The organism is Corallococcus sp. AS-1-6 (genome assembly GCF_020037015.1).
GTDB lineage: Bacteria > Myxococcota > Myxococcia > Myxococcales > Myxococcaceae > Corallococcus.
Genome location: NZ_JAIQDE010000041.1, coordinates 1 through 57,671, shown reverse-complemented (window position 1 = coordinate 57,671; position 57,671 = coordinate 1). Strand labels below are relative to the sequence as shown.

The 57,671-nt window shown below is 72.9% G+C and carries 39 protein-coding genes (1 of these 39 running past the window's edge); 18 read left to right on the top strand and 21 right to left on the bottom strand.

Translation table 11 applies throughout. The features are described from left to right. The 13 genes from K8612_RS36040 to K8612_RS35980 form a co-directional block, all read right to left on the bottom strand. Positions 1-106, bottom strand: the beginning of a protein-coding gene (locus K8612_RS36040) for a hypothetical protein (RefSeq protein WP_223765576.1). Its footprint begins 872 nt before the window's first position; 106 of the gene's 978 nt are visible here — the first part of the coding sequence; it begins with the start codon at positions 104-106; its stop codon lies beyond the left edge, outside the window. Positions 107-171: 65 nt separating this feature from the next. Further along, entirely contained in the window at positions 172-960 is a 789-nt protein-coding gene (locus tag K8612_RS36035) for an ABC transporter ATP-binding protein (RefSeq protein WP_223744586.1), read from the bottom strand. A 44-nt stretch (positions 961-1,004) separates the two neighbouring features. Continuing rightward, a complete protein-coding gene (locus K8612_RS39425) occupies positions 1,005-3,857 on the bottom strand; it encodes a CHAT domain-containing protein (protein ID WP_306799784.1) in 2,853 nt (950 codons plus the stop codon). A 25-nt stretch (positions 3,858-3,882) separates the two neighbouring features. After that, positions 3,883-4,395, bottom strand: coding sequence for a hypothetical protein (locus K8612_RS36025; RefSeq protein WP_223744585.1), 513 nt, complete (start codon positions 4,393-4,395; stop codon positions 3,883-3,885). A gap of 56 nt (positions 4,396-4,451) precedes the next feature. Then, positions 4,452-5,195 carry a hypothetical protein gene (locus tag K8612_RS36020; protein ID WP_223765575.1) on the bottom strand — a complete coding sequence of 248 codons (744 nt, stop codon included), beginning with the start codon at positions 5,193-5,195 and terminating at the stop codon, positions 4,452-4,454. Then, positions 5,192-5,737, bottom strand: coding sequence for an RNA polymerase sigma factor (locus K8612_RS36015; protein WP_223765574.1), 546 nt, complete (start codon positions 5,735-5,737; stop codon positions 5,192-5,194). The genes K8612_RS36020 and K8612_RS36015 overlap by 4 nt, the downstream gene beginning before the upstream one ends. A gap of 122 nt (positions 5,738-5,859) precedes the next feature. After that, positions 5,860-7,782 (bottom strand): M23 family metallopeptidase, encoded by a 1,923-nt coding sequence (locus K8612_RS36010; protein WP_223765573.1) that lies wholly within the window; start codon positions 7,780-7,782, stop codon positions 5,860-5,862. Positions 7,783-7,902: 120 nt separating this feature from the next. Further along, positions 7,903-9,144 carry a GAF domain-containing sensor histidine kinase gene (locus K8612_RS36005; protein ID WP_223765572.1) on the bottom strand — a complete coding sequence of 414 codons (1,242 nt, stop codon included), beginning with the start codon at positions 9,142-9,144 and terminating at the stop codon, positions 7,903-7,905. Positions 9,145-9,328: 184 nt separating this feature from the next. Beyond that, on the bottom strand, positions 9,329-9,901 hold the full coding sequence (locus tag K8612_RS36000; protein ID WP_223765571.1) for a glutathione S-transferase family protein: 573 nt from the start codon (positions 9,899-9,901) through the stop codon (positions 9,329-9,331). A gap of 26 nt (positions 9,902-9,927) precedes the next feature. Further along, a complete protein-coding gene (locus K8612_RS35995; RefSeq protein ID WP_223765570.1) occupies positions 9,928-11,382 on the bottom strand; it encodes a serine hydrolase in 1,455 nt (484 codons plus the stop codon). Between the two features lie 56 nt (positions 11,383-11,438). Beyond that, on the bottom strand, positions 11,439-13,934 hold the full coding sequence (gene mgtA, locus K8612_RS35990; RefSeq protein ID WP_373692164.1) for a magnesium-translocating P-type ATPase: 2,496 nt from the start codon (positions 13,932-13,934) through the stop codon (positions 11,439-11,441). A gap of 205 nt (positions 13,935-14,139) precedes the next feature. Continuing rightward, positions 14,140-16,071 (bottom strand): penicillin-binding transpeptidase domain-containing protein, encoded by a 1,932-nt coding sequence (locus K8612_RS35985; RefSeq protein ID WP_223765568.1) that lies wholly within the window; start codon positions 16,069-16,071, stop codon positions 14,140-14,142. A 102-nt stretch (positions 16,072-16,173) separates the two neighbouring features. After that, on the bottom strand, positions 16,174-18,822 hold the full coding sequence (locus K8612_RS35980) for a right-handed parallel beta-helix repeat-containing protein (protein WP_223765567.1): 2,649 nt from the start codon (positions 18,820-18,822) through the stop codon (positions 16,174-16,176). 252 nt (positions 18,823-19,074) lie between these two features. On the opposite strand from K8612_RS35980, the gene K8612_RS35975 reads away from it, so the two are divergent. Beyond that, entirely contained in the window at positions 19,075-19,737 is a 663-nt protein-coding gene (locus K8612_RS35975) for a cytochrome b/b6 domain-containing protein (protein WP_223765566.1), read from the top strand. After that, positions 19,727-20,425, top strand: a complete 699-nt coding sequence (locus K8612_RS35970; RefSeq protein ID WP_223765565.1) for a molybdopterin-dependent oxidoreductase — start codon at positions 19,727-19,729, stop codon at positions 20,423-20,425. Before K8612_RS35975 ends, K8612_RS35970 begins: the two co-directional genes overlap by 11 nt. On the opposite strand, the gene K8612_RS35965 is transcribed toward K8612_RS35970, so the two are convergent. Both K8612_RS35965 and K8612_RS35960 read right to left on the bottom strand, forming a co-directional pair. Further along, positions 20,422-20,856, bottom strand: a complete 435-nt coding sequence (locus K8612_RS35965; protein ID WP_223744576.1) for a hypothetical protein — start codon at positions 20,854-20,856, stop codon at positions 20,422-20,424. The genes K8612_RS35970 and K8612_RS35965 overlap by 4 nt on opposite strands. Before the next feature lie 13 nt (positions 20,857-20,869). Beyond that, a complete protein-coding gene (locus K8612_RS35960) occupies positions 20,870-21,658 on the bottom strand; it encodes an alpha/beta fold hydrolase (protein ID WP_223744575.1) in 789 nt (262 codons plus the stop codon). 201 nt (positions 21,659-21,859) lie between these two features. On the opposite strand from K8612_RS35960, the gene K8612_RS35955 reads away from it, so the two are divergent. Next, positions 21,860-22,582, top strand: coding sequence for a site-specific DNA-methyltransferase (locus K8612_RS35955; RefSeq protein WP_223765564.1), 723 nt, complete (start codon positions 21,860-21,862; stop codon positions 22,580-22,582). Positions 22,583-22,586: 4 nt separating this feature from the next. Here K8612_RS35955 and K8612_RS35950 read toward each other — a convergent pair whose 3' ends face one another. The 3 genes from K8612_RS35950 to K8612_RS35940 all read right to left on the bottom strand — a co-directional run bounded on the left by K8612_RS35950 (position 22,587) and on the right by K8612_RS35940 (position 24,211). After that, positions 22,587-23,153 carry a GNAT family N-acetyltransferase gene (locus tag K8612_RS35950; protein WP_223744573.1) on the bottom strand — a complete coding sequence of 189 codons (567 nt, stop codon included), beginning with the start codon at positions 23,151-23,153 and terminating at the stop codon, positions 22,587-22,589. Next, complete coding sequence (locus tag K8612_RS35945; RefSeq protein ID WP_120580531.1) at positions 23,150-23,512, bottom strand: hypothetical protein; 363 nt, start codon at positions 23,510-23,512, stop codon at positions 23,150-23,152. The genes K8612_RS35950 and K8612_RS35945 overlap by 4 nt, the downstream gene beginning before the upstream one ends. Before the next feature lie 78 nt (positions 23,513-23,590). Then, positions 23,591-24,211 (bottom strand): hypothetical protein, encoded by a 621-nt coding sequence (locus K8612_RS35940; protein ID WP_223744572.1) that lies wholly within the window; start codon positions 24,209-24,211, stop codon positions 23,591-23,593. Positions 24,212-24,495: 284 nt separating this feature from the next. Here K8612_RS35940 and K8612_RS35935 point away from each other — a divergent pair, with 284 nt between their 5' ends. From K8612_RS35935 to K8612_RS35890, 10 genes are all read left to right on the top strand, one after another. After that, positions 24,496-25,851: a HAMP domain-containing sensor histidine kinase gene (locus tag K8612_RS35935; protein ID WP_223765563.1), complete on the top strand. Its 1,356-nt coding sequence runs from the start codon at positions 24,496-24,498 to the stop codon at positions 25,849-25,851. Continuing rightward, complete coding sequence (locus K8612_RS35930; RefSeq protein ID WP_223765562.1) at positions 25,848-26,804, top strand: cyclopropane-fatty-acyl-phospholipid synthase family protein; 957 nt, start codon at positions 25,848-25,850, stop codon at positions 26,802-26,804. The genes K8612_RS35935 and K8612_RS35930 overlap by 4 nt, the downstream gene beginning before the upstream one ends. A 147-nt stretch (positions 26,805-26,951) precedes the next feature. Then, positions 26,952-27,356 carry a hypothetical protein gene (locus K8612_RS35925; protein ID WP_223765561.1) on the top strand — a complete coding sequence of 135 codons (405 nt, stop codon included), beginning with the start codon at positions 26,952-26,954 and terminating at the stop codon, positions 27,354-27,356. A gap of 235 nt (positions 27,357-27,591) precedes the next feature. Further along, the gene (locus tag K8612_RS35920) at positions 27,592-28,842 is read left to right on the top strand and encodes a DNA repair exonuclease (RefSeq protein WP_223744568.1); all 1,251 of its coding nucleotides are present in this window, start codon (positions 27,592-27,594) and stop codon (positions 28,840-28,842) included. Then, on the top strand, positions 28,839-32,039 hold the full coding sequence (locus K8612_RS39420) for an AAA family ATPase (protein WP_306799783.1): 3,201 nt from the start codon (positions 28,839-28,841) through the stop codon (positions 32,037-32,039). Before K8612_RS35920 ends, K8612_RS39420 begins: the two co-directional genes overlap by 4 nt. 396 nt (positions 32,040-32,435) lie before the next feature. Further along, entirely contained in the window at positions 32,436-35,801 is a 3,366-nt protein-coding gene (locus K8612_RS35910) for a carboxypeptidase-like regulatory domain-containing protein (protein ID WP_223765560.1), read from the top strand. Positions 35,802-35,852: 51 nt separating this feature from the next. Continuing rightward, complete coding sequence (locus tag K8612_RS35905; RefSeq protein WP_223765559.1) at positions 35,853-38,582, top strand: hypothetical protein; 2,730 nt, start codon at positions 35,853-35,855, stop codon at positions 38,580-38,582. Between the two features lie 12 nt (positions 38,583-38,594). Continuing rightward, entirely contained in the window at positions 38,595-45,128 is a 6,534-nt protein-coding gene (locus K8612_RS35900) for a HEAT repeat domain-containing protein (protein WP_223765558.1), read from the top strand. After that, positions 45,125-46,984: an SWIM zinc finger family protein gene (locus K8612_RS35895; protein WP_223765557.1), complete on the top strand. Its 1,860-nt coding sequence runs from the start codon at positions 45,125-45,127 to the stop codon at positions 46,982-46,984. Before K8612_RS35900 ends, K8612_RS35895 begins: the two co-directional genes overlap by 4 nt. A 399-nt stretch (positions 46,985-47,383) precedes the next feature. Then, positions 47,384-48,829, top strand: a complete 1,446-nt coding sequence (locus tag K8612_RS35890) for a reverse transcriptase family protein (protein ID WP_223765556.1) — start codon at positions 47,384-47,386, stop codon at positions 48,827-48,829. Here K8612_RS35890 and K8612_RS35885 read toward each other — a convergent pair. Then, positions 48,826-49,794, bottom strand: a complete 969-nt coding sequence (locus K8612_RS35885) for an alpha/beta hydrolase (RefSeq protein WP_223765555.1) — start codon at positions 49,792-49,794, stop codon at positions 48,826-48,828. The genes K8612_RS35890 and K8612_RS35885 overlap by 4 nt on opposite strands. Positions 49,795-49,978: 184 nt before the next feature. Between K8612_RS35885 and K8612_RS35880 the strand changes: the two genes are divergently transcribed. The 4 genes from K8612_RS35880 (at position 49,979) to K8612_RS35865 (ending at position 54,377) form a co-directional block, all read left to right on the top strand. Next, positions 49,979-51,502 carry a GMC oxidoreductase gene (locus tag K8612_RS35880; protein WP_223744560.1) on the top strand — a complete coding sequence of 508 codons (1,524 nt, stop codon included), beginning with the start codon at positions 49,979-49,981 and terminating at the stop codon, positions 51,500-51,502. 99 nt (positions 51,503-51,601) lie between these two features. Further along, positions 51,602-52,228 (top strand): TetR/AcrR family transcriptional regulator, encoded by a 627-nt coding sequence (locus K8612_RS35875; protein ID WP_223765554.1) that lies wholly within the window; start codon positions 51,602-51,604, stop codon positions 52,226-52,228. After that, positions 52,225-53,478 carry a multidrug effflux MFS transporter gene (locus K8612_RS35870; protein ID WP_223765553.1) on the top strand — a complete coding sequence of 418 codons (1,254 nt, stop codon included), beginning with the start codon at positions 52,225-52,227 and terminating at the stop codon, positions 53,476-53,478. Before K8612_RS35875 ends, K8612_RS35870 begins: the two co-directional genes overlap by 4 nt. Positions 53,479-53,492: 14 nt before the next feature. Further along, positions 53,493-54,377 carry a class I SAM-dependent methyltransferase gene (locus tag K8612_RS35865; protein ID WP_223765552.1) on the top strand — a complete coding sequence of 295 codons (885 nt, stop codon included), beginning with the start codon at positions 53,493-53,495 and terminating at the stop codon, positions 54,375-54,377. Positions 54,378-54,385: 8 nt separating this feature from the next. Here K8612_RS35865 and lnt read toward each other — a convergent pair whose 3' ends face one another. Both lnt and K8612_RS35855 read right to left on the bottom strand, forming a co-directional pair. After that, on the bottom strand, positions 54,386-55,978 hold the full coding sequence (gene lnt / locus K8612_RS35860; RefSeq protein ID WP_223765551.1) for an apolipoprotein N-acyltransferase: 1,593 nt from the start codon (positions 55,976-55,978) through the stop codon (positions 54,386-54,388). Beyond that, complete coding sequence (locus K8612_RS35855; protein ID WP_223765550.1) at positions 55,975-56,517, bottom strand: hypothetical protein; 543 nt, start codon at positions 56,515-56,517, stop codon at positions 55,975-55,977. The genes lnt and K8612_RS35855 overlap by 4 nt, the downstream gene beginning before the upstream one ends. Before the next feature lie 166 nt (positions 56,518-56,683). Here K8612_RS35855 and K8612_RS35850 point away from each other — a divergent pair, with 166 nt between their 5' ends. Beyond that, positions 56,684-57,541 carry a hypothetical protein gene (locus K8612_RS35850; protein WP_223765549.1) on the top strand — a complete coding sequence of 286 codons (858 nt, stop codon included), beginning with the start codon at positions 56,684-56,686 and terminating at the stop codon, positions 57,539-57,541. The last annotated feature ends 130 nt before the right edge of the window (positions 57,542-57,671 follow it).

Genomic DNA, 57,671 nt, shown 5'->3' with positions numbered 1-57,671 from the left:
CATCCGGATCACATCCCCACGTCGAGGAACACCCCACCCCCAACGTGGCGACGGGCGCGAGCAACCACAGACGCTTGAACACGGGACGCAGCTTGCCTCGGGACATGCGGACTCCTGCTTCCATCACGAACCCGCCGGCCCCCGGGCCCCTCAAGCCTACTCGAACTTCCGTCAGGCCTGCGTCCGCGCGGAGCGCCTGCGCAGCCAGTTGCGCAGGAAGGCCTTCACCTCTGGATGCTGCGACTGGCGGAAGTGGTCCGGCGGGCCGTACTCCACCACGCGGCCCTCGTGCATCAGCGCCAGGTTGTCCGCCATGCCGAAGGCGGAGGCCACGTCCGGCGTAATCACCAGCGACGTGGCGCCCAACTGCTGCTTGCCCGTGGTGATGATCTCGTTCACCGCCGCCGTGGTGAGCGGATCCAGGCCCGCCGTGGGGTCGTCGTAGAGCAGGATCTTCGGCTGGAGGATGGTCGCTCGCGCGAAGCCCACGCGCTTCTGCATGCCGCCGGACAGCTCTCCCGGGAAGCGCGTGGCCGCGTGCGACAGGCCCACCTTCCCCAGCGTCTCGTTCACCGTCTTGGTGATGTCCGGCTCGGACATCTTCGTGCGCTCGCGCAGCGGGAACGCCACGTTGTCGAAGACGTTCAGCGAGTCGAACAGCGCGTTCGCCTGGAAGAGGATGCCCAGCTTGCGGCGCATCTGGTTGAGCTCGGGCTCGTTCATCTTCGCCACCTCCTCGCCCTCCACCAGCACCACGCCCCGGTCCGGCCGCATCAGGCCCATGATGTGCTTCATCAGCACCGTCTTGCCCGAACCGGACACGCCCATCAGCACGCAGGTCGTACCCTCCGGCACCACCAGGTCCACGCCCCGCAGCGCCGCCTGCCCGCCAAACGACTTGTGCAGGTCCCGCACCTCGAGGGTCAGCTTCGGCGCCGGCTCACGGCTCGCGTCACTCATCGCCCCGGCACCCTACCGCGCACGCCCCGCCGGCCGCTCCGGATTCACGCCGCCTGCCCGCTCCCCCGCTTCCGGCGCGCGCGGTGGACCCCGAATCCCAACAGCCCCAGCAGGCCCGCCCCCACGGACACCCCCACGAGGACACCCGGCCCCGTGCCCCCGGCGGCGGGCCGCACCGGCACCAGCGCCGCGTCCCCCATCACCCCCAGCCCGGCCCACATGGCCGCGGGCTCGCCATCCTCCCAGGCCTCGCGCTGGGCTTCGCGCAGCGCCGACGCCGCGTCCCGCCCCTTCGCCAGGTGCCGGTAGTAGCGCTCCAGCAGCGCCGCGGCCTCGGCGTCGCGCATGGGCCACAGGCTGGCCACCACCGCTCGCGCTCCCGACTCGAAGAAGGCCCGCGCGAGGCTCAGCACCCCTTCGCCCGCGAGCAGCGCGCCCGAGGCGCCCCGGCAACTGGAGAGCACCACCAGCGCGTCCCGCAGCCGCAGCTCCGCGATCTCCCTCGGCTGGAGCAGGCCGTCCTCCCCTGCCTCGCCCGGGGCCAGCACCAGGGCGGAGCGCTCGGGGGACTCGACGTCCACGACCGCGTGCGCGGCCATGTGGAGGATGCGCACCGCGTCCCAGCGGGCCGCCTTGAGGGCCTGCTCGGAGGCTTCCGCGCCCATGAGCAGCCGGGGCTTCACGCCCGTGTCCTCCAGGGACTCGCTCACGGAGCGGCCTTCGCGTCGCGCCTCCGGAAGCGCGCCCAGGCTCGCGGTCTCCAGGAACATGCCGCCTCTCGCGGAGGCCACTTGCGTGCCCTGAAGGGTGTCGCTCCGGTCGGGATCCGCCAGGACCAGGGCCTCGCCCTCGGGAGGCCGTGCGGGCTGCGCGCGCCAGTAGTGGAGCAGGCTCGCGGAGGGCACCCGCGCCAGCTCGTACCGGGTCATCAACGGCGGGCCGTCCGCGTGCTCCCGCAGCGCGGCGAAGGGCAGGTCGTGCAGCGGGCCATCCGGCACGAGCAGCAGGCGCGACACCCTTGGCGGAAGGTCCCGCAGCGCCGGGGCGAGCAGTTGCGCGTACAGCGCCGCGGCGGCGGCGGCCTCTGAACCATCGCGGCGCTCGATGAGCCCCGACAGGAGCGCCACCGAGGGGCGCAGCCGTGCTCGCTCCGGGATGCGGTACGCGCGCGTGCCCTCGCGCGTCACCGCCATCACCCACGCGCCTCCCGCGCGCTCGCCCTGGAGGTCGTGGTCCGTGCCCGCGAGGAAGACGAGCAGGGCCTCCTCCTCGCCCAGGCCCTGCTCGGTCGCGGCGAGCGACGCGAACGGGAGCTCCGCGCGCCGGGCCGCCGGACGCAGCTCGCGTTCGCGGCGCTCCAGCTCCTGGAGCTCTCCCAACAGCCCCTTGCGCTCGGACGCGGACAGCGCCGGTTCCAGCAGCCGCCTCTGGGTGACGGACAGGCTGCGCAGCACGCCGTCGCGCGCCTTCCGTTGCTCCGGTGCCTCTGCTTGCATCGCGAGCGCGCGGGAGGCCACCAGGGCCTCGAACAACGTCCTCGCCCGCAGGCGCTCGCTCACCGCGAAGGCGCGCTCCAGGGCCTCGCGGGGTGGCACGGCGGAGGCTTCTCCGGCCTCCAGGGTGCGGCCCGCGAGCCGGTGGTAGTCGCTGGCCCAGCCGGAGAAGAGCTCGGCCTGGCTGGTGGCATCCCGCTGCCACTGACGCAGCACCTCCACCGCGTCGAGCGCGCGCTCCGCCTCGCCCAGGGCCTCCGGCAGTGGCCGCGTTCGGAAGGCCACCGTCGCCCGTGCCCGCCAGGCGGAGGCGAGGTAGAGCGGGTTGTCGTGCTCGGCGGCCAGGGCCAGGGCCTCGTCCACGTCGCGCCACGCGGCGGCCGCATCCACCGCGGCCCGGCGCTCGGCGCGCGTCCACAGACAGGAGATGCGCCGCTCGGGCAGGTCCTTCTCCCGGGCGATGTCGATACAGCGGCCCAGGGCGTCCTCCGCTTCCCTCCGCTCCCCGGGCTCGTCCCCCAGCAGCTCCGCCACGAGGCGCAGCGACATCGTCTCGAAGGCCTTGCTGCCCGCGCGTTGGGACGCCGCGAGCGCCTCCCTCGCGAGCCGCATCAGCTCCGGCCGGCCCCCGGGTTCGGGATGCTCCTCGCGCCGCCGCCAGGCGAGGTTCGCGAGCGCGAAGCGCACCCGCGCCTCCGTGCCCGCGTCCTTCGTGCGCTCCGCCAGCTCCGCGAGCCGTGCATACAGGTCCTGCGCCTCGTCGAAGCGCCCCAGGTTCAAGCTCACCGTGGCCAGCGGGCTGAGCAACTGCTTCTTCATGCCGTCCGTGCCGTCCGGGAAGGTGAGCACCTCCGCGCGCTTGAGCAGGCGGTAGGCGCGTCCCAGGTCTTGTCCCAGGTCGGAGAGTTCGGCCGCCTCCAGGATGAGCGCGCGCACCTCCAGCCGGGGGTCCCCGGAGGCCCGGGCCACCTCACCCACCCGCAGAACCCACTGGTGCGCCTCCTCCGTCTGGCCGCGCATCCCCAGCACGCTGCGCAGGTTGATGCCGGCCATCACCTCGCCCTCCGCGTCCCCCAGGTCGCGGAAGGCGAGCGCCGCGCGGCGGTACGACGCCTCCGCCAGCACGGGCTCGGACAGCAGCTCCACGTGGCCGAGCACCAGCGTGAGCCACGGGCGGTCCGGGTGCCGCGCGATGAGGCCCTGGAGCCTGCGCCGGGCCTCGTCGCGCCCCGCGGGCCCCTGGGCGCTCCGGTAGAAGCACATCGCCGCGTCGGAGTCCTCCGGGTGGGCGTTGAAGCCCTCCTCGCACCTGGTGAGTCCGGAGGGCTCCGCGGAGGCGGCGGCCCGCTCGGGGACGCACAGGGCCAGCCCCACCACCAGGGTGAAGCCGCCCCGTCGTCCCATGCGCTGTCGCCGCCTTCCGGTCACCTCAGAGGGTCTCCGCCACGCATCCGCCCATGGCCGTGACAGGCTCCGGCATGCCCGTCGCCGGGTCGTAGGTGTAGAGGGTAATCTCGCAGGAGGTGCTTTGGGGAGGCGGCTCCGCCGCAAGCCCCGCCCGCTCGAGGACCAGGACACCCGCGGCCATCTTCTCCGCGCCCGCCGGCAGGACGAGCTGCGCGCGGACCCCGTCCGAGGAGGGAGCGCGGGCGCTCACCCGCAACGGGGATCCCGAGCTCACGGTCCCCGTGACGGTCGCGAGCACGACGTCGTGTGCATCCAGGATGCGCAGGGTCACGGGCACCATCGTCGGCGCCCGCAGGGTGCCCGCCTCCACCACGGAGGCCACCACCGTGTCATGCGTGGCGCCCGTCAGCGGCGGCGTGGTCACGACCACCGTGTACAGCGGGGCCGCGGCCTGCGCCGCGACCACGACACCCCACAGCAGCGCCATCATCGACAGCGCGCGCACGAATCCCCTACCCACATTGATTGCTTTCATTGCATCCCCCTCTGCATGTCATTGGGCCGCCGGCCTGGCCCAAGGTGGTGCGGCACTCACCGCAACCGGTTCACGAACGTACTGCCGCGCTGGACGCTTCCATCCGGAAGCCGCGCCTCCACCTGCCACAGGACGCGCGCCCCGGAGGGCAGCTCCGCGAGCACGTCCGGCGGCACCGTGTATTCGCGCGACTCCAGCCGCTCCGCGCGATGGAACACCTTCAAGTCCTCCGACGACACCTGCACGCTCCAGGACACCGCCTGGGGCACGCCGCTCCAGCGCAGCACGAACCCCTCGCGCGGAAGCGCGGTGGCCTCCGGCACCTGCGAGGTGATGGCCTCCGCCGCGCCGCCGCGGATGCGCGCCGGGTCCTCCCGCGCCTGCTGCTGCCGCACCACCACGACCGCGCCCACCAGGACCACCACCGCCGCCGCCATCGCGGCCCATGCGGGCCTTGCCTGCCAGGAGCGCCGGGCGGTCAGCGGCACCACCTTCGCGGGTGCCTCCTCGCCTGCCGCCGGCGGCGCCACCTCCCCCTCCGCCGGAGCCCCCCGCTCCGCCTCCGCCGCTGCCCGCGACATCGCCTTCGCCAACCGCCACGCCCGCGCCCACGCGGGATCCGCCGAGACGCGCTCGACGACCGCCCGGCGCTCCTCCACCGGCAGCTCCTGCCTCACCGCGCGCCAGACGAGGTCCGCGTCCACCGGCTCCCCCTCCGCGTCGTCCTCGCGCAGCGCCGTGCGCAGCCGCTCCACGCCCGCGGCCTCCAGCGTTTCATCCTCGGGACGGCGGTCGCTCACGGCTGGACTCCCTTCAGGGAGAGACAGGCACGCAGCGCGCTCAACCCCCGGTAGATGAGGTTCTCCGTCCGCTTCGCCTCCCACCCCAGCAGCTCCGCGGCCTCCGGAACGGTGTGCCCCTGCAGGTGCAGCGTCACGGCGAGCCGGCGGTCCCGCACCAGCCCCTGAAGACAGTCACGCACGGCCCGGGCAATCTGCGCGGCCCCCGCCGCCCGCTCCGGGTCCCCCGGCGCCACCGGGTGTTGAGGCCCCTGCTCCACCTCCTCCAACGCCACCTCCTTGCGCGCCCCCAACCGCCGAAGCTCGTCGATGAGCGTCGTGTACGCCACCCGGTACAGGTACGCGGGGGTCAGCTCCGCCTGGCCCTTCGTGCGCCCGCGCAGCTCCACCACCTTCATCATCGCGACCTGCAACAGGTCCTCCCGCCGGTCCGCGAGCGACGCGGGACAGACGCTCGCGAGCGCCCGGCCCAGGTCCCGCCGCAGCGTCTCCAAACCGGCCTCCGGGGAGGCTCCCGCCCATGGGCCGTGTCGCAACTCCAAGATGCCTCTCCTCGCGAAAAGGGCGCCGAGCGTCGTTCGAACGCATCATCGGCGCCCGGGAGAAGCCGGGCAATCCGGGAAAATTCCCCAGCGTCCACGAGCGCTGGGGAATGACACTCGCGCTACCGGAGGTTCGCGTCCCAGGCAATCAGGCGCAGGTCCCCGCCCCCCGTGCCCGTCGTCAGGCGCACGGCGGTGACGACGAGCCGGACGCCCACGGTGGTGGAGGTGGCGGACAGGCCGGACACGATGGCGCCCGCGCGCTCCTTGCCGGTGCGGCGCACCTTGCCGTCCACGCCCACGTCCCAGGTGTAGACGCGCAGGTTGCCCGTGGTGTCGCGCACCGGGGTCACCAGGTGCGCGCCTCCCACGCGCGTCGCGCTCAGGTCCAGGATGGCCTCGCCGTCCTCGTGGTCACGGCGCACGAACTGTCCGGCCGCGGTGACGTCGAAGGAGATGTTGCGCAGCACCCCGTTGGTCAGGCGCGTGCTGGCCACCACCACGTCGCGCGAGCCGTCCGGCACGGTGACGGTGCTGAGCGCCAGGTCCGTCACCGCGCCCGCCAGGTGGGTGCCCCTCGGGATGAGCGTCTTCTGCGGGGTGATCTCCCACGCCGTCAGGCTCAGGTTGCCCCCCGGAGTGCGCACCGCCGTGACGACGCCGGTGAAGCGGCCCACGTCCCCATCCACGCGGCCGTTGAGGATGGGCGTCATCGCCACCTTCGTCGCCTCCTCGCCAAAGCCGTTGCCCATGCGGGTCACCGTGTCCAGCGTCGTGGTCGTCTCCCAGGTGCTGACCTTCAGGTGGCCCGTGGCGTCGCGGATGGCGCTCACCACGCCCAGCCCCGAAGGCAGCGCGGCGACGTTGATCTCCGTCGCGTCCGCGTCACCGCCGGCCTCGCCCTTGCGCACGATGGCGCCGTTCGAGGCGACCTGCCAGGCGATGAGCTTGAGGTTCCCGCCGCCATCCCGCAGCGCCGTCACCACGTCGCGGGTGGAGCCGCTGTGCGGGTGGGCCATGGCGATGGAGCTCGCGGCGCCCGCGGAGGCCTCCTGGAGCTTCGTGAAGTTGCCGCCCCCCGTGAGCTGCCACGAGCCCAGCGCCAGCCGCCCCGTCACGTCCCGCGTGGCCGTCACCACCATGCTGCCCGAGGACGCCGTCGCCACCTCCAGCACCGGGTCCCCGGTGATGTCGCCCCGGCGCAGCAGCGGATCCGGGTGGATGGCGGAGGGGAACTGGTTGAGCGCCTGGTTCTGGAGCGGGTCGAAGACGAGCGGCGAGTCGAAGTCCACGTCGCCGTTCTTCCGCCACGCGTGGGAGAAGGGCAGCGGCAGGGACGTGCCCACCGTCGTGTCGCTCGTCATGGGCTGCAGGTGCACGTGCAGGTGGGGATTCGACGAGGCGCCGGAGCTGCCCACGCGGCCCAGGAACTGCCCGCGCTTCACGCGCACCCGCTGCGCCGCGGGGACGATGACCTCCCGGGGCAGGTCCCCCACGCGGTCCTCCGCGTCCGCCACGTAGGTGTCGTTGAAGGGGCAGAGCTCCTCCGGGACGCTCCCGGGCTGCAGGTGCGCGTAGAGGATGATCTTCCCGTCGTCCGTGCGGACGTTCACGTGGTTGCCCGAGCGCGGGATGCGCAGCGGGTTCGAGGTACGGCCCGGGTGGGGCACGTCGTCACCGCCGTACACCACCGGCTTGAGGCCCTCCGGGGCGTTGCGCCAGCAGGTGAGCACCTCGCCGTCCGCGATGGCGGAGACGGGCAGCCCGTAGATGACCCAGTCGGAGTTCTTCGGATCGGCCGCGTAGTCCGCGAAGGGAATCTTCACGCGGGTGAAGCGCTTCGCGTCGTCGTCGAAGCGCACGGCCTCCAGGTCGCGGTTGTTCGTGCCGCCGTGGCCGCTGGCGATCCACCAGTGGCTGCCCTCGGGCAGGTCCGCGCTGGCGCCGGGAAAGGCATACGTCTGCGCGGACGCGCTGAAGCCCAGGGTGGAGAAGGCCACGGCGGTGAGCCGGGCCACGGAACGGAGGCGTGGGGACGGTGACATGGGGTTGCTCCCGAGGCGGGGCGCCCGGCGGCCGTGAGGGCCGTTCCGGTTTCGCGCCTGCCCCCACCCAACGCAAATGCCCCTTTTTTCCCCTCACCCCCGCCGCGCGCTGGCTTTCGCCTACCCGGCCGTGACCGGCAGCGACAACTCGAAGCGCGTGCCCGCCGAGGACGTCGAAGCCACCTCCAGCGTGCCGCCATGCGCCTCCGTGATGCGCCGCGCGAGGTACAGGCCGAGGCCCAGCCCCGAGGAGCCCGGCCCCCGCATGAAGCGCTCGAAGAGCGTGGGCATCAGCTCGGACGGAATGCCCGGCCCCTGGTCGCTCACCGTCACGCACACCCAAGCCCCCTCCGGGCGGTCCCGGGCCTCCAGCCCGATGTCCACGGGCCGCCCCGGCGGCGAGTGCTTGAGCGCGTTCGCCACCAGGTTCTCCAGCACCTGCCGCACGCGCTCCGGATCCGCCACCGTCACCAGCTCCTCGGGCCCCGTGAAGCGCACCGGCCGCGCGGGGGTGCTCGCGGTCTCGGCCAGCTCCCGCACCAGCCCCGCCAGGTCCACCGGATGGGGGCGCAGGGTGAAGAGGTCCTGCTCCAGGCGCCCCACGTCGAGCAGGTCGTTGATGAGCCGGGTGAGGGAGCGCAGCGACGCGGCCGCGCCCGTCGCGTCCCGCAGGTCCTCCGGCTCCTGCTTGCGCACGGCGCGCCGCTGGATGAGCTGGATGCGGGCCTGGAGCGGCAGCAGGTGGTTGGCCATGTCGTGCGCGAGCACGGTGATGAGCTCCTCGGCCGCCTTGCGGCGGGCCTGCTTCACCGCCAGCTTCGTCAGCTCCTGCACCAGCTCCACGCGGTGGGCCACCATGCCCACCCAGCGCGCCACGGCCTGGAGGAAGCGCAGGTCATGCCCGGTGAAGAAGTCGCTCCGGGCGGACGCCACGGCGAGGACGCCCCGCGTCTCCATGCCGATGGGCAGCGGCGCCATCAGGGTGGAGCGCACCCCCAGCCGGTACTTGATGCCGGGGAGCTCGTCCGGGTCCTCCTCCTGGCGGCCGGTCATGAAGGCGGCTTCCGTTTCATATACCTGGACCGCGCGCCCCCCGTTGGCCAGCGGCATCCGGTCCAGGCCCAGCGACTTCTGCAGGCGCGCCATGGGCGTGTCGCTGGTGCCCACCGCGACGAGGCTCTGGGTGGCGTGCTCGATGAGGAAGACGTCCACCTTGTCGGCGTGCAGCAGCTCCGAGATGAGCTGGCCCGCGGTGTCCAGCGTGGGACGCAGCTCGGCCGCGGGGAGGGCCAGTAACTGCTCCAGGGCCCGCAGCCGGGGGTCCGCCCATCCACTGCCCGTCCCAGGGTTCTCGTCGCTCACGTGACAACGGTGGGGACGCCCGCCGCCTGGAGCCACCCGGCCGCGCGGAGATCCCCTCGGGGACACGAGCGGTCCGGGCCGCCCGGTCCCCTGCCCGCGAGTCAGGCGTTCACACCCTGCCGCGGGCACCGACCCGGTGTCGCGGGTCTTCGCCGCGCCCGGAGGCCCGGAGGCCCGGAGCCCCTCAGCCCAGCTTCATGCACTTGGGCCGCGCGAGCAGCCGGTCCACGTAGGCCTCCAGCTTCGGACGCCCCGTCGAACCGCCCAGCATGCGCTGGTAGATGAACATGGAGCCGATCATCACGTCCGCGGCGGTGAACCAGTCGCCGAAGAGGTAGGGCCCGTCCCCCAGCTCGCGCTCCATGGCGTCCAGCGTCTGCGCGTACTCCGTCCACCCGCGCTGCGGCGGCGTGGGGGCCTTGGCCATGTGGTCGCCCATGGACGGCTCCAGTTGGGACGTGGAGTACACCATCAGCGACAGGTACCGGCCGCGCTCGGGCGCATCCAGACCGGGTGCCAGCTTCGCCTGCGGGTACTTGTCCGCGACGTAGAGACAGAGGGCCGCGTTCTCGAACACGCGCGCCGCTCCATCCACCAGCGCGGGCAGCTTGCCGGCGGGGTTCACCTTGAGGAACTCCGGCGACTTCTGCTCCCGCTTCTCCAGGTCGATGGGCACGATTTCGTACTCGGCCCCCGCCTCGTCGAGCATCCACTTGCCAATGATCGCCCGGCTGCGCGGATTGAAATAGAGCTTCATGCAGGCACCCTTTCGCGAGTCGTGGTTCAGGGAACGGCCGTCCCCAGCTTCTGGAGCGCGGCCGCCGCGTTGGCGTTCTTCGGGTCCAGCTCCAGGGCCTTGCGGTAGTTCACGCGCGCCTGCTCCTTGTCACCGACCCCGAGGTACGCCTCGCCCAGGCTGTCATAGCCGTTGCCCACCTTCGGGAACACCTCCACGTTGAGCTTGAAGATTTCCACTGCGTCCGCCGCGCGGCCCGTCCGGAGCAACTGGTAGCCCAGGCTGTTGAGCTGCTCCTCGGAATAGTCATACGCGTCAGGCCTGGTGGCCTTCAGCTCGCGGTAGTGCGCGATGGTCTTCGCGATGGGCTGCTTGTCGAGCGTCTGGCTCAGCAGCTCCCGGATGCCCGTCCGGGGCGCCTTGGGCGGGATGCCGTGGAGCACGCTGAAGAGGCCCGCGGCCAGCGGCTTGAGCTTGTCGCCGCGCGACGTGTTGTCCAGGAGGATGACCACCTCCCGGCTCGCGGGCACCCGGTAGATGCGCGTGCTGAAGCCGTTGATGCCGCCGCTGTGGTTGATGGTGGCCAGCTCCGTCTTGCCGTCGTCCAGCTTCAGCGGGTCCATGGAGAACCCGAAGCCGTAGTTCTCCAGGCCGGGCGTGAACATCTTCTGCTTCAGCGCCTCCGGCAGCAGCTTGTTCTCATAGAGCGCGCGGTCCCAGCGGTAGAGGTCCTCCACCGTCGAGTACAGCGACCCGGCCGCGTACGGCAGGGACATGTCCAGATAGTCCGCGTGGACGTAGCCGTCTGGCGTGAGTTCATGGCCGCTGGCGCGCTTGGGCAGCACCGTGGCGGTGACGTCGTAGCCGGAGTCCTTCATGCCCAGCGGCGTGAAGATGCGCTCCTGCACCGCCTGCGCGTACGTCTTGCCGGTGACGCGCTCGATGATGGCGCCCAGCAGGTAGTAGCCGGAGTTGCTGTACGCGAACTTCGAGCCGGGCTCGAACTCCAGGTCTCCGCTGGCGAACCGCTTCACGAAGTCCGCCACGGTGGAGGGGTTGCGCGACTCCTTGGGGAAGAAGTCAGGCTGGCTGGTGTAGTTGGGAATGCCGGACGTGTGGTTGAGCAGGTGCGTGACGGTGATGCGCGAGCCCGTGTCCTTGCGGTAGTCCGGCAGGGCCGACACCAGCGTGTCGTCGAGCTTCAGCTTCCCCTCGGAGACCAGTTGGAGGATGACCATCGCGGTGAACTGCTTGGTCACGGACGCGAGGCGGAACTTCGTGTCCGGCGTGTTGGGCACGTTCCATTCGAAGTTGGCCTGACCGTAGGCCTTCTTCAGGATGACGCCCTTCTCGTTGGCCACGAGCGCCGCGCCGTTGAACTGGCGCAGTTGGTGGTACTGCGTCAGCAACCTGTCCAGCTCCTGCGGTTTCGTCGCGGCGACCGCGGCTTCGGAGATGAACAGCAGGGCCACGGCCAGGACGCGCAACGGACTCCAGGTCATTCGCTCTCTCCCACGCATGAGCCTCCCTACGGCCCGCTGGCGGGGCGATTGCATCCTCAGGCGGTGTCGAAGCGGCGGAAGAACCAGCGGTTGAGCACCACCGCGCAGCCCAGGTACAGCGCCACCAGCGCGCCCAGCGAGGCGAGGATGGCGGGCGGCGGCGGCACGAAGCCGAAGTAGTGCCCCAGCGGCGTGAAGGGCAGCACGCACGCCACCGCCACCACGCCCAGCGACGACAGCACCAGGAGCCGCGCGGGGCGGCTGCGCGCCACGCCGCCCCGGGTGCGGATGATGAAGATGACCAGCACCTGCGTGGTCAGCGACTCCATGAACCAGCCCGTCTGGAACAGCGGCGCCCCGGCGTGGAAGCCGTGCAGCAGCACCGTGAAGGTCGCCGCGTCGAAGAGCGAGCTGAGCGTGCCGAACACCGCCATGTAGAGGCGCACGAAGCGCAGGTCCCAGCGGGTGGGCCGCGAGAGCTGCTCCGCGTCCACCGTGTCCAGCGGGATGGCCAGCTCCGACACGTCGTAGAGCATGTTGTTGAGGAGGATCTGGATGGGCAGCATGGGCAGGAACGGCAGCACCAGCGACGCCAGGGCCATGCTCAGCATGTTGCCGAAGTTGGAGCTGGTCCCCATGCGGATGTACTTCATGACGTTGCCGAAGGTGCGCCGCCCCTCCTGCACGCCGTCGTGCAGGACGCCCAGTTCCTGGCGCAGGAGCAGGAGCGCCGCGGCCTCGCGGGCGACGTCCACCGCGCCCGCGACGGAGATGCCCACGTCCGCCTCGTGCAGCGACGGCGCATCGTTGATGCCGTCCCCCAGGTAGCCCACCACGTGGCCGCGCTGCCTCAGCGCGCGCAGGATGCGGCTCTTCTGCGCGGGGGACACGCGCGCGAAGACGGTGGTGTCCTCCGCCCGCGCGCGCAGGCCCGGGTCGTCCAGCAGGGCCAGCTCCGCGCCGTTGAGCACGCCGCGCACCTCCAGCCCCAGCTCCTGGCAGACGTGCACCGCCACCCGCGCGTTGTCACCCGTCACCACCTTCACCGCGATGCCCGCGTCGCGCAGCGCCGCCAGCGCGGGCCGGGCGCTCTGCTTGGGCGGGTCCAGGAAGGACGCGAAGCCCGCGAAGACGAGGTCCGTCTCGTCCTCCAGGGACAGCGGCTCGCGCTGGGACGGGACGTCGCGCCAGGCCAGCCCCAGCACCCGGAAGCCCTGCTCGCCCAGGGCGTCGGCGCGGGCCTGCAGGGCCTCGCGCGCGTCCTCGTCCAGGGCCCGCGGCGGGCCCTCCAGGACTTCACACGCCTCGCAGCGGGACAGCAGGGCCTCCGGCGCGCCCTTCACCACCAGGACGCGGCGGCCCTCCTTCTCCAGCAGCACGGACACGCGGCGGCGCTCGAAGTCGAAGGGCAGCTCGTCCTGCTTGCGCCAGCCCTGCGTGCACTCCGCGCCCCGGGCCAGGATGGCCTCGTCCATGGGGCTGCGCAGGCCGGTGGCGAAGTGGCTGTTGAGGCAGGCCCACGCGAGGGTGCGCTCGCTGCGCCGGGCGGCGGCGTCCTCCGTGCCCGCCAGCCGGATGTTCGCCTCCGTGAGCGTGCCCGTCTTGTCGGTGCACAGCACGTCCATGCAGCCCAGGTCGTGCACCGCGCTCAGCCGCTTGACGATGACCTCCTGGTCCGCGAGCCGCAGGGCGCCCCGCGCCAGCGTCACCGAGACCACCATGGGGAGCAGCTCCGGCGTGAGCCCCACCGCCAGGGCCATGGCGAAGAGGAAGGACTCCAGCAGCGGGCGCTCCAGGGTCAGGTTCACCAGGAGCACGAACAGGACCATCAGGACCGTGAGCCGCATCAGCATCACGGAGAAGCGGCGCGTGTCCCGCTCGAAGGCGGTGGAGGCGACGGGCGCGTCCAGCCCCCGGGCGATGCCGCCGACCTCCGTGTCGCGGCCGGTGGCGAACACGAGCGCGCGGGCCGTGCCTCCCAGCACGGACGTCCCGGCGAAGACGGTGTTGTCCACCTCCGCGAGCGGCGCGTCCGCGGGCGCCAGGCCCGGCGTCTTCTCCACGGGGTAGGGCTCGCCGGTGAGCAGCGATTCGTTGACGGACAGCGCGTGTGATTCCAGGAGGCGCGCGTCCGCGGGCACGCGGCTGCCCGTGGCCAGCAGGACCACGTCCCCGGGGACGAGCTCCGTGGCGGGCCGCTCCTGCTCCACGCCGTCGCGCAGCACCCGGGCGCGCAGGGCCACCGCGCCGCGCAGGCGCTCCGCCGCGTTGCTGGCGCGGTGCTCCTGGACGAAGTCCAGCGTCACGCTGATCAACACGATGACGGCGATGATGGCGGAGCTGGTCAGGTCGTGGACGACGGCCGAGATGCCGCTCGCCACCAGCAGCACCAGCACCAGCGGGTTGCCCAGCCGCAGCAGCAGCTCCAGCGGGAGCGACCGGCGCCGGCGGGACTCCAGCTCGTTGGGGCCCAGGGACTCGAGCCGCTCCTCGGCCTCCTGGGAGGACAGCCCCTGGAGCGGGGCGCCCAGCCGGGCGCGCAGGGACTCCACCGGCTCGCTCCAAGCGGGGGGCCCTTCACGCGCCGGTGCCTGCCTCCGCCGCGCGCCGGAGTGACGCGGGGGGTGCGCCATGGGCCCGGTGCCCTGGCCGCTCGAGCGTTGGGCGCCCATCCTCGCAACGTGGGCAGGGTCCTCCGGGGTGACCAGCGGCCGGCGAGGGAAGGGGCGCGGCGCTCGGAGGGACGGCCCCGCTGCCCTAGCTGGCGTCGTCCCGCTTGAAGGACAGGACCGAGGCCGCGTCCAGGCCCTGGAGGAACCGGACCGCGAGCGGCAGGGCGACGCGGCCTCCCACGCCGCCGCCCTCCACGAACACCGCGAAGCCGATGCCGTCGCGCACGCCGACGAACCACGCGTGGGTCTCCGGCGGCACGGACGTGCCGAACTCCGCGGTGCCGGTCTTGCCGATGAGCCCCTGGATGCTGGCGGCGGACTTCGCCGTGCCGTCCGTCACCACCGCGCGCATCAGCTCGCGGAGCATGTCCGTCGTGCCCGGGCCCAGCCTCGCCTCCGGGCCGGGCGCCGCGTCCGCGAGCAGGCTGGGCGCGTGCCAGACGCCGGTGGCCGCCGCCGACACGACGGTGGCCATGTGCAGCGGCGTCACCAGGACGCGGCCCTGGCCCATGGCGTCCGCCGCGCGCTCGGCGTCGTCCTTGGGCGGGGGGAAGGTGGCGCCGGGAGACGGCAGCCCCACGTCGTAGGACACCCCGAAGCCGAAGCGCCGGGCCGCGTCCTCCAGCACGCGGGGGTCCAGCTTCGCCGCGAGCTGGATGAACGTCGTGTTGCACGACAGCGCGAACGCCCGCCGCAGCGTGGTGGCGCCCAGCACCTCGGACTCGAAGTTGCGGAAGCGCTTGCGGCCCACCGTCACCTCCAGGGGGCACTCCACGCGGGAGTCCGGCTTCAGGCCGCTTTCGAGCAGCGCCGTGGCCGTCACCAGCTTGAACGTGGAGGCCGGGGGGTAGCGCCCCATCAGCGCGCGGTGCCACCCCTCGCCGAGCGGCCGGCTGGCCACCGCCAGCACCTGGCCCGTGGCCGTGTCCACCGCGACCAGCGCGGCCGGCTGGGTGACGTCCACGAGCGCCGCCTCCGCCGCCGCCTGCACGTCCATGCGCAGCGTGGTGCGCACCGCGCGCCCCGGCTCGCCTTCGAAGCGGTACAGCAGCTCGCTGCCGCCGGAGCGGCGCTGGAGCCGCACCTCGCCGGAGGGACGCCCCGCCAGCGTCCGCTCCTGTGCGCGCTCCAGGCCGGACAGCCCCACCACGTCGCCCGGCTGGTAGGGCATGCCCAGCGCCTGGAGGACCTCCGCGGTGATTTCCCCCACCCGGCCCAGCGTGTGCGCGGCGAAGCCCTCCGCGGGGGAGAGGCGCGCGGGCCGCTTGCGGAAGAAGATGCCGGGCACCGGCGCGAGCACGGCGCGCACCTGCTGGTAGCGCTCCTGGCGCACGTCGATGAACGCGAGGAACTGCTCGGGCTGCGCGCTCGCGGCGTTGAGCGCGGCGAGCACCTTCGCGGGGTCCACGCCGAGCTGCGACTGGAGCACGCTGGCCACGGCCGCGCGGTCCTTCACCCGGCCCGGCAGCACGCCGACGCGGATCACCTCGCCCGGCTGGGTGAGCGGGTCGCCGTTCGCGTCGAGCAGGTCGGCGCGAGGGCCCCAGCTCCGCGTGCGGCCGAAGCGGTCTCCGGGCCGCGCGTCGGGATGGAACACCTCCGGCGTCCAGCGCGGGCTCCAGCGGCTGCCCCGGAGCACGAAGCGCAGGCGGGACTCGACCTCCCAGTCGCCCAGGCCGCGCAGCGTGTGCACGCCGCGGAAGCGCACCACCGCGGTGGTGGCGTCCTGGGACTCGAGCACCACCGGGTCGAAGCGCGAGGCGATGACGCCCAGGTCCTGCCGCCAGCGCGCGTGCTGCGCGTCGAAGTCCGGGGGCGCGTCCACGAGCATCCGGCGCTGCGCGGCCACGTCATTGCGCGCCCAGGCGTCCAGGTAGCGCAGGGCCAGCGCCTCGACGCCTCCGGGCGCCACGGCGGGCGCGGTGGGCGCGGTGGGCTTCGTGGCTCGCGGCGCGCACGCGGGAAGCAGCAACAGGAGGCAGAGCCCCACCCAGGAAATGACCGCCCGTCCGTACACGCGTTCCCCTCTACCGCGCCCGCTTCGCCGAGGCGAACATCCGGCGGCCATCGTCTCCACCTGGACCGGCGGTCGGGCCGCCGCGCGCACGCGGAGCGTGGCTCAGCGGACCGTCTGCTCCTGGCTCCTGCTCGCGCCGTCGCCGGTCGCCGTGACGGTCAGCGAGTCGGAGGCGGCAGCGCGGACGTAGAAGAGGCCTTCGCGCTGCGGGTTCTTGAGGCTCACCACCGTCACGGGAGCGTCCGAGCAGTCCGGCAGCAGGTGGAAGGTCGCGCCGGGATCCGACGCGGCGAGCGTCACCTCCGGCACGGACAGCGGGGCCAGGTTGTCCGCCAGGTCCCGGCCCTGCACGACCAGCACCTCCGAGCACACGCCCACGTCCAGCGTCCGCGCCGGGGTGGCGAAGCCCACCTGCCGCGCATCGCCCTGGAGCGTCACGTCCACGGAGAGGGCGTTGTCCGGGTACTCGGCCGGGTCGTAGCCGGCACCGCTGATGCGGTTGCGGCTGATGAGGTTCGCGGTCCCGTTGTCCGAGATGGCGGCCTGATAGGAGCCCGTCAGGCCCGCCTTGGTCAGCGTGTTGTCGACCACCTGGATGTCCTGGGACTCGGGCGGGGGCGAGAAGTCGAGGTCCACCGCCTGGAGCAGGCTGACGCCGACGTCGTTCTCCGTCAGCACGTTGCCCTCGATGCGCAGGCCGTGGCACAGCTCGCGTCCCGCGCCGTAGTACGGGCCGCCGAACACCAGGATGCCGGAGCCGGAGTCGCGCTCGAAGATGTACGCGTTGCCCCGCACCTGGTTGCGCACCACCTGGCCGGAGACGCCGTGCGCGAGCTGGATGCCGATGCGCGCGATGCGGTCCGTGGGGCCCAGGCCGTCGATGTCGTTGTCCTCCACCGTCGCCGCCACGCGCCCCAGCACCACCACGCCCGCCTTCTGGTAGCCCGTGAGCCGGTTGTTCCGAACGGTCACCGCCACCTGCGCGGCGTCCGGCGCGAGGTTGCGCACGTCGATGGCGAAGCCCTCCTGGCAGCCGCCGATGTTGTCCGCCTGGTTCAGGTCCTCCACCACCGTGTCCTCGATGGTGCCGCCCGCGCCCTCCAGCAGGATGCCGCGCAGCCGGTCCGCGTCCCCGTCACACACGTCCGACAGGCCCCGCGCCGTCACCGTGACGTCCCGCACATTCGCCACCGCGCCCCGGTTGCGCAGCACCGCGCCCTTGTAGTGGTCCCCCGCGCCCGCCTCGGACGCGGTCAGCGTGTGCCCGCCCCCGTTGAACGTGAAGCCGTCCGGGATGAACACCGCGCTCTGCACCACGCAGTCCTCGCGCAGCGTCACCTGTCCCGGCGACAGCGTGATGGCGCAGGCGGTCTCACCCGGGCCGCAGCGCCGGCCCATCCAGGTCACGGGGAAGGAGTGCCGCGTGCTGGCGCCAGAGGCGTTCGTCACCACCAGCTCCACGGTGGGCGTCACGTCCGCCGGCAGGCAGGACAGCTCCGTCCAGTCCACCGTGCTCGCCGCGCCATTGCCCACCGGCGTGCCGAGCGCACCGACGTCCGACTTCCAGGCGAACGTCATCGCCTCGCCGCGCGGATCCACCGCGCTCACGGTGAAGGTCACGCGTTCGCCCGCGAGCGCGCTCGTGGCGGACTGCGACGTGGTCTCCAGGACCGGCGGCGCCTCCGCCCGCACGCACAGGTTCACGAGCTGCTCCGTGCTTCCACCGAAGCCGTCCTTCACGGCGCCCTTCAACTGGCAGGCGCAGTCCGTGGGCTCCGCCGTCGGCTTGAAGGAGGGCGTGGCGCGGGTGACGTCGTCGAAGGTGCCCTCGCACGTCGCGCTCCAGGCGTACGTGAGCACATCTCCGGTGCCGTCCTCGTCCGTCACCCTCGCCGTCGCCGGAACCTGGAAGGTACCGCCCAGCATCACCTGCTGGGGCGTTCCGGCTTCAGAGGGGATGGGTGCACGGTTGAACCACGTCTTCCTCAGCGACGGGGGCGTGCGCACGGTGCCCACGCCGATGTGGAACTGGAGCGTGGACACCGCGCCCTGCGCGTCCGTGACACGCAGGCGGATCAACACGTCATTCTTGAGGGCCGGGTCGTAGTCGGTACCGGCGTCGCCCCCGGTGCCAGCAGCGGGGGCCGACGGGGGCGCCGCCGTCCATTCACAGACCGCGTCCTCGCAATCGAGCACCCCGCCGGAGGCGGTCCACTCGTAGGTCAGCGCCTGCCCCTCCAGGTCACTGGCCTCCGCGCGCAGCTCCACGGTGTCGCCAGGAGCCACGATGGCGCGCGGCGCACGCACCGCGAGGATGCGCGGCGCGTGGTTGGCCAGCCCCGGCAGGCCGGACTCGGGCTGGGGCACCAGGACCACGAGCGACTCCCCGTACAGCGGCAGCTTCACCCCGGCGTTCGGGCTCACGGAGGCCACCACCGCCTCCGCGGCGTCCTCGGCGGTCACGGTCAGTTGGAGCTCCTCCTCGGGAGACTCCGGCTTCACGACGGCCGACCACGCGAGGCCACCATCCGGATCCGCCGCCAGCGTCAGCGCCTTCGACTCCGTGGCGCCCGACGCATGCGTCACCGAGGCCGTCACCGAGGCGGCCTCCAAGGACCTGGGCGGCGCGACCACGAGCCGCGCGCCACCGGCCAGCGGCGCCGTGACGGCGGGATCCTCCTCCACGCAACCGAACGTGCTCAGCAGCAACAACCCCACGAGGTGCAACGCACGGGCAGGCTTCAGGGTCACGGCATCCTCGGGGAAGGTGGACGGGTCAGGGAACGATACCGGGGGATTCCCACACGTCCAATCCACGGGGGACCCGGACCGTGCGAGCCCGGCGCGCCGTCCAATGTCTGCCAATGCTCCGCGACCCGAGGGCCAGTGCCACGGCAATCCCTGTACGGCGTCCCCTGACGTAAGCGAAGTCCTCTCCCAGGCGTTCACGCCGCCCTCCCGCCGCATGGCCCCGGGCACCATCGCGGTGTTGGGTTCCGCCGCGTGCACCCGCTCGAGTCCCGCCGTCCCCAGCCCTGGCCCATCCGGCTCGCACACTGGGCCAACGTGCCGCTGCTCGCCATCCTCGCGGCCAGCGGGTTGCAGATCCTCGTCGCGTATCCGCGCATGGGGCCTCGCGGGCGGCCCTTCGCGCTCTATCCCTTCCAGGACGCCGTGCCGCCATCGTGGCTGCGCCTGGGGGACTGGCTCGCGGGGGCGCGGAGCTGGCACTTCGCGTTCGGCTGGTTCCTGGCCCTGAACGGGTTCGCGTACGTGCTCTATCTCGCCTTCAGCGGTGAGTGGCGCCGCCGCCTGTTCCTCCCGCGCCGCGACGCGCGCGACGCCGTGGCCACGCTCGCGTACTACCTGCGGCTGCGCCCCGCGCCCGTGCAGACGGGGCTCTACAACGGGCTCCAGCGGCTGGCGTACACCACGACCCTCGTGATGGGCGCGCTGTCCATCCTGTCCGGGCTCGTCCTCTACAAGCCCGTGCAGCTCCAGTGGCTCACCGCCCTCTTCGGTGGCTACGACCCCGCGCGCTTCGTGCACCTGCTGCTGCTCGCGCTGTTCGCGTTCTTCACCGTGGGCCACGTCATCCTGGTCGCCCTGCACCCGCGCACCTTCGGGGAGATGATCACCGGCGGGAGGAGGCCCAATGCCCGCTGAGCGCGTCCTCACCCGCCGCCGCGTCCTCCTGGGCGCCGCCGCGCTCGCCACCAGCGCGTGCGACTCCCAGCGTCCGCGCGCGGGCTTCCTCGGCGTGATGGACCGCTTCAACGAGCGCGCCCAGTCCGCCCTCTTCCACCCCGCCCGGCTCGCCCCCGAGGAGCCCGTCGAGCAGCTCACCCCGCCCGGCGACTTCCCCCAGTACTTCATCTCCGAGACCGTGCCGCTGGCCCCCGCGGGCTGGCGGCTGGAGGTGGGGGGACTCGTGGCCCGGCCGCGCGCCTTCACGCTGGAGGAGCTGCGGCGGCTGCCCCGGACCGACTTCCGCATCCGCCACCACTGCGTGGAGGGCTGGAGCGCGGTGGCGTCCTGGCACGGCGTGGCCCTCCGCGACCTGGCGCGGGCCGTGGGCGCGGATCCGCGCGCGGGCTTCGTGGAGTTCCGCTCGTTCGACCAGGGCTACTACTCGTCCTGGGACGCGCCGAGCGCGCTGCATCCCCAGACCGTGCTCGCGTACGGCATGAACGGCGCGCCGCTCATCCCCGGCCATGGCGCGCCGCTGCGCCTCTATTCGGGCGTGAAGCTGGGCTACAAGATGGTGAAGTACCTCACCACCGTGCGCTTCCTCCCGGAGGCCACGGGGGGCACCTGGGAGGACCGGGGCTACGAGTGGTTCGCGGGCGTCTAGGGCTTGGTGTTGACGACGCCCGGCAGGAACGGCGTGAAGCCGCGCTTGCGCAGGCTCTCGCGCTCGGCGAGCAGGGCCGCCAGGGCGGCCTCGCGCGTGGGGAAGTGGTTCACCGCGGCGCCGTTGATGACGCCGCTGGTGCCAATGAACATGAGCGTCATCTCGTCACCGCCGTAGCGGTACGAGCGGTGCGTGTTGCGCTCCAGCACCTCGCGGCGCACCTTGCCGAAGGTGCGCCCCGCCGTGTGGCGGACGACGAGCCCATCCAGGTTGATGAGCAGGTCCACCCGGCCGTTGAACTTGGCGAACTGCGCCTCCACGTCGCGCCGCCAGCGATCCACGTCCTCGTCCGTCACCAGGATGCAGTCGGTGAAGTTCGCGGTGACGACGTCGTGCTCGGCGTCGCGCTCGAAGGACATCCCCCAGGCCATGTCACGTCCTCCTTCAGGCCTGCGCGGCGTTGCCCGCGAGGAACGCCGACACCAGCGCGGCCGTCTCCGCCGGACGCTCCACCTGGGGGTAGTGCCCCGGCCCCGGCAGGTACGTCAGGCGCGCGTTCCGGATGAGCCCCACCACCGCCTGCCGCAGGAACGTGGGCGGCAGGAACGGATCATCCGTGGCCACCACCAGCGTGGGCGAGGTGATGGCGGACAGCCGGTCCGCGAAGCCGCCCGCCGTCCAGGAGTCGAAGCACTGCTCGATGGCGTCCTTCGACACGGCGCCCGAGTCCTTCAGCAGGACCTCCAGCGACTCCGGCGACAACTGCTTGCAGGCCAGGCCCAGGATGGTCTTCTGCTTCTCCCGGTCCCCCGCGGAGGTGCGGAACAGCCCGGCGGCGTCCGGAGGCAGCGGCAGCCCCGCCGCGGGCACCGTGTTGAGCAGCACCAGGCCGCTGACGCGCGAAGGCGACCCCGCCGCCACCCACTTGGCGATCTGCCCGCCCATGCTGTGGCCCACCAGCGCGAAGCGCTCCGCCTTCGCGTGGTCCGCCACCGCGAGCACGTCCTTCGCGTACTGCTCCAGCGTGTACCCCGACGCCGGCCGTCCGGAGGCCCCGGTGCCCCGGTGGTCCGGGACGATGAGCCGCAGGCCGGTCATGTCCAGCTTCTCCAGCATGGAGTCCCACACCGCGCCGGACACCATCCACCCGTGCACCAGCACCACGTCGCGAGGACCGTCCCCGAACACCCGGTAGTGCAGGGGTGTTCCATCCGTCGCGTGGGTCGTGGGCATGGGGGCTGTCCTCTTCGGGGGGAAAGACTGAGAAGTCACGTCTTGCAGGGGAGGCGTAGCAAGCCACGACTGGGGCGTGGCCGTCCACATGCTCGGGGGTTGCCCGGCGGCCGGAAGGGCGAGCTGTCCTGACGGGTAGGTGGGCGGGGAGGGAATGAAGGGTGGGAGCGGGTGCGCGCTTGCGGCAGACTCGGGTGCGTCATGACGGATGGACGCAGCGGGACGGCGGGAGCGAAGCGCACGGTGTACTGCGAGGACGCGCTCGCGTGGCTGGAGGCGCGGCCGGTGCTGGAGGGGTGCTCGCTGGTGGCGTCGTTGCCGGACGTCTCCGAGTTCCCGCAGCTCACGGTGCCCCAGTGGAAGGACTGGTTCGTGGGGGCGGCGGCGAAGGTGTTGTCGCGGGTGCCGGCGGACGGAGTGGCGGTGTTCTACCAGTCGGACGTGAAGAAGGACGGCGCCTGGGTGGACAAGGGCTACCTGGTGTCGAAGGCGGCGGAGGCGGTGGGGTGCGACACGCTCTGGCACAAGGTGGTGTGCCGCCGGGCGCCGGGGACGGTGACGTTCGGGAGGCCGGCGTACTCGCACCTGCTGTGTTTCAGCCGGGGGTTGAAGGCGGACGCGGCGAAGTCCACGGCGGACGTGTTGCCGGACCCCGGCGAGGTGACGTGGACGCGAGGCATGGGGCTCAACGCGTGCCTGGTGGCGTGCCGCTTCATCCTGGAGCAGACGCGCACGCGCACGGTGGTGGACCCCTTCTGCGGCCACGGCACCGCGCTCGCGGTGGCCAACGCGCTGGGACTGGACGCGGTGGGCGTGGAGCTGAGCCGCAAGCGCGCACGCCGCGCGAGGAACCTCCAGGCCGCGTGGACGGGCGGGAAGCTGGTGCTCTCCAGCGCGGCCGGTGACGGAGACGACGAAGCCTGACGGCTCAGGCGTCGTCCTCGAAGGACGCGCGCAGGTGGCTCAAGGGCAGGAACAGCCGCTGGGGCCACTCCGGCGCGCCGGGCCTGACGCCGATGAGCGGCCGGTAGCCGAAGCGCGAGTAGAAGCGGGCCGCGAACGCGTCCTTCGCATCCACGATGACGAGCACGACGCCCGCGTTCTCCCCGATGGCCAGGGCCCGGCGGTGCGCGTCGTCCAGCAACTGCTCGCCCACCCCCGCGCCCCGGACCCGTGAGTCCCGGGCAAGCCGTCCGAGGATGACCGCGGGAAGCGGGTAGCGCGGCAGACGCTTGATGACCGCCTCCGGCGCTTCGTCTCGCGACACCTGCCCCACGGCGAGCGTGTAGAACCCGAGCACGCGGGGCCAGTCCGGCCGGGTGTCCGGGCGGCGCAGCACCCACGTGCGGCTGACGTCGCGGCGCTGGTTCTGGCCCGCGTCCTGCCGGAAGAAGCGGTTGAGGGCCTCGTGCTCGCACTGGAAGCCGCTGGCCGCGTCCTCGCGGGTCAGCGCTTCCGTGAACGGCGCGGGGATGACGGGCGGCTCGCGGCTCAAGGGCGCTCGCGACGGCGGCGGCGGGAGAGCTCGCGCAGCGCGCGCGACGGCTTCGGGGGCGCGGCCACGGCCTTGGCCACCCGGTCGAAGTCCTTCGCGGGCAGGACGATGGACTCCTCGTCCATCGCCTTCCACTCCAGCCGGGTCAGCGCCGGAGAGCTGTATTCGCGCAGGGGCTGCCCGGGCTGGAGCGGCACGAAGGCGAGCCGGGAGCCCCGGCGCGCCTCCAGCACCACCTTGTCCAGCAGGCTGATGGCCTCGGTGATGATCTCCGAGACGTCCCCGCCCAGCTCGCGCCGCAGCCGTTGGACCTGCTCCATGACCGGGTCGGAGACGGTGGGCTGCAATCGATGGGACATGGCGAGCACTCCTGACTCACTTCTGACGCGGAAGTGAGTCACATAGTCCTCGCGCCCCGAGGATGCAATCCAGGCCGCTCAGGCCGCCTGGGCTCCGGCGAGCGCCTGGGCCACGTCCTTCTCCAACTGGGTGAGGAACGTCTCGAACAGGCGCTCCTCCAGCGCGAGCGCGGGCTCCAGCGTCGTGCCCGCCTTGTCCAGGCGCTGCTGGCAGGCGTCCTCGATGGCGCGGCGGTGGGACTGCTCCTCCACCACCACGCGCCCCAGCTCCTCGCGCACCACCGCGTGCCGCGTGGCCGCCTTGTAGAGCGGGTAGAGCACCATCGCCCGGCGCTCCACCACCGCCGTGGTGAGCAGGTAGTGCAGGTACACGTCCGCCGTCCCCGTCACGCCCGTCACCCACTCCGCAAGCTGCCGGTCCAGCGACTGGAACCACGCCGACGCCGCGCCCACGCTCAGGAACTCCGTCACGTCCTCGCGGCCCGCCACCTCACAGGCCAGCCGCTTGAACGTGAACGCATGGCGAGTCTCGTCCGCCAGGTGCCCCAGCACCTCCAGCGACGGGTGCCGGTCCGCCACCGTGCGCGAAATCTTCCGCGCCCCGATGAACTCCAGCAGCGACAACGTGTGCAGCCACCGCACCTCCAGCTCCGGAGATTGAGCCAGGTTCCGCAACACCGTCTGGATTCTGTCACGCATGGGGCGCCCCTCTATCGCGCCCCGCACGCCCTCCCAAGCACTGTCGCTCCGGACAGGAGTCCTCCCCCGCCCTGACCGGGAAGCCAGGGTCGGCGGACTGGCCAACACTGCCCTCGCCCCCGCGTTTGACCGGCGAGCCCCCTTCGCCTTTGCTTCTGCGTGTCGAGGGCTGCGCCTGGTGCCGGGGGGTTGACCAGCATGCGTCCGTATCGCGGAGACCTGCATCCGTCCGGGCACCGTCCTGCCCGCACCGCCATGTCGCGGTCCGGCTCCGGAGCCCGCGCGTGAAGTCCCCGCCCCCGTCCTCCTGCCTGGGCGTGACGGCCTTCCGCCGCTGGATGCGCGCCCAGGACGCGGGCCGGCTCCTCGCGTCCCTGCGCGCGCGCCCCCTCGCGGGCTTCCTCCTCCAGGGCTCGGCGCTCGTGAGCGTCGTGACCTGGGTCCCCGGCGTCCACACCCTCTTCGCCGTGCCCTTCACCCCCGCGCTCGCGTGCTTCCTGCCCTGCGCCGTCCACCGCGTCGCCTTCGCCTGGGTGCACGCACGCCACCGGCGCGTGGGGGCCTGCAACTGGCTCGCGTGGCTGCCGGGCCTGGCGCTGGAACACTTCTTCCTCGCGGGCCTCACCGCGCTCGCCGCGCTCCCCGGCGCGCTCGTCCTCGGCGTGCTGCTCATCGGCACCTCGGCGGTGCACGGCCAGCGCTACCGGGTGACGTGGCGCGAGCCCTTCCTCCTGGCCGGCACGCTCGTGGCCCTGCTGGGCGCGGCGGCCCTCGCGTGGCGCGCCCAGGGCGGGCTGCTCCTCGCCGTCGTGGGCCCCACCGCCCTCGTCGCCCAGGTGTACCTGGGCTCGCTCGCCACGCGCCACGACCAGGCCCGCGCGGACGCGGACCGCCTGCGCGCCGCCGTGCACGCGCAGCTCGTGGAGCAGCAGGAGCGCGACGTGGGCCGCCTCACCCAGGCCATGGCGGAGATCCTCGGCCACCACCAGGGCATGGACCAGGTGCTGCACGACGCCGGCACCGCCGCGGACATGATGAAGGCCTTCGGCACGCAGCGCGGCGTGCTCGCGCGCACCGGCTTCGAGGACCAGGCCCGCCAGCTCCAGGACAGCCTGCGGCAGCTCCAGGAGATGGTGAAGGAGGTGCGCGCCAAGAGCCGCCGCTTCGCCGGCACGGAGCCGGAGGCCGTGGACCTGGGGCTCGTCCTGGAGTCCGTGCAGGCCCAGGTGTCCCTGCGCTTCCCCGACGTGGACATCCACGTGGAGCTGCCGGCGACCCAGCCGCCTCGCGCGCTCCTGCGCGGCGGGCCGCTGACGCTGCGCCGGGTGGTGGAGAACCTGGTTGTCAACGCATGCGAGGGCAATGGCGAGCAGGGCGCGTCCCGGGTCTTCATCCGGGCGCGCACCGAACCGCTCAGCGGACGCCTGGAGGTGGAGATCGAGGACGACGGACCCGGCTTCCCTCCGGAGCGCCTCAACGCGCCCGCGGAGGAGCTCTACACGACCAAGTCCCAGGGCACGGGGCTGGGCCTCTACACCAGCGAGTGCCTGCTCCGCGCCAGCGGAGGCCTGCTGCACCGGCACAACGGACCAGGAGGCGGCGCCCTGCTCCGCATCCTGCTGCCCCGGGAGTACCCATGAAGCCCCTCAGCGCCCTCATCCCGAACCCCTCCACGTCCCTGACGCGCGGGCGCGACACGAACGAGGCGGTGGACCCGTCCAGCGGCCCGCCCCTGCTCACCCCGTTCGACGTGCGCGCCTACCATGAAGCCCTCGCCGCGCGCGGCCTCGCCCGCCAGGGCACGGGGCCCCGCGTGTACTGCCACACGGGGCTGGTGGACCGGCTGCCTCCGCCCGGCACGCCGGCGCCGGAGCTGCGCGAGCGGCTGAAGGACTCGCAGGAGCGGATGCTCGCGGAGCTGGCGCGCGCCATGGGCCCCTTCCCGGAGGGCGGCGAGGTGCTCGACCTGGGCAGCGTGCTGGGCGGCAGCGCGCTGTACTGGGCCCAGGAGCACCGCGCGCGCGTGACGGCGCTGGTGACCGTGCCCGCGCACCTGGAGCAGGCGCGCCGCTTCGTGCACGAGGCGGACCTGGGCGCGCGCGTGCAGGTGCGGCCGTACACGGGCGAGCCGCCCCGGCCCCGCGAGTGCTACGACGCCGTCATCGCCGTGGAGAACACCTGCGCCCTGCCCCGCGTGGAGTGGCTGCGCGGCGTGCACGCCCGGCTCAAGCCCGGCGGCGTGCTCGCCATCGCGGACTGCTTCTGGGTGCGGCCCGACGCCGTGCACCCCTCCGACAACGCGTGGAGCCGGCACCTGGGCAGCGTGAACGCCTTCCTCTCCGACGCGCGCGACGCGGGCCTGGAGCTGGAGGCGCATGACGACGTGTCCGCGCGAGCGGTGGGCTTCTGGACGCTGAGCGCGGAGCTGCGCGTCCACGAGCACCTGGCCCGCGCGCCCACGGATCCGCACAGCCTGCGCGCCGCGCTCAACGCCGTGCGCGCCGAGTCGCGCCGCGAGCACCTGTGGCTGCAACAGGGCCTGCTGGATGGCGGCCTGGAGTACGCGCTGCTCGTGCTGCGCCGCGAGCCCTGATCCACCGTGACAGGGCGGACAACCCGACGTGCCCCTGCCCCGTGGCACGTGGGGAGGGCGGCCCGGCACCGTGCAGCCCCCGGACGATGCTCCCGCGTCGCCCCACCCCCAGCCTTGGGTTCGTCACACCAACAAGGGGGGACGTGCATGATGGGTTTCACGCGATGGATGGTGCTGGGAGCGGTGGCGGGCGCGATGGCCCTCACGGGGTGCCAGAGCAAGGAGCGCTCGCAGGAGGGCGTGGGCGGGACGGGAGGCGCCGGAAGCACCCAGGGCTCCCAGGGCACGCAGGGCACCGAGCCCTCCATGGGCGGGGGGCATGAGCAGGGCACCACCCAGGGCTCGTCGGGTTCGACGGTGGAGCCGGGCATGGGCGGCTCCGGCTACGACGCGGGCACGGGCGGCGCCGGCTACGACGCGGGCACGGGCGGCGCCGGCATGGACAACTCCGGTGACACGGGCAGCACCACCGGCGGCTCCGTGACGCCGGGCTCCAGCGGCAACACCGACACCGGGAACACGGGCGGCTCGGTCCCCGAGCCCACCCGCTGACCCTTGAGGCCTGGGACGGCGCGGGCGTGCCCCGGGTGGCGCGCCCGCGCCCCTTTGCTTTGCTCAAGGGGCGCTCGCGCGAAGCGCAAGGGGCCTGGACGTGCACCCGACGTGCGGGGTTTCCAGAGGTGAACGCGGCCTGGGACCTGGGGGCATGTGCTGTGTCCACCCGCGCATCACCCCCGGGGGCGGGAAAGTCGGGCGGAGGTCAGGACTCGGGTACGGTGCCCGCACGATGCGCTTCTCCTTCGTGCACGCCGCGGATCTCCATCTGGACACGCCGTTCCGGGGAGTGGCCACGCACGGCCCCCTCCTGGAGCGCTTCCAGCAATCCACCTTCCATGCGCTCGCGCGCATCGTGGACGTGTGCCTGCGCGAGCGCGTGACGTTCCTCCTGCTGGCCGGGGACCTGTTCGACGTGAAGGACCGCTCCGTGCGCGCGCGGCTGGCCCTGCACACGGAGCTGTCGCGGCTGGACCGCGCGGGCATCCAGACCTTCATCGTCCACGGCAACCATGATCCGCTGAGCGGGGACACCGGCGCGCTGGGGCTGCCCGCGACGGTGAAGGTGTTCGGCCCGGAGTGGGAGGACGTGGAGGTGCGGCGCGAGGGCCACCGCCTGTGCCACGTGCAGGGCGTGTCCTATCCGGACGTGGAGGTGCGAGAGAACCTGTCCGCGAGGTTCCGCCGCACCGGCGAGCACTTCAGCGTGGGCCTGCTGCACGCGAACCTCGGCGGCGACGCGGGCCACGCGAACTACGCGCCCTGCACGGCCGCGGACCTGGCGGCGGGCGGGCTGGACTACTGGGCCCTGGGCCACGTGCACACGCGCGCGGAGCACCTGCTGCCCGGCGGCGGCGTGGCGGTGTACCCGGGCAACCCGCAGGGCCGGCACGTGCATGAGACGGGCGAGCGCGGCTGCGTGGTGGTGGACGTGGAGGACGGCGTCGCGCGCAGGCGCTTCGTGCCGGTGGACCGCGTGCGCTGGCACCGGCTGGACGTGCCGCTCGCGGGCGTCACGTCGCTGGACATGCTCCAGGCGGTGGCCACGGAGGTGGTGGAGTCGCGCTGCGCGGAGGACTTCGACGGGCACGCGGTGCGCCTCACGCTGGCCGGACGCGGCCCGCTGCACCGGGAGCTCGCGCGGCCGGGCGCCCGGACGCAGTTGGAGGCGGACCTGCGCGAGCGGCTGGCGCGCGCGCACCCGCCGGTGCTGCTGGAGTCGCTGCGCGATGGCAGCCGCCCGGAGGTGGACCTGGAGGCGGTGCGCGCCGGGGGCGGCTTCCTGGGCACGCTGCTGGAAGAAGCCCAGGCGCTGTCCCAGGACGACGAGGCGCTCGCGGCGCTGTGGGACGACGAGGACCTGACGGCGCTGGGGCAGCGCCTCAAGCGGCTGGGCGTGGATGCGCTGGAGGCCCCGCGGCCGGAGCTGGTGGCCCAGGCGGGCCAGCGCGGCGTGGAGCAGCTCCACGAGGAGGCATCATGAAGCCGGGCCTGCGCATCAACCGCTTCCAGGTGGACGGCTTCGGGCACTTCCGGGGGTACTCGGGGACGCCGGGGCCGGGGCTCACGCTGCTGTACGGGCCCAACGAGGCGGGCAAGAGCACGCTGCTGGCGTTCCTGCGCGGCGTGCTGTTCGGCTTCGAGAAGCGCGGCCAGCCGGAGCGCTACGAACCGGAGGGCGCGCTCTTCGGCGGAGAGCTGTGGCTGGACACGGCCTGCGGCCCGCTGGTGGTGCACCGCCACGGCGGCAAGCGCGCGTCGGAGGGCACGCTCACGGTGCGCGGCCTGGACGGGCAGCCGCTGCCGGAGACGCTGCTGGACCAGGCGCTGGCGGACGTGCCGCGAGAGCTGTTCTTCGAGGTGTTCGCCTTCCGCCTGGAGGAGCTGTCCTCCTTCCAGCGGCTCGCGCAGCAGCGCGGCGTGTCGGAGGCGCTGTTCGCCGCGGGCATGCAGGGCGCGCGCAGGTTGCCGGAGGCGGTGGAGCGGCTGCGCAAGGACGCCGAGGCGCTGTACGCGCCGCGCGGCCAGAAGCCCGAGCTGAACCGCGTGATGAAGGAGCTGGAGGAGGTGCGGCAGGCGCTGCGCGAGGCGGGGGACCGGCCCGCGCTCTACTTCTCCACGCGCGACCAGTTGGCGGAGCGCGTCGCGGAGGGCCACGCGCTGGAGGTGGCGCGCAAGCACACCGAACACGCACTGGACCACGCCTCGCGCCTGGAGTCCGCGCTGGGGGACCTGGCCGTGCTCGCGCGCGACCGGGCGGAGCTGGCCACGCTGCCGGTGCTGGACACCTTCCCGCCGGGCGCGGAGACGCGGCTGGAGGACGTGCTCCAGCGGCGCAAGACGTACCGGGCCCAGCAGGCGCAACTGCACGAGCGGCTGACGCCCATCGAAGAGGCGCGGGAGCGGCTGGCGGCCCCCTGGCCCGTGCGCGAGCGCGCGGAGTCCCTGCGCACGGCGCTGGCCACGTACTCCGGGCACTCCGAGCAGCTCCGCTCGCTGCCCGCGCGCAGGGCGTCGCTCACGTCGCGGCGGCGGCAGTTGGAGCAGTCGCTGGGAGAGCTGGGGCTCGCGGTGGACGCGGACGGGCTGCTCGCGCTGGACCTGGGCGCGCGGGCGCGCGGAGAGCTGGAGTCGCTCGCGGGGCGGCTGGACGCGGCGGACACGGCGCTCGCGCGGGCGGAGGCGGAGCAGGCGCGCACGCGCGAGGAGCGGACGCGGCTGGAGTCGGCGCTGGGGCGGGTCCAGGCGGAGCTGACCGCCCTGCCCGAGGCGCGGCCCGCGCAGGTGCGGCAGCGGCAGGCGGCGGTGGGGCGGATGCGCGCGGCGCGCGGAGACCTGGAGCGGCTGGCCGAGCAGCGGATGGAGCAGCGCCGCCAGTTGGACGGCGTGCGGGCGCCCACGGACGCGGTGCCGCTGCGCTCGCTGCTGCCGCTGTCGTGGGTGGTGGCGGCGGCGCTCGTGGCGCTGGGGTTCGCGGCGCTCGCGGCGTGGCTCGCGGGCCCGTCGGTGGGCGTGCTGTGCGCGGTGGGCGCCCTGCTGCTGGTGGGGTTGCTGCTGCTCGTGCGCCACCGCGTGGAGACGGCGCGCAAGGCCAGCCTGGAGGCGCAGGCGGCGCGGCACCGCTGGCGGCAGCAGGAGGAGGAGCGCTTCCGCGCGGCGCAGGCGGCGATGAGCGCGCGCGAGGAGCTGCTCCAGCGGGAGCTGCTGAACGCCTCCGGCGCGGCGGGGCTGTCCCCGGGCGCGTCGCTGTCCGACCTGGCCGCGCAGGAGTCGCTGCTCGCGGAGCTGCTGACGCAGGCCGAGCGGCGCGAGCTGCTGGTGCGCGAGGAGGACACGCTGCGCACGGCCTGGGACACGGCGGCGCGCGAGGACCAGCGGGTGGAGGAGGCGCGGCGGCACGCGAGCCAGCGCGAGCAGGTGCTGCGCGAGGAGTGGAGGGCCTTCCTGGTGGCGCGCCGCTTCCCGGAGGCCCTCTCCGCGGCGTCGGCGCTGACGCTGTGGCTGGATGCCGCGGCGCTGCGGCAGCGGCTGGTGGACCTGCGCACGGACGAGGAGGAGTTCACGGCGGCGGAGGCCGCGTGCGGCGCGGTGACGACACGGCTGCTGCAGGAGGCGCGGGCCGCGGGCCTGCCCCCGGGCCCCGCGGAGACGGTGGCCGCGCGCGTGTCCGTGGCGCTGGAGGAGGTGCGCTCCCGGGCCGCCGACCAGCGTCACCTGGACGGACAGCGCGGAGAGCTGCTGGCGGAGAAGGCGCGGCTGGACCAGTTGGCGCTGGACGAGGACCAGGCGTGGGAGGCGCTGCTCGCGGAGGGCGGCTGCCAGGACGAGGCCACCTTCCGCCGCCTCGCGGTGCAGGCGCGCAGGTACGCGGAGCTGGCGGCCCGGGTGCGCGAGCACGTCCAGCGGGTGCAGGCGCTCACCGGCCTGGGTGAGAACGCGGCGAACGAGGAGGTCCACGCGGCGGGCGGCGAGGCGGGCCTGAAGGAACAGCTCGCCACGCTGCGCGAGCGCCACAAGGCCGAGGGCGAGCGCCACAAGGCCGTGCTCACGGAGCAGGGCAGCCTGAAGGCGCAACTGTCGCAGTGGGAGAACGACGACCGCGTGTCCCGGCTGCGCATCCAGGAGGAGACGCTGCGGGCGAAGGCGGCGGAGCTGGCCACGCGCTACGCGGCGGACCGGCTGACGCTGGCGCTGCTCGGCAGGGCGCGCCGGAGGTTCGAGGAGGAGCAGCAGCCGCGCGTCATCCAACTGGCCAGCGAGCTGTTCTCCGAGCTGACAGCGGGACGCTACCGCCGCGTCTTCATCCCGGCCGGGGACGCGCGCGAGCTGCGGGTGAGCGACGGCGCCAGGGACTGGAGCGCGGAGCAGCTCTCCCGGGGCACGCGCGAGCAACTGTTCCTCGCGTTCCGGCTGGCCGTCATCCGCGACTTCGGAGAGACGCGGGGCGCGCTGCCGCTCATCACGGACGACGTGCTGGTGAACTTCGATCCAGAGCGGGCCCGGGGCGCGGTGCGGCTCTTCGCGAGGATGGCGGAGGCCCACCAGGTCCTCGCCTTCACCTGCCACCCGTGGCTGCGCGAGCTGTTCGAAGCGGAGGGCGCCCACGTCCTGGAGCTGCCTGGCGCCACGAAGTCCCCCCGCGAAGGCGCCCAACCCCTGCGGGTGGTCTCCAGCGGATAGGCAGGCGCACAAAAAAATACTGGGAGCGCGCCCCCTCGACGCGCTCCCAGTAACTCAACCCCTCCCCCGAGGGGTCCCCCTCTCGGATGCGGCCCCCAAAGCTCCGCGTCCGTCCTGCTTTTCCTTCAAAACGTCGACTGCCGAAAACCTTGAGTCCCGGAAGATCGACCCCCGAAACCCGTTCCCCCTCCGCCCGGTCCGCTCCGCGGCCCGAGCCCTTGGACCCTGGTGGCTCTGCCCCCAGCATCCCCACCTCGCCTTCAATACGTCGGCCGGGAAAAACCTTGGTTCGGCCCTGTTTTTTTTCGCCGTCCCCACGGAAGCAGCCAGCCGGCCAGCCCCCTCGGAGGACCGCGTCAGCGCTGCTGCTACAGTCGCCCACCCTGGAGGGGCGCCATGAGGAAGACGTCGGCGGTGGTCATGGGAGGCGTGGTGCTCCTGCTCCTCCTCGGAGCCGGGGTCTTCTGGTGGCCGCGCCCCACTCCCCCCGTCCCCGCGCCCCCGCCGGCCGCCCCCGCCGCCCGCCGGCAGCTCCCCCCCGCGCCGCCCGCGCCGCCCCAGGGCGCCCTCCAGGTCCAGGGCCGCGTGGTCGACCTCCAGGGGCAGCCCGTCGCCGGCATCGAGGTCTCCGCCTCCGTCCCCCTGCCCGGGGAGACCCTGACGAAGCTGGCCTGTGACACGGCCCAACCCGGCGTCTCGCTGGTGTCGGAGGACTGCGAATCCGTCACCGCCCTCCAGTGGGTCCGGGAGCTGGTGGAGGCCCACCGGGGCGGCGCCTTCGTCCTGTCCCGCACCACCTCCGCGCAGGACGGCACCTTCACGCTGGAGGGCCTGCCCCAGGGGACGGTCACCCTCTGGGCCCTGGGCTCGCGGGGCGCGGGCCTCCAGGAGGACGTCGTCACCGGCACCCGGGACGTGACGCTGGCGCTTCAAGCCAGCCAGCCCCTCACCGGCCGCGTGGTGGACGAGGACGGCGCCCCGCTCTCCCAGGTCCAGGTCACCGTGCTGCACACGGGCACGGCGCGCTACTTCGAGACGAAGACCGGCGCGGACGGCCGCTTCTCCCTGGGCCCCCTGCCCGGGGACACCTATGGCCTCCTCGCCGCCGGGCCGGGGCGCCTCACCGCGTGGATGCGGGAGGTGGCCGTGGAGCCCATGCAGGAGGACATCGTCCTGTTCGCCCCCCGGCGCATCGTGGGCACCGTGGTGGACGGAGAGCACCCCGTCGCCGGCGCCACCGTCACGGAGCTCGACGGCGGGCGCGTCGCCACCACCGACGCCCAGGGGCGCTTCACCTTGGAGGGCCTGCCCCCCGGCGAGTACACGCTGGAGGCGGAGCAGGGCGGCCTCCTGGCGCGCGAACCGGTGACGCTCCCGGAGGACCCGCGCGAGGCCCGGGTGACGCTGCGCCTGGGCACCACCTTCTACGTGGAGGCCACCGTGCGCGACACCGCCGGCAAACCCGTGGCCCACGCGGAGGTGAGCGCCGACCTGCCGAGTGAGCTCTCCGAGCACTTCGGCGCCCCCATCTTCCAGCCGCTCGGCACCACCGACGCGGACGGCCGCGTGCGCCTGGGCCCCCTCCGGGCCCGCGACTACACCTTCCAGGTGGTGGCGGACCGGATGCTGGACCTCACCGCGACCCGCACCGTGGCATCGGGCGGCCCGCCGCTGGACTTCGTCCTCTCCCCCGCCGTCGTCGTGGAGGGAGTCGTCACCGACGCCGCGGGCCAGCCGGTGGCGGACGCCTCCCTGTCGCTGCATCCCCCGGCCCGCAAGCGCAGGGCGGACGCGCCTCCGCCCATGTACGCGCGCTCGTTCATCTTGATGCACCCGCCCCGCGACGTGCCCGTCACCTTCGACGCCACCTCCGACGCGGAGGGCCGCTTCGCCATCAAGGTGGACCAGCCCCTCTCCGGCACCCTCACCGTCGAGGCCGACGGCTACCTGCCGCGCAAGCTCCAGGTCCGCGCCCCCACCTCCGGCCTGAAGCTCACCCTGGACGCGGGCGGCACCGTGCGCGGCACCGTGACGAACTCGCGCGGCGCGCCCGTCAACGAGGTGGACGTCTCCCTGGTGAAGCAGGAGGCGGAGCCCTCGCGAGGCGTCCACGACGAGCCCTCGGAAGACGACGGCGACTCGCTCGACAGCGAGCGCACGACCTTCGCGGGCACCTCCGGCGAGGACGGCCGCTTCGACATCCACGGCCTGCCGCCCGGCACCTATGCCGTGTGGATGCGCACCACCACGGGCGGCTACGAGCGCCTCCTGCCCGACCGCGTGGTGCTGCGCGGCTCGGAGACGGTGGAGCTGGCGCTGCGCCTGGACATGGACGGCCGCGCGGGCGGCATCGTCGTGGACGCGGAGGGCCGGCCCCTGGCGGACGTCATCGTGGAGGCCACCGCGAAGGAGGAGGAGAACAGCGAAGGCCGCGGGTACTCCCCCCTCTCCGCGAAGACCGGCCCGGACGGCCGCTTCGTCCTGGAGCCGCTGGCGCGCGACTGGGACTACGAGCTGACGGCGGCGAAGCCGGGCTACGCGCTGCCCCAGCCGCCCAGAAAGGAGCGCCCCGACGAGGCCCCGGACGACGAGACCTTCGAAGAGACCCGCGCGAGGCTCAACCGGTGGCTCAAGGAGCAGGAGGGCCCCAAGCTCATCGCCCGCGCGGGGAACATGGACGTGCGCATTACCCTGGCCTTCCAGGGCCGCGTCACCGGCCGGCTGGCGAGGAAGGACGGCACGCCCATCACCCGCTTCACCGTGAACGACGAAGCGGTGCGCGACCCGAAGGGCTCCTTCACCGTCTTCGTGGAGGAGCCCGGCCCCCAGCACCTCGTCTTCCAGGCGCCGGGCCACGCCCTCACCCAGCGCGACGTGGACGTGCCCGAAGGCCGCGACGTGGACCTGGGCACGGTGCGCGTGGAGGCGGGCCACGTCATCCAGGGCCGCGTGGTGGACGACGCCACCGGCGCCCCGCTGGCCGGCGTGTCCGTCTCCCTGTCGCTGCGGCCGGAAGACGTCGCCAACGCGGAGCACGCCAGCTCCTTCGCGGACGTCACCACCGGCCCGGACGGCGCCTTCCAACTGCCCGCCGTGGAGTCCCGCCCCTACCTGCTCACCGCGCAGGAGGAGCAGGAACACGCGCTGCTCGAGCGCGTCGTGGGCCCCACCGAGGACACGCTCGAGCTGCGCCTGCCCCTCTCCACCCGCCTGGAGGTCACGGCGCGGGACGCGCAGGGCCGGCCGTCGGGGGACGTCCTGGCGGCCGTCTCGAAGGCGAACCCGGACGAGCAGCTCCACGCCCCGCCGGGCGACGGCGTGGCCCTGTTCCGCGACCTGACCCCGGGCGACTACGTGGTGAAGCTCGCGGGCGGGAACACCGGCAGGGCCGTGCCTCGCGTCGTGCGCGTCGAGCCACATCGCGTCAACCGGGTGGACCTGCCGCTGACGGCGACGGGGGTCCGGCTGAAGCTGCGCTGGGGCGAGCGCGGCAGGCAGGGCACCTCCTACCTCCTCCCCGGCCGCGTCCCCGCGCCGCCCGAATCCGCCTCCGCCACGGAGGTGCGGTGGCTGCGCGAACAGGCCGTCCCGCCGCTCATCCACAACGCGGGGACCTGGGTGCTCGTCCCTCCCGGGCCCTACACGCTTCTCGTGTTGCAAGAACGTGAGGGACGCTGGCTGTCATACCGCCAGGACGTGACGGTGGGCCCGGGCACCCTGCAGGACACGCAGGAGGTGGAGGTCCCCGCGCTGCCGTGGTGAGCCGGGTCCGACATGCCTCGCGGGGCAGGGGAGCTGTGTTAAACCCCACGTATGACCCCGAGTGACGCGCTGAGCGCAGCAGACCTCGAACGTCTGGCCAGGGCGGAGGCACCGGACCTGGCCGAGTCCGTGCTGGCCTTCCTCGACCAGCCGGACCGCACGTCGGACACGCCGCTGCCGCAGGGCGCGCTGTCCTTCGACGCGCTGAAGCAGCTCCTGGAGCAGGCGCGCGCGAGCGACGACAAGCCGGGCCGCCGCAAGGGTTCCCACGAGGCGTGGCAGCGCTTCCTCGCGCAGAAGGACGTGCCGCTGCCGCCGCGCCTGCTGCTCGCGGACCTGCTGGTGTCCCTCTACGAGAAGAACACCGAGCCCGCGCGCGCCGCGCTCATCACGCTGGTGAAGGAAGCGCCGCTGAAGTTCGGCCTGTGGGCGGGCCTCAAGCGCATCTACAAGCTGTCGGAGGCGCGCCACGACGCGGAGATGTTCGGCGCGCTGGCCTGGCGCTTCGACACCGAGCGCGGCGGACGCCGTCACCGCGAGGTCAGCGGCGGCACCCTCACCTACCTCCAGCGCCGCGCGTGGCGCTTCCTGCGCCACCTGGGCGCGGCCGTGCCGGAGCTCTACCCGCAGTTCGCGGTGGAGGTGCTGCGGCACTACGACCTGGACACGACGTGGTCGCAGTGCTGGGTGGCGCACCACATCTGGGCGCACAACAGCAAGGGCTATACGGCCTCGCGCTTCGCCATCCAGCCGCCCAACGACATGGTGAAGCAGCGCATGTACCCGGACGCGTGGAAGCGCTCGCCAGACGCGCTGATGCGCCTGTTGGACACGTGCCAGTCGGACCCCGCCGCGAAGTTCGCCATCCAGGGCCTGCGCAAGGACTTCCCGGAGGCGCTGCGCAAGGTGACGCCCGCGTGGCTGGACCGCCTGGCGCGCCGTCCGCTGGGCAGCGCGCACGACTTCCTGGTGGAGACGCTCCAGGGCTCGCCGGACTTCCACCAGGGCAAGCTGCGCGCGGCCGGGCTGCATGAGGCGGTGCTCGCGCTGCTCTTCTCCCCCAGCGACAAGGCCCGCGCCTACGCCATCGAGTACGCGCGCGGCCACGCGCAGGACCTGCCCGCGGACCGGCTGGCGGACCTGGTGGAGCGGGGCGCGGACGACGTGCAGAAGTTCGCCGCCGCCGCCCTGGAGAAGCACAAGCCGCGCGACCTGGGCCTGCCGCTGCTGGGCCGGCTGCTCAACTCCAAGCCCACCGCGGCGTTCGCGGCGAAGTCGCTGGAGCAGTCCTTCGACCGCGCGGAAATCACCCACGACTTCCTGCGCGAGCTGCTCTGGGGCAAGCAGCAGCAGCTCGACTGGGCGAAGAACTACGTCTCCACGAAGTACGCGGCCGGGGAGATGCCGGCGGACTTCTGGAAGGTGACGCTGACGGAGGCGAAGCAGCGCTCGTCGCGCCAGCGCATCGTGGAGGACGTGGCGATGAAGGCCCTGTCCACCTACAAGCCGGCGGACATCGGGCCGGAGTGGCTGCTGGACCTGGTGGCGCACCCGCGCCTGGGCCGTCAGGCGGCGCAGTGGCTCACCCGCGCGGACAGCCTGCCGGGCCTGGACGTGGAGCGCGTCAAGGCGCTCGTCTTCAACGGCAAGTACCGGAGCACGGCGCTGGAGCTGCTGGGCAACCGCAAGCTCTTCACCGCGCGGCAGCTCACGGTGCCCTGGCTGCTGGCGCTGGCGCGCAGGGCGGATCCGCAACTGCACGACTTCGCGCACCGCTACCTGCTGGCGAACGTGGTGCCCGCGGACTTCAGCGACACGGGCGACGCGGACGCGGGCCTGGAGCGCCTGTTCGACCTGGCGCTGGGCGCGAAGCAGCCGCCGCCGGTGCGCGCGTTCGCGCAGACGTACCTGCGCTGCCACCACCCGGGCATCGGGCCGGAGCAGCCGGAGTCCAAGTCCTACGAGCTGCGCCCCCGCGCGCCGCGCAAGGCGTACTCGGCGGAGCGGCTGTGGCCGGCCCTGTTCGACGCGCGCGACGACGTGCGCCGCTTCGCGCTGACCCTCGCCCGCTCGGAGCTGCGCGCGTGGGGCTACCAGACGCGCGTGTACGAGCTGGCGGACTCGGACGCGAAGGAGATCCGCAACCTGGCCTATGACGCCCTGCTCAACGCGGGCGAGCCGGGCGCGGACGCGCGCCACACGCTCCAGCCGGAGGAGCTGGACGCGGGCAAGGTGTTCGCCCTCACGGAGTCCACCAAGCGCAGCACGCGGGAGGTCGCCGTGGAGCTCATCCGCCGGCACTACGCGCGGCTGGGCGGCGCGGAGCGGCTGTCCGGGCTGATGCAGAGCGCGGACCGCGAGGTGGGCCTGTTCGCGGTGCGGCTGCTCTGGGAGAAGCACCGGCCGCTGCACCTGCCGGAGGGCTGGAAGCCCGCGGGCGGAGGCAAGGACGAGCGCGAGGCGGGTGGCACCACGCGCTTCTCCGACGTGGAGGCGCTGCGCACGTTCCTGCGGCGCATGATGTTCGGCCTGCCGCCCGGGCGCGCGAAGGAAGCGCGTGAGGGCGACGTGCAGCGCCGGCTGTCCGCGAGCGTGGCCAAGCGCCGCGTGGTGGAGCTGGTGCGCGACCTGGGCCTGGAAGACGAGAGCTTCGCCCGCGTGGTGGCGCCCGTGCTGGGCGAGTTCACCGGCTCCGTGGCGAAGGGCGAGTGGCAGAGCTGCCTGGCCTCGCTGGTGCAACTGCGTGCGGCACACCCGGGCGTGCAGCTCGGCGGCATCTAGGACAACGACACCATGGCCAACCTCTCCATCGGCAACATCGAGAAGGTCCGTGCGCTCGCCGCCAATGCGCGCCTGCTCCTCGTGGGCGGCACCCGCGCCGCCGCGGACAGCCGCCTGACCGCGTATGACGCCGCGAACAACAAGGTCCTGTGGACCAGCCCCCTGCCCGCGCACGTGCTGGGCGTGGCGCTGTCCGGCGAGCAGTTCGCCGCGGCGGGCGCGGACGGCACCGTGCGCTTCGGGTCGCTCACCGACGGCACCGTGAAGTTCCAGCTCCACAACGCGCACCCCGGCGGCTGCACCGCGGTGGCGGCCAGCCCGGACGGCAAGGTGCTCTACACGGCCGGCGCGGACGGCTTCGTGCGCGCGTGGGACTGGGAGAGCACGAAGAAGCTCAAGGAGTGGAGCGCGTCCTCGCAGCCGCTGCGCGCGGTGGCGGTGGACCCCACGCACACGTACGTGGCCTGCGCGGGTGACGACAGCGTGGTGCGCTCGTTCACGGTGGCGACGGGCGCGCGCCGGGACATGCCGGGCCACGAGGGCGCGGTGCGGGCGCTGGCCTTCACGCCGCGCGACGGGCGGCTCGTCTCCGCGGGGGACGACGGCAAGCTGCGCATCGGCTACCTGGTCGGCGCGGTGGAGTTCGAGGTCCGCGGCGACAAGGACAGCGGCCACGCGGGCTCCGTGCTGGGGCTGGTGTTCCCGCCCACGCCGCAGGCGGAAGCGGGCCAGGACCCGGCGGAGCGCATCGCGTCCGTGGGCAGCGACGGCAAGCTGAAGGTCTGGCGCCTGGACGAGCGCCGCAAGCCGCGCACCTTCGACCTGGGCACCAGGGCGCTGAACGCGGTGGCCTTCGCGCCCCCGGCGAACCCCCGCCAGGCGAAGCAGCTCCTGGGCTTCCTCTTCGTGGGCGGCGAGGACCGCCGCGTCACCCGCATCACGCTGGCCACGGACGGCAAGCCCACGGACGAGACGACGGCGTTCGGCCACGGCTTCGACGCGTTCAACGAGGCGCTGAAGGCCGCCCTCCCCCGCCGCGAGGCCGCGGTGAAGGAGGCGGTGGCCCTCCTGGAGCCGGAGGCGCTGGACTTCGTCCTGGGCGTGCTGTCCTCGGACAAGGACGTCGCGGCGCGCCGGCTGGCGGCCACGGAGCTGGGCAACCACGGCCGCACCGCCGCGCGCCCGAAGCTGCGCGACCGCCTCAACGACGACGACAAGACGGTGCGCGCCGCGGCGCTGGACGCGCTGGTGAAGCTGGAGACGGAGTCGCCCCTGGCGGCCCCGCGCGCCGCGCTGGACTCGCGCTTCGTGGACACGCGCGTGCAGGGCCTGCGCCTGCTGGCGAAGCAGGGCAGCGCGTCGCCGCTGGTGCCGGGGCTCATCGCCAGCAAGCTGCCGGACACGAACGCGGAGGTGGGCACCGCCGCGCTGGACGCGCTCACCACGGTGTCGCCCAAGGGCAGCACGGAGCCGCTGAAGCTGGCCTTCGAGCGCGGCCCCGCGGCCCTCAAGGTGGAGGTGCTGCTGCGCGCGTCCGTGGCGGGCCTGCTGGCGGACCCGCGCCTGCAGCCGCTGGTGGCGCGGGCGCTGGACGACGCGGACCGGGACGTGCGCCGCGTGGCCTTCGCGGTGCGGGTGCTGGAGCGCCGCGCGCTGGCCGCCACGCTGGAGGCCAAGGACGAGGAGTTCGCGCGCACGGTGCGGGAAGTGACCCGCATGCTGACGCTCCAGGCGAAGCGCGCGGCCGGGGACACGGAGGCGAAGTTCACCACCGACGCGGAGCTGGCCGCCTCGCGTGAGCAGCTCTTCGGCAAGACGGCCGCCGGCACGGCGCTGACGGAGACCGACCTGGAGCCGCTGCTCGCCGCCATGGCGTGCCGCATGCCGGACACGGCCGTGCGAGGCGCGCGCGTGCTGGCGCAACTGGGTGACGGCCGCGCCCTGGGCGCGCTGCTCCAGTTGTCCCGCGAGGACGACGCCGCCATCCGCCGCGAGACGGCCACCGCGCTCCAGGCGTTGCAGGACCCGCGCGCCCGCGAGCGGCTGGTGTGGATGCTGGACGACGCGGACGGGGATGTGCGCGCGGCGGCGCTGTCGGCCGTGGTGGCGCTGGACGCGGACGCGCCGCTGTCCGCCGCGGAGGCCGCCCTGCGCTCCGGTCACGAGGACGTGCGCGTGCGCGGCCTGGACCGGCTGGTGAAGCTGGGCGCCAAGGCGGAGGGCGCGGAAGGGCTGCTGGGCGACGCGCTGGAGGACGAGTCCGCCAAGGTGCGCGGCGAGGCCTTCCGCACGCTGTGGGCGTGGAACGACCAGGAGCCGGTGAAGGCGCTGGACCGCGCGCTGGCGGGCCGCTTCCCGGACCTGCGCACCCGCGCGGTGGAGGTGCTCGCGCAGAAGGGCACCGACGACTGGGCGCTGGAGCGGCTGAAGAAGTCCGTGGAGGACCGCGACGCGGGCGTGGCCACCGCCGCCTACGAGGCGTGGGTGAAGCTGGCCGGCAAGGAGAAGGCGGAGCCGCACCTGGCCGCGCTCAACACCCCGCACCCGGCGCTGCGCGAGAAGGCCGCGAAGGCCTCCGTGCACGCCCCGGCGGAGGCCATGCGCTCCGCGCTCCTCAAGCGCGTGCAGGACGAGCACCTGGACGTGGCGTTCGCCGCGCTGGAGGCGCTCGACAAGCTCATCCCGAACGAGAACGGGCCGCTGCTCGCGGGCATCGCGGCGTCGGCGCTGCCGGTGCGCGTGCGGGCCGCGGAGCTGCTCGCCCCGCGCGGCGCGGAGGACATCATCGAGCCCATGCGCGGGCTCATCACGGACAAGGACCTGGAGCGGATGTACCCGCCGGGCTTCCTCGTCCCCCTGCGCGTCCGCGCGTCGCGAGCGCTGGCCACGCTGGGCTCGCGGCGCCTGCTGGGCTTCTACGCCACCACGCTCCTGCCCCACGAGGTGACGGACCTCCAGGAGCAGGGCGCGCGCGGTCTCGCCACGGCCAGCCGCCGGGGCGACGAGGGCGCGCTGCTGGACGCGCTGGGCCACTCGCTGGTGGCGGCGCGCTCGTGGGCGGCGGACGGCCTGGCCCGCCTGGGTGACGTGCGCGCGCTGCCGGTGCTCACCGGGAACCTGCGCCATGAGCACCTGCCCATCCGGCTGGGCGCCATCCTCGCGTTCGCGGCCCTGGGCCACGAGGGCGACGGCGGCCTGCTGCACGGCCTGGAGGACTCCGCGCGCGAGGTGCAGGAGATGGTGTTCGCCATCGTGCTCGCGCGGGACCTGCGCGCCAGCCGCGAGGGCGGACCGCCGGACCTGCTGACGAGCGCGCTGTCCAGCGGCCGTCCGGAGGTGCGCTACGCCGCGGCCCGCGCGCTGGAGCTGCGCACGGAGCCGGAGGCGTACCGCGCGCACCTGGTGGAGGTGCTGCTGCCGCCGCGTCCGGAGAAGGCCGGCGACATGAAGGACTGGCCCGCGGAGGAGGAGCGGGCGAAGCGCGTGATTGGGCTCGCGGAGGCGCTCTCCAGCGGTCAGCCGGAGCAGCGCTACGCGGCGGCGCAGGTGCTGCTGCTGCGCAACAAGCCGCTGGACTACTTCCGTGAAGCGCAGAAGGTCGCGCGGCCCAGCTCCCTCCAGGCCCCCTGGAAGCCGGAGACCGCCGAGGGCGCCGCGCACGTCATCCAGCCCTCCACGCCGGAGAAGCAGGGCACGGCCTCCGCCACGGGCAAGAGCTGGCTGCGCCGCCTCTTCTCCGCGGTGAAGCCGGCGGAAGGCGCGGGCACCGGGACGCCGAAGGACGCGACGCAGGCGGAGCGTCAGCACCTGCGCCGCCTCGCGTTCGGCGCCTACGTGGGCCTGCTGCGGCAGGTGACCGCGGGCGACGAGGAAGGCCACCGCGTCCGCCGCGACGCCGTGGACCGCGTGGTGAAGCTCACGCAGGAAGGCTACGCGGGCACGTCCGCCGCGGTGGCCGCCCTGCTGCGCGCGCTGGAGGATCCGCACCAGCTCGTGCGCCGGGCCGCGCTCGCGGGCCTCAAGGAGCTGTACCCCGCCGGCAGCGACGAGCCGCTGGCGCTGGCCCTGGCCTCGCTGTCGCCGGACGTGGCGCGCGCGGCGCTGGAGGAGCTGGCGGAGCGCGGGGACAAGGCCCGCCCGCGAGTGGCCGCGGCGCTCAACTCGCCGCTGCCGGAGGTGCGCAAGTCCGCCTTCGAGCTCTTGGAGAAGCTGAGCCCGCCGGGCAGCCTGGATCCGCTGCTGGCCGCGCTGGGCAGCGAGCACGCGGACCTGCGCGTGGGCGTGATTGAGCGGCTCGCGGGCGCCAACGACCCGCGCGTCACGGAGGCCCTGGGCCGCGCGATGGGCAGCGAGCACGAGGACCTGCGGCTGCGCGCCGCGGAGCTGCTCGCGTTCCGGGGTGACGACCGGGCGGTGGAGGTGCTGGGCACCTTCCTGCGCTCGGAGACGTCGGCCGTGGCCCGCCGCGCCCAGGAGGCCCTGGCGCGACTGGGGACCTCCGCCGCCGTGGCCGCGCTGGCCGCGCGCCTGACGGTGGCCACGGAGATTCCGGAGCGCACCCGGCTGGTGGCCGCGCTGGGCCGCACCCACCGCGCGGACGCGCTGGACGTGCTCGCGCGCCAGAGCGTGGAGGACGAAGCCCCCTCCGTGCGCCTCGCCTGCGTGACGGCGGCGATGCAGCTCACCTGGCCGCCGGAGCAGGAGAAGCTCCAGGAGCACGAGCGCGAGCTGAAGAAGCGCGACGCGGCGCTCGCGGTGCGCTTCCTGCGCGTGGCGGTGAAGAGCCAGGACCCGGAGGTCCGCAAGGCCGCCGCCCGTGAGCTGGAGCACGGCAAGAGCGAGGGCCAGGACGCGCTGCTCGTCCAGCTCTTCAACGACCGCGACGTCACCGTGCGCGCGGCGGCCGTGGAGCACTACTCGAAGCGCGTGGTGGAAGAGGGCGCGGCGGTGGAGCCGCTGGAGGAGATCCTCCGCGCCGGGGCCCGCGAGCTGATGCTGCCCGCGGCGGAAGGCGTCGCGCACCAGCGCCGCGCCAGCGCCCTGCGCCCCCTGCTGCTGTACGCGCGCGCCGGTGAGCCGCACGAGCGCGGCCGGGCCCTGCTCGCCCTGGGCACCCTGGGCGACGTGCGAGCCCTCTCCGAGCTGGAGACGGTGGCCGGCGGAGGCACGCCGGACGCCCCGGCCGAAGAGGACATGGTGTTCGCCGCCATCGAGGCGCTGGGCCGGCTGGCGAACCGGATGCCGGACGGTGAAGACCGCCGCCGCATCGAGGAGAAGGTGGAGGCCGCGGCCACGGACGGCGCCGCCTTCCAGCGCCAGGAAGCCGGCGTGCGCGGCCTGCGCGCCATCGGTGGAGAGCGCGCCCGGGTGAAGCTGGAGGCGCTGCTCGCCGACGGTGAGACGGACGACGACGTGCGCGCCACGGTCGCGGAGCAGCTCGGGAAGCTCGGAGACCCTGCCGCCGAGGCCGCCCTGGCCGCCGCGCTGAACGAGGAGGACGACGACCTTCGCGCCGCCGCGCGCAAGGCGCTGGACGTGCTCTTCCCCAAGGAGCGCACGCGGGTGGAGTTCCTCGCGGTGCAGAGCGAGCACGAGGACATCTCCGAGCCCGCCGCCACGTACCTCGCGAGCGAAGGCGACCCCGCCCTGCTCGTGCCCCGCCTGGCCACGCTGGACAACGTGGAGCTGCGGCTCCGCCTGCGTCGCGGCCTCGCCCGCCGTGGCGCGATGCCCGTGCCGGAGGTCATCGCCCTGTTCGGCCACGACAAGCCGGAGGCCCGCGAAGAGGCCGCGCGGCTCGTGGGCACCTGGACGGGTGACGCGCGTGAAGCCACCACGGTGGACACGGCCGGGCTGAACCGCGCGCTGGTGGCCGCCGAACGCCGCACCGCCACCGCCTGGGCCACCGCGCAGCCGCCGAAGAAGGAGCCGCTGGCCGCCGCCTGGGAGCGCCTGCTCTGGGCGGGCTCACGGCTGGGCGCGAAGGAACTGGTGGCGACGTCCGCCGAAATCCTCCGCAAGGGTGAGTCCCAGGCCCCCGCCGCCGTGCGCCAGGAAGCGGCGCGAGTGCTGGGCCGCCTGAAGGCGTCGAGCGAAGCGCAGGCCCTGCGCACCGCCCTGGGTGACCCGGACGCCGCCGTGCGCTCCGCCGCCGCGTCGGTGCTGGCCGCGCTGGTGCCGGAGCAGTCTGCGGCCTGGGCGCTGGAGGTGAAGCCCTTCGACCCGGTGGCCCTGGGCCCCACGGGCGCGAAGGTGGCCACGTCCGCGCTCACGGCCAGCGAAGGCCGCCGGCTCGCGGTCCCCGCGCTCCTGGCGAAGAAGGACCTGGAGCCGCTCAAGTCCGTGGCCGCCGACCCGAAGGCGGAGGTGAAGCAGGACGCCTGGGCCGCGCTGGGACGCCTGGGCGGAGACGAGGCCGCGGCGCTGCTGAAGACGGCCGCTTTCGACAAGTCGCAGTCGGTGGAGCTGCGCAAGGCGGCCTACCGCGCCCACAAACGTGCACGCCGGGCCGCTGAGCGCGCCCGGAAGGAAGGTCAACCGTCGTGAGCACCGCAACCGCACGTCATCCCGTCGCGCTGAGCTACGCCGCGCAGAGCGACGTGGTCGTCACGCCGGACGCCTCGCGCGTGCAGCTTGCCCTGGAGGGCTCGCGAGGCACCGTGGGCGTCAGTGGCCAGGTGAAGGACCCCACCCTCTTCCGCGACGCGCTGGCCGCCGCCTTCGCGGTGCTCTCCAGCGACCTGCGCTACCGGGGCCGCGACCGCACCGCGTACCTCGCGTACCTGATGAAGCAGGGCAAGCGCGCCAGCGCTCAAATCTGGGAAGCGCAGAAGGCCTTCCTCGACAACGCGCTGGAAGGTGAAGAGAAGAAGGACGCCGTCCTGGACCCCGTCCTCACGGTGGATCCGGATCAGGTCTCGCTGGAGGTCTTCTCCCGCGACGAGAGCGCCTACGCGCGCCTCGCCTTCGACAACAGCCTCTTCGACCAGCGCCAGGCCGCGCACGGCTCCACGTTCCTGGACGTGCCGCAGGACCTGCCCGCCCGGCTGGACCGCCTGCGCGCCTACGCCCCGGTGGTGCTGGAGGCCCACGTCGCCCCCACCGCGAAGCCCGCCCCCGCCACGGAGCCCCGGGCCCCGCGCACGGTGGAGGTCCCCCACGCGTGGCTGCGAGGCTTCCTCCAGGTGCAGTCCGCCGCGACGCTGCCGGCCACCACCTGCGCCATCGCGCCCATCGACCTCTACAACCTGCTCTTCGCGCTGCGCACCCGCCGCTCGAAGAAGGCGCCCCGCGCGCTGCGCTTCGAGCTGGTCCCCGGAGCCCCGCCCCGCCTGGTGCTGGAGCCCTGGGAGCAGGTGCTGGAGTGCCACGGCGGCGTGTACACGGGCAGCGCGCCCGCGGTGGTGCGCACCTTCGGCCGTCAGCGCCTCGCCGCGCTCGCGCGCCTGTTGCCCCACGCGAAGAGCGTGCACGTGCAGCTCCTGGGTCCGGGCCTGCCGGTGTTCTGGGTCATCGACCTGGGCGCGGCCACGCTGACGCTGGGGCTCACCGGCTGGACGGAGAGCGGCTGGTCCAGCGCCGCCGCCTTTGACGCGCTGATGCCGCGCGACGTGCCGGAAGGCCTGGCGGAGCAACTGCGCAACCGCCTGCGCAAGGACGGCCCCCTCCCCTTCGACGTGCTGTCCAGGGACGCGGGAGCCCCGAAGGATCAGGTGCGCGCCGCGCTCCAGTTGGAGTGCCTGCGAGGCCGCGTCCTCTTCGACGTGTCCCGCGGCACCTACCGCCCGCGCGAGCTGATGCCCACGCCGGTGGACGAGGCCGCGCTGCGCTACGGCAACGAGCGTGAGGCCCGCGCCCACCGCCTGCTGGGCGACGGCGCCCCGGGCTCGGGCGAGGTGAAGCTCACGCAGGTGCACGACCTGGTCGGCGAAGGCACGCGCATCCAGGGAGAGGTCGTGGACCGCGAGGCGGTGCGCAGCTTCTTCCCCAGCTTCACCATGGACCTGGAGGGCCGCGTGAAGGACGCGAGCTGCGGCTGCCCGCACTTCCGCCGCTCCGGTCTGCGCGAGGGCCCCTGCGAACACATGCTCGCGCTGCGCCTGGCGTACGCCCGCCGCCGCGCCGAGGAAGAGGCGCTCCGTCAGACGCCGGAGGGCCGCAAGCTCATCCGCGCGGAGACGCGCGCGTACGTGCGCCGCGACCCGGCCACGGGGCTGGAGCAGGTGTATCGCGTATCACTGGACGGCAAGGTGGTGGCCCTCACGTGGGGACCGCGCATGGGAGACTCGCGCCACCAGCGACTCTGGTTCGACACGGACACGGAAGCCCGGACGGCGTACTTCAGCCGTTTGGAGAAATTGACCGCGGACGGCTACATCGACGCGGCCTCGACTCTGGTGTAAACACTCACTCAACGGCCCGGCCGCCGACGGGGCGGCCGGAAGGATGGTGGCGCCGGACGAAAACCGAATAGCGAGTGGTCGAGAGAGGTCTGGACCGCATCAGCCTCAACGCCTCGAGCGTAGGAACGGCGTTGCGCCGTTCTGGTTGAAATGCTGGACACTCTCCGCAAGGTAGCCTGTTCTTGGCTCTCTCCCTCCCGAGCACTACCGTCGGGGCGGGAAGCGGAACCAACGACGCAGCCGCCGTTTTCCCACCCCGACGGTAGTGCTCGGGAGGGGAGAGCCGGTGAGGCTACCGTGCCCCAGGTGAGCTGGTGGTGCCTTCCTGGCCTCCCTCGACCGCTCGAATTCGTCTCCGTCGCCCCTCCCTGAGCCGCCGCGCCCGTCGAAGGTAACTCGATGACCGCCAAGCTGGAGTCGTTCGTCCCCGCCGCCCCGCCGCAGGCCGCTCCTGAAGTCACGCCCGCTGCCGCCCCCAACACCGCCGCGAAGCGCGAGGCCGCGAAGGCCGCGCACGACGCCCTCCTCACGCGCTGGAAGGCCATCACCGAGGCCGGCGGCGCGGACGAATGGGTGCGCGCCCAGCTCGTGGCGAAGGGCGCGCTCGCGGATGAAGTCGACTTCTCCTCGCTGAAGGACAAGGAGAAGACGGCCTGGAAGGAGAAGAAGAAGGCCGAAGCGGTGGAGCGCCGCGCGCTGGAGCGCCAGGCCCACGAAGCGTGGAAGGCCACGCACGTGAACCACCTGGGCGTGGGCATCTTCTGGAGCGAAGCCGGCCTGCCGGACAAGTTCGACCTGGAGCACCGCGAGGAGCGCGCGCGCCAGAACGGCCTGCCCCCGCTGAACACCGCGGAGGACCTGGCCAAGGCGCTGGGCCTGAGCGTGTCCAAGCTGCGCGGCTTCGCGTTCCACCGCGACGTGGACACGGGCTCCAACTACGTGACGTGGAGCATCCCCAAGCGCACGGGCGGCGAGCGAACCATCACCTCGCCCAAGCCGGAGCTGAAGGAAGCGCAGCGCTGGGTGCTGTCCAACGTCGTGGAGCGGCTGCCGGTGCACGGCGCGGCGCACGGCTTCGTGGCGGGGCGCTCCATCCTCACCAACGCGCTGGCGCACCGGGGCGCGGACGTGCTGGTGAAGGTGGACCTGAAGGACTTCTTCCCCTCCGTGAACTGGCGCCGGGTGAAGGGCCTGTTGCGCAAGGGCGGCCTGCCGGAGAACACGTCCACGCTGCTGGCGCTGATGTCCACGGAGGCGCCGCGTGAGCGCATGTCCTTCCGGGGCAAGACGCTGCACGTGGCGAAGGGGCCGCGAGCCCTCCCGCAGGGCGCGCCCACCTCGCCGGGCATCACCAACGCGCTCTGCCTGCGCCTGGACAAGCGGCTCTCCGCGCTGTCGCGCAAGCTGGGCTTCACGTACACGCGCTACGCGGACGACCTGACCTTCTCCTGGACGAAGGCGAAGGCGCCCAAGGCCCGCCGCGCGCAGGGAGCGCCGGTGGCGGTGCTGCTCGCGCGAGTGAAGGACATCGTGGAGGCGGAAGGCTTCACGGTGCACCCGGACAAGACGCGGGTCGCGCGCAAGGGCAGCCGTCAGCGCGTCACGGGGCTCGTGGTGAACGAGGCGAAGGACGGCACGCCCGCCGCCCGGGTCCCCCGCGACGTGGTGCGCCGCCTGCGCGCGGCCATCCACAACCGCCTGAAGGGCAAGCCGGGCCGCGAGGGCGAGTCGCTCGAGCAGCTCAAGGGCATGGCGGCGTTCATCCACATGACGGACCCGGAGAAGGGCCGCATGTACCTGGAGCAGCTCGCGAAGCTCGAAGCCGCCCAGCCCGCCCAGGCCTAGCGGGCCGCCGCCTTCTTCGTCCGCCGGGAAGGCTTCTTCGCCGGAGCCTTCTCCTCCACGGCCGGAGCCACGGGCGTCTCCACCGAAGGCGCCACCGGCTTCAGCGCCGAGTCCGCGAACTCCCGCAGCCGGCGCGGATACTCCGTGGGCGCGGCGGCGGCGAAGTTGCCGTGCGAAGCGCCAGCGATGCGCCACGTCTGGGCATACGGCGCGACGTGCGCGAACAGCTCATCCAGCAGCGGCTGCCCGGACTCCTCCGTCCCCGCGACGATGAACAGCGGCCGGGGCTTGATGCGCTCCACGGCATCAATCGTCCGCACCTCCTCCAGGGCAATCCCCCGCCGCCAGAACGGCACCAGCGCCCCCGTCTGGGTGACGACGCCGAAGCGGCGGAAGTCATACGCCGCCGCCAGCCACAGCGTGTTGAACGGAGACAGCAGCACCACCGCCGCGACCTGCGGGTCCTTCGCCGCCACCTCCGCCACCGCCGCGGAGCCAATGGAGAACCCCAGCGCCCCCACGCGAGCAGGGTCCACATCCGGCTGGGCCCGCACGTACGCCAGCGCCGCGCGCACATCCTGGCGCTCCTTGTCGCCCCAGGTGGACGTCTCGCCGCCGCTCTGCCCATGCGCGCGCAGGTCGAACAGCAGCACGCCATACCCCGCGTCGCGCAGCACGCGAGCCTCCGGCAGCGAATCCATCCGGGTCTGCGACAGGCCATGCGCCAGCACCCACGCCGCCTTGTTCCGCGAAGGCACGTACCAGCCGCGCAGCTCCACCCCGTCGTCCGTGCGCAGCGTCACCTCGCGCGCGGAGCCGAAGTCCTCGGGCAGCACCGCCGCCGGCTTCGGATAGTGGAAGTACTGCTCGGAGCGCCACGCCGCACGGCCCGCCAACGCCAGCGCGCCCAGCAGGCAGGGCAACACCAACACCGCCAGCACCCGCCCCCACCGAATCCGTTTCAACAACCCAGCCATGTCCGCACCTCTCCGACAGCAAGCGCCCCGCACTCCAGGGCGGAAGTCGCCGTCCCGGGCTTGTGTTGGCTCCTGCCAGACCTCTAGACCCTATAGGCAGCAATGGGGTCCTGTTTTACAATTTAGGCGAACTTTCGCAGCGGCGGCAGACTGACCGTCCGGGTGAGCAGGCATGACGACGTCGAAGACGGTCTATGACGCGGTGGTGGTGGGTTCAGGAGCCTGCGGTGGCTGGGCGGCCAAGCAACTGACGGAGGCCGGGCTCCAGGTGCTGGTGTTGGAGGCGGGGCGCGGCGCGAACGCGGACCGGGCGCTCCACCTGATGCACCGCGTGAAGCAGAAGCTGGGCTACCGCATCGAGTCGGACAAGGCCCGCACGTCGCGCCAGTCCATCCAGTCCACGAGCTTCGCGTGGCCGTTCCATCCGCACGCCTTCGTGGATGACGTGGACAATCCCTACACCACGCCGTCGGACGCGCCGTTCGCGTGGATCCGCGCGAGGCAGGTGGGCGGACGGACCAGCGTGAAGGCTCACGGCCGCCAGTTCTACCGGCTGTCTGACTTCAACTTCCACGCGGGCAGCCTGGATGGGTTGAGCCCGGACTGGCCGCTGTCGCACGCGGACCTGGCGCCGTCCTACGAAATCGTGGAGCGGTGGATGGGCCTGCGAGGCAACCCGGACGGCGTGGACACGCTGCCGGACTCCGTCTTCACCGGCCCCGCGCCGCTGTCCCCCGGCGAGGTCCGCCTGCGCGAGAAGGTGAAGGCCCGCTGGCCCGGCCGTCACGTCGTCGCCCGGCGGACCGCGAACGCGCCGGTGACGCTGCCGGCGGCGCTGAAGACGGGGCGCCTGACGCTGCGCTCGCACGCCATCGCCAGCCACATCCTGCACGACCCGAACACGGGCCGGGTGACGGGGGTGTCCTTCATCGACGCCAACTCCGGCACCTCCGAGGAGGTGCGCGCGAAGGTGGTGGTGGTGGCCGCGGGCACCATTGAATCCACGCGGTTGCTGTTGCACTCGCGCAACCGGGCGTTCCCGGACGGTCTGGCGAACAGCTCGGGGCTCGTGGGCAAGCACCTGATGGACCACATGTACCTGCGCGGCATCGAGGCGCGGATGAACCTGCCCGCGCACCTCCAGCAGAAGGAGCACGGCTGGGCGTACATCCCCCAGTTCCGCAACGTCACCGAGCGCCACCCGGACTTCGCCCGGGGCTACGGCGTGCAGGTCTTCACCTTCGATGACCAGATGCACATGGTGCCCTTCGGGGAGATGGTCCCGCGCGAGGAGAACCGCGTCACGTTGAGCACCACTGTGAAGGACCGCTGGGGCATTCCGGCGGCGCACATCGAGTGCCGGCACTCGGACAACGACCTGAAGATGACGGAGGACGCGGTCACCTCCTGCCTGGAGATGCTGGAGGAGTCGGGCTGCACGGTGGAGAAGGTCAACAAGCAGCTCTCCGAGCCGGGCATGGCCATCCACGAGGTGGGCACCGCGCGCATGGGCAAGGACCCGAAGACGTCCGTGCTCAACCCGTTCAACCAGAGCTGGGACGTGCCCAACCTCTACGTCACGGACGGCTCCTGCTTCCCCTCGCAGGGCCCGCAGAACCCCACCCTGACGATGATGGCGCTCACCGTCCGCGCCTGCGCCCACCTGGTGGGCGAGCTCAAGGCCGGCCGCATCTGATTCCCCGCTGAAGACACCGCGGGGGGCCCGTGAAAACGGGCTCCTTGCACGGCTGGCGCGGATTTATTACCTACCAGTCAGTAACTAACCCTTCGCGCCATGTCCCGTCCCCCCCGCGTCACCGACCTGCAGATCGACGAAGCGGCCCGCTCCGTGTTCCTGGCGCAGGGCCCCTCCGCGCCGCTGCAGGACATCGCGAAGCGGCTGGGCATCTCGCAGCCAGCGCTGCTGCACCGGGTGGGCACCAAGGAGGCGCTGATGTCACGAGCCCTCCGCCCCGTGCCGCCCACCGCGCTGGCGCTGCTGGCCCCAGGACCGAAAGACACCGCGCCCATCGAGGACCAGCTCCTGGAAGCGCTCCTGCATCACCGGGACTTCCTGCGCCAGTTGGTGCCCTGGTTGTTCGTGCTGCACTACTCGGCGCTGGGCGGCGCGAGGGCCATGCACCTGGACACGCCGCCCCCTGTCGCGCTGCGAGAGGGACTGACGAAGTGGCTCGCCCGGGCGAAGCGGGCCGGAAGGGTGGACCTGGCCGAGCCGAGGGCCGCGGCGGAAGCCCTCTGTGGCGCGCTGGAGGCCCGCTGCTTCAACGCCCACGTGGGCGGCGCCACCTACGCCCCGGGCCAGGATGAAGCCGTCCTGCGCCAGCTCATCCGCGTGCTGATGACACCCAAGACAGCGCCGGCACGCGCCCGCAAGAAGCCGTCGAAGAGGACCGCCAGATGACGACCGCCACGCCCAAGCGCTTCCGCTCCACGGAGGGGCCCTGGCTGATCCTCATCCTGGGGGTGCTCATCGGCTTCGGGCCGCTGTCCATCGACATGTACCTGCCGGCGTTCCCCGCCATCGGCGAGTCGCTGCACGCGAGCGCGGGAGAGGTGGAGCGCACGCTGGCGGCGTTCTTCGCGGGGCTCGCGGTGGGGCAGCTCTTCGCGGGCCCGGTGAGCGACCGCTTCGGCCGCACGAAGCCGCTCTACGCGGGTCTTCTGCTCTACGTGCTGGGCAGCCTTGGCTGCGCGACCGCGCCATCGGCGGACGTGTTGGCGGCCTGCCGGTTCGTGCAGGCGCTGGGAGGCTCGGTGGGCATGGTGACCACGAGGGCCGTCGTGAGGGACCTTCACTCGGGAGCCGCGGCGGCGAGGATGATGTCTCGCCTGGTGTTGGTGATGGGCCTGGCGCCCATCCTGGCCCCGCTGCTGGGCGGCTGGGTGCTGCGAGCCGCGGGCTGGCGAGCCATCTTCGGAAGCCACGCGGTCCTCGGGCTCATCGCGCTGGGAGCGGTGTTCGTCATCCTCCCGGAGACAGCCCCTCCGAGGAGCGGCGCCGCACCCGCCAGACCCTTCCAGGCCATATGGGGCCTCGCGAAGGCGCCGGACTTCCTGGGCCATGCGCTGGCGGCGGCGCTCGCGCAGGCTGGGATGTTCGCGTACATCGGCGGGTCGCCCTTCGTGTTCATCACGCTGCACGGCGTGAAGCCGGAGCACTTCGGCTGGTTCTTCGGAGCGAACGCGGCGGGGCTGGTGGCGGTGTCGCAGCTCAATCACTGGCTGATGGCGCGCTCCTCTCCGGAGCGGGTGTTGAAGCAGGCGGTGCGCATCGCCGCGCTGGCGGGACTGGCGCTCGTGACGGTGGCCTCGACGGGCCTTGGCGGGCTGTGGGGCATCGCGCTGTCGCTGTTCGTGTTCGTCTCCACCCTGGGAGCCATCACCCCGAACGCCACGGCCCTGGCGATGGAGCAGCACGCGAAGCAGGCAGGCATCGCGTCGGCGGTGCTGGGAGCGCTGCAGTTCATGCTGGCCGCTGGAGCCTCCGCGACGGTGAGCGCGACCCACGACGGCACCGCGAGGCCCATGGCCCTGGGAGTCGCCATCGCCGCCCTGCTCGCCCTGGGAGCACTGGGCCTGGCGAAGCGAGCCCCCGCGCACGGAACCACGGGCGCCGAGGGTGGGATTGACACTCCAGAACGTGAAGCCTGATGGTGCGGCGCGAAATGCTCGCACCCTTCTATTCCGCGTGTCCTGTCTGCAATGAGACCGGGTCCCGACCGGTCGTTGCGTTCCAAGAGCTGAGCTACGGCCGCTGCACGGGCTGTGGGCTCATCTACAAGCGCGAGCAGAAGCCAGGCCTGGGCGAGGGCTACGAGGAGAAGTACTTCAAGCACAACCGGGCGAAGTACCTGAGCCGCTGGGACCACCGGGTGCGAAAGTGCCTGCGCCAGGTGCTCGTGTGCCTGGAGTACGCGCCGCACGCGAAGGACCTGTTGGATGTGGGGTGCTCCGCGGGCTACGTGCTGGAGGCCGCGCAGCGAGCGGGCCTGAAGGCCACGGGGCTGGACTACTCCCAGTTCTCGGTGAACCTCTGCCGCGAGCGGGGCTACACGGCCGAATACGGCTCGCTGACACAGATGCCGTTCCCGGACGCGTCCTTCGACATCATCACGTTGAAGCACACGCTGGAGCACGTGGATCAGCCCATGGACGGGCTGCGGGAAATCCAGCGCGTGCTGAGGCCCGGAGGCGTGGCCTTCGTCATCGTGCCGGACGCGGCCTACTACAAGATCATCGTGATGCCCCGGAAGGGCCGCTCGTTCCGCCCGGACCGGCGAGGCTGGCAGCACCACGTCTACTTCTACGAGCACAACCTCGCGGACGCCTGCGCCAGGGCCGGGATGCAGCCGGTGAAGGCAGGCAAGGACATCCTGCGGCGGAGACTGGCCAAGGGCCTGCGAGCCCCCTACGAGTACACCCGCTTCGCCTTCCTCTGGGCCTGGGTCCAGGTCTGCCGCCTGACGCACCTGCGCAGGGAGATCCAGGTCATCGCCCGGAAGCCCGGCGCGGACGCACAGCTCCCCGCCCCGCACGCCGAAGCCGCCTGAGCACGGCGTCACACAGGACGGCGAATCCACACCCCCAGCACCACGGCCAGCACGAGCGCCACGGGCCCCAGCCAGTCCCCCCAGGCCCCCGCGAGCGAGCTCAGCCGGTCCGCCGAAGGCACACGCATCACGGTGCCGGCACGCTGGTTGTCCTCCAGCTCGGAGGTCCACGTCCCCGCGGGGTCGATGAACGCGGAGATGCCTGAGTTGGTCACCCGCACCTGGGCCGTACGCGTCTCGATGCTCCGAAACGCCGCATGCATCAGGTGCAGCCGGGGCGCGGGAGTCCCTGAGAACCACGAGTCATTCGACAGCGTGAGAATCAGGTCCGCGCCCTGTCGGACCTCGGCCGCGACGTAATTGGGGAAGATGGCCTCGTAGCAGATGAGCGGAGCGACCTTGAGCACGCGGCCGCCGTTGATGCGGAAGTCCACCAACCGGGGCCCCGGGCCACGCTTCCATCGACCGGTCCACGGAAGCATCGCGCGCAGGGCAGGAGTGTCCACCGCATCCGGAACCCACTCGGTGAGCGGGAACAGCATCGTCTTCCGGTACGAGGACTGAGCCAGCTCGCCCGTCGCGGAGGGCCCCAGGAACATGGCGGCGTTGAACTCGCGCTCGCCCTCCAGGTCGTACGTGCCGAACACCAGCGGGACCCCGCGCTCCGACACCCAGGAGCGGATCTCCTCATCCAGCGCGCCGCCGTCCTCGCTCTTCGGGGTGCCGAACGTCGTCGGATACACCGTCTCCGGCCACACCAGCAGGTCCAGCGGAGCCGAGCCCAACAGCGCATCCGACATCGCGTAATGCGTATCGAGGATGTTGCGAACGACCTCGTAGGTCCCCTGTTCCGCGGCCAGCTTCTCGATGTTGGTGATGTTCGCCTGCACCGCGCCCACCACCAGCGAAGGAGCCGAGTGCACCGCCGAGCGCACCTGCCCCAGCCGCACCCATCCATAGCCCCAGCCCACGACCGCCAGCACCACCGCCACGACCACCGGCCTGGGCCGCAAGCCCTGCCGGGCTGCGAGCCCCCGCGCGACCCGGACGACGCACTCGTTGATGAGCAGCAGGCCCAACGTGAGCCCCGGAGCGCCAGCCAGGTCCGCGCCCTGACGCAGCGTCTCCGAGGCATACATCGAGTGGCCCAGCGTCTCCGCGAACAGCTTGGGCGTGAACCACTCGGTGCCCACATACACGAGCGAGGTGAGCACGGGAGGCACCCACGCCAGGCGCGGCACCTCCGCCACCCGCCGGCGCGCGTACCACCGCACGCAGGCGGCGGTGATGAACTGGAGCTCCAACACAGGCGCGATGAGCAGGAACACGCCCCAGCACAGCCACACGGGCGCGCGCGAGTACGCCGCGACAGCGCCCGGGAACCAGCCGAACACCGCTGCGGTGAACGTCACCGACAGCAACACGCCCAGCCCCAAGGCCCCCCGAGCGGAGCGAGCCCCGTCCAGGGCCGCGAGCCAGGGCGCCATGGCCACCATGGCCAGCCACACCCAACCCGGTCGCAGCGCTCCGAGCGCCGCGAACAGCACGGTGGTCGCCGCGACGCCCAGGAGCGCCCCGGCCCACCTCTTCACGGACGTCACCGCGAGTCCTCGTCCTCGACAGGGATGTCCAGCAGCTTGTGGGGCATGCCCGGGGGAGCCAGCTCCTCGGGCACCACGCGGTTCTCGGGGATGGGGATGGGCTGCCCGTTGGCGTCCTTGGGCGTGAAGTCCGGATGGAACATCAGGATGGCCGCGAGCGGCTGCCCCTGGTCCGTCGTCTGGTAGTGCCGCATGTAGCCGGGAGGCAGCTCGAAGTCGTCGGGCACCACAAGCCCCCGCTTCAACGGCTTGGTGCCGCGCTGGTACAGGGCCGTCCCGCTCTTGCCCTCGGGCGGCGGCGGGTCATCGACGGGCATGGGAGCAGGCTCCTCCACGGGCACGGGCGCGGCGACATGCGCGACAGCGGGGCGCACGGAAGGGCGCGAAGGTTCCAGGGGGGGAGCCACCGGAGCAGGGCGCTCCGCCACCACGATGGGAGGCAGGTCCTCGACAGGCACGGGGCGGGAGAGCCACCAGAGGCAGAGCCCCACGCACAGGCCCGTGATGGCGACGGCACTCCCGATAAGCCAGGAGCCCACACCTCCTGGGGAATCGCGCGAGGGCGTCACCCGCGTCACGCCATCGGAATCCGTGCGACGCTCAGGGCCAGGCTGCGGGGAACGCATGTTTTGAGGGGCCTCCAGGGTGCGTATGCTACGGAAGCCGCTCGTATCGAGGCAATGCGCGCGCGGCCAGGCCCCTCCCATGACCGTCGACGCGTCCGGCCCCTTCCCCGTCCACGCCTTCACACCCCGTCTGCGCGCCCTGGGGGCGTTCCTGCACACCACGGTGCTGGGCACGCTGTGCGCCGGCACCACGCTGCTGTTCAAGGACGTGCTCGCGGGCACCCAGACGCTGCAACCCGTGCCGCTCGCGGCGGGGCTCGTCGTGGGAGGAGTCCTGCCGCACATCGCGCTGCGCCTGTTGCGGATGGGAACGAGGGCCACCGTCACGGTTCGGCCGGAAGGACTGGTGCTCACCCAGCAAGGGGGAGCGCACTTCGAGCTCCCCTTCGAAGCCCTGGAAGCCCTCCGCCCGTGGCGGCTGCCCACCCCAGGCCCGGGCCTGACCCTGCGGCTGCGCACGGGGCGAGCCTTCGACTACGGGCTGGAGGTCCAGGCCCCCATGCCCCTCCTCGAGGCAATGGGGACACGGGGAGACGCACGAAACGACCCGCGAGTGAGATACGCACAGGCGCGGAGCGAGAAGTGGCGCAGGCGCTGGTACGACCAGGCCCTGAAGTACGGCCTGGTGCCGGGAGTGCTCGCTGGCATCTTCTTCCGGGCGCACCAGTACATCTCCTTCGGAGGTCCGTTCGGAGAGCTCCAGATGTACGGCTGGACGGCGTACCTCACGTCCTTCGCGCGCACCTGGCTGCCGGTGTTCCTGGCCCTGCTGTTGTTTGGCTGTTTCTGGAGAGCCTTCGCGGAAGCGTTCTGCTTCGGCGCCGCGTGGCTGGGCCCACGGTGGACACGCAACGTACGCATCGGCGCGGAGTGGACCTGCCGGGCGCTCTATTACGTGGCCCTGCCAGTCTTTCTCGCGGTGCGCCTGCTGGGCTGATCCACGAAGACAGCCATCCGCGAGCGCGAATCCCGCGCAAGCCAGCGGAGGCAAAGCCCGCAAAGACAAAGCCCCCGGCGCCTTGCGGCACCAGGGGCTTTCAAAAAGAATCCGGCAGCGACCTACTCTC

Coding starts and splice junctions, on each gene's coding strand:
- K8612_RS36035 (WP_223744586.1), bottom strand. CDS start 960: ATGAGTGACGCGAGCCGTGAGCCGGCGCCGAAGCTGACCCTCGAGGTG.
- K8612_RS39425 (WP_306799784.1), bottom strand. CDS start 3,857: ATGGGACGACGGGGCGGCTTCACCCTGGTGGTGGGGCTGGCCCTGTGC.
- K8612_RS36025 (WP_223744585.1), bottom strand. CDS start 4,395: ATGAAAGCAATCAATGTGGGTAGGGGATTCGTGCGCGCGCTGTCGATG.
- K8612_RS36010 (WP_223765573.1), bottom strand. CDS start 7,782: ATGTCACCGTCCCCACGCCTCCGTTCCGTGGCCCGGCTCACCGCCGTG.
- K8612_RS36000 (WP_223765571.1), bottom strand. CDS start 9,901: ATGAAGCTCTATTTCAATCCGCGCAGCCGGGCGATCATTGGCAAGTGG.
- K8612_RS35995 (WP_223765570.1), bottom strand. CDS start 11,382: ATGACCTGGAGTCCGTTGCGCGTCCTGGCCGTGGCCCTGCTGTTCATC.
- K8612_RS35970 (WP_223765565.1), top strand. CDS start 19,727: ATGCCCGCTGAGCGCGTCCTCACCCGCCGCCGCGTCCTCCTGGGCGCC.
- K8612_RS35965 (WP_223744576.1), bottom strand. CDS start 20,856: ATGGCCTGGGGGATGTCCTTCGAGCGCGACGCCGAGCACGACGTCGTC.
- K8612_RS35960 (WP_223744575.1), bottom strand. CDS start 21,658: ATGCCCACGACCCACGCGACGGATGGAACACCCCTGCACTACCGGGTG.
- K8612_RS35955 (WP_223765564.1), top strand. CDS start 21,860: ATGACGGATGGACGCAGCGGGACGGCGGGAGCGAAGCGCACGGTGTAC.
- K8612_RS35945 (WP_120580531.1), bottom strand. CDS start 23,512: ATGTCCCATCGATTGCAGCCCACCGTCTCCGACCCGGTCATGGAGCAG.
- K8612_RS35940 (WP_223744572.1), bottom strand. CDS start 24,211: ATGCGTGACAGAATCCAGACGGTGTTGCGGAACCTGGCTCAATCTCCG.
- K8612_RS35930 (WP_223765562.1), top strand. CDS start 25,848: ATGAAGCCCCTCAGCGCCCTCATCCCGAACCCCTCCACGTCCCTGACG.
- K8612_RS35925 (WP_223765561.1), top strand. CDS start 26,952: ATGATGGGTTTCACGCGATGGATGGTGCTGGGAGCGGTGGCGGGCGCG.
- K8612_RS35920 (WP_223744568.1), top strand. CDS start 27,592: ATGCGCTTCTCCTTCGTGCACGCCGCGGATCTCCATCTGGACACGCCG.
- K8612_RS39420 (WP_306799783.1), top strand. CDS start 28,839: ATGAAGCCGGGCCTGCGCATCAACCGCTTCCAGGTGGACGGCTTCGGG.
- K8612_RS35910 (WP_223765560.1), top strand. CDS start 32,436: ATGAGGAAGACGTCGGCGGTGGTCATGGGAGGCGTGGTGCTCCTGCTC.
- K8612_RS35905 (WP_223765559.1), top strand. CDS start 35,853: ATGACCCCGAGTGACGCGCTGAGCGCAGCAGACCTCGAACGTCTGGCC.
- K8612_RS35900 (WP_223765558.1), top strand. CDS start 38,595: ATGGCCAACCTCTCCATCGGCAACATCGAGAAGGTCCGTGCGCTCGCC.
- K8612_RS35890 (WP_223765556.1), top strand. CDS start 47,384: ATGACCGCCAAGCTGGAGTCGTTCGTCCCCGCCGCCCCGCCGCAGGCC.
- K8612_RS35880 (WP_223744560.1), top strand. CDS start 49,979: ATGACGACGTCGAAGACGGTCTATGACGCGGTGGTGGTGGGTTCAGGA.
- K8612_RS35875 (WP_223765554.1), top strand. CDS start 51,602: ATGTCCCGTCCCCCCCGCGTCACCGACCTGCAGATCGACGAAGCGGCC.
- K8612_RS35870 (WP_223765553.1), top strand. CDS start 52,225: ATGACGACCGCCACGCCCAAGCGCTTCCGCTCCACGGAGGGGCCCTGG.
- K8612_RS35865 (WP_223765552.1), top strand. CDS start 53,493: ATGCTCGCACCCTTCTATTCCGCGTGTCCTGTCTGCAATGAGACCGGG.
- K8612_RS35850 (WP_223765549.1), top strand. CDS start 56,684: ATGACCGTCGACGCGTCCGGCCCCTTCCCCGTCCACGCCTTCACACCC.